Origin of the sequence: Ruminococcus sp. CAG:57 (assembly GCF_000435935.1) — a bacterium.
GTDB lineage: Bacteria > Bacillota > Clostridia > Oscillospirales > Ruminococcaceae > Hominimerdicola > Hominimerdicola aceti.
On sequence record NZ_FR890793.1, the window covers coordinates 94,480 to 152,150 of the forward strand.

Below are 57,671 nucleotides of genomic sequence, written 5' to 3' on the forward strand. Positions count from 1 at the left end.
GGCTGGGCTTCACCTTGCGGTGGCGACTTCTAAGCCGCAGGTCTTTGCGGTGAAGATACTGGAGCATTTTCACCTTGCACAGTATTTTGACTACATAGGCGGTGCGGAGCTTGACGGCTCCAGGAGCGTAAAGGCGGACGTTATCGTGCACACTTTGAAAAACTGCGGTGTTAATGACCGCTCACAGGTGATAATGGCAGGCGACAGGCATCATGACGTGCTTGGTGCAAAAGCTCTTGGTATAGATTGTATCGGTATGCTTTACGGCTACGGCACAAGAGAGGAGCTTTCCAAGGCAGGTGCGGTGTATATAGCCGAAACGCCTCTGGAAGCCGCAAAATGGCTTCTGGGATAAATTTGACAGGTGTATAAAAGAGCGAAAACCTATTGCAAAAGTCAAATGTTTATGATATAATAAAATAAATTATTATGTGGCGGCATAAGAAATAAGCTTGTGATCCTGCCACGATCAAGAGGAGTTGTTTTCTGTGATAAAGTTTCGCAACCATATAGGGACTATAGGTATATCCACCGGATATCTCAGACAGCTTATCTCGGATACTGCCGAAAGCTGTTTCGGCGTGGCAGGACTTAACGCCTATGGTGCAAAACAGGGCGTTTCTGCAATGCTAAAGAAAGAGAACACCACAAAGGGCGTTATAATCCGTCAGGACGGGGACGAGCTTATCGTTGACCTGCACATCACTGTGAACTACGGCATAAATGTCGGAGCTATCGTTGACAGCATCATTCACAAGGTAAATTATGTTCTGACAGAGCAGGCAGGGGTCAACGTTAAATCTGTGAACGTTTACGTTGACGAAATGAAAGGCTGAACGTCCTAGGATATCTATAACAGTATAGGAGGAAAACTATAGTGATAAACGGAGGCTTGCTGCGTGACGCTGTCATAAGTGCCGCACACAGCATATCTAACAAGAAAAAATCAGTTGACGAGCTTAACGTGTTCCCAGTACCTGACGGAGATACAGGAACTAATATGTCAATGACTATAACAAATTCCGTAGCAGAGCTTGAAAATCTCAGCGACGATACAGACTGCTCAGTTGTGGCAAGCACAACAGCTTCTGCACTTCTTAGAGGTGCAAGAGGAAACTCAGGCGTTATACTTTCGCTTATTTTCAGAGGCTTTGCAAAAGGACTTGCAGGCAAAAAGGAAATGGGTGCGAATGAGCTTGTGGAGTCGCTGGAACAGGGCGTTTCAGGAGCATACAAGAGCGTAATGAAGCCTACAGAGGGAACTATCCTGACAGTTGCAAGAGAGTCTGCGGAGAAAGCAAGAGAAATGCTCCACTCCACAAACGATCCTATTATTATAATGGAGGAAGTTTGCAAACAGGCTGAACTTTCACTGAACGAAACACCAAAGCTTCTCCCTGCTCTTGCCAAGGCAGGCGTTGTTGACGCAGGCGGCAAGGGACTTCTCATTATCTTTGAAGCAATGAGAGATGTATTCAAGGGTGGCGAAATAGTAAAGGCTGATGCTCCTGCACAGAAACAACAGGTAACAGTCGACACATTTGCGGCTACTGTTGGTCAGTATGACTGTGAGATACACTTCACATACTGCACTGAAATGATAATCACAAAGAAAGCTGACGCTGACGATTCATCAAAGCTGAGAGCTTATCTTGAAACCATAGGTGACTGCGTTGTAGTTGTCGAGGACGATGAGATAATAAAGGTACACGTTCATACCAACGACCCTGGTAAGGCTATCCAGAAGGGTCTTGAATTTGGCTACATCAATCTGCCAAAGATAGAAAATATGAAGCTCCAGCACAAGGCCAGACAGAAAGAAGCAAAACAGGAGTTCGTTCCTGCAAAGCCTGAAAAGCAGTACGGCTTTGTTGCAGTTGCGGCAGGAAACGGCATTGAATCAATGTTCAGAGATATCGGCGTTGACTGCATCGTTAAGGGCGGACAGACCATGAACCCTTCCACTGAGGATATACTTGCGGCAATAATGTCATGCCCCGCTGAAACGGTTTTCGTTCTGCCAAACAACAAGAACATCATCATGGCGGCTGAGCAGGCTGTTAAGCTTGCAGACAGAAAGGTATGCGTGCTTCAGACAAGGACTATACCGCAGGGAATGTCAGCAATGCTGGCATTTGACCCTGACGCTGATTTCAATACGAACCGCATTGAAATGACCAATGCACTTGAAAGAGTTGCCACAGGTCAGGTAACATTTGCGGCAAGGGATTCTGACTATGAGGGTCACGCTATCAAGCAGGGCGAGATACTCTGCATTGAAAACGGCAAGCTGAGCTTTGTGGAAAAGGACGTTTCAAAGGCAGCTTACAAGCTCACAAAGAAGCTTGTTAAGGGTGACAGCTCATTCATCACGATCCTTTACGGCTCAGACGTTACAGACGAGGCGGCTGAGGCACTGCAAAAGCAGGTAGCTGCGAAGTTCTCAAATCTTGATGTAAACCTTATAAACGGCGGTCAGCCTGTTTACTACTACATCATTTCTGTAGAATAAGATAACAAGGCGGACGGCATTGAGCTGTCCGCTTTTTTGTACAATGGAGAAATTTTTATGAGTGATATAACAAAGGTTCAGTGCAGGAAATGCCTGTTGGAGGATATGGACGAAAATGATTTTCTCCGTGATATGCGTTCGCACATTGCGGCATATCCTGCGGACAAGAAAGTATCAGAGGAAGAGTATCGTCAGCGTTTGGCGTTTTGCAAGGATTGTGAAAAGCTTGTGGACGGAATGTGCGTTTTATGCGGCTGTTATGTTGAGCTGAGGGCGTTGAAGATAGGTATGCGTTGTGCGGATATAAACAAGAAGTGGTAAAGGCATACTGTTCATTCAGGCAAGTTCCTTCCACCGCAAAATCGCTACGCTCTTTGCGGGTTTTACTTTGTTTATTTGGATAGAAAAAGCGGTGCAGAGATTTGTTCTCCGACACCGCTTTATTGTTTCTTTTACTGTTGTGTGCTTTTTTTACTTTTCTGCACCGCTTAGTCGGCTGTCGCCGAATGAGGCTCTGCCTCATACTCCGCAGGGGCTTTGCCCCTTGACCCCACAAGCCCTCTAACGCCGGGCTTGAGCCTGCGTTTTATCTCTCGCTACGCTCGGTGTTGGGGGCACAACTTTGGTCAGCTATGCCCATTCCTCACTCCTCACTTACTCCGCCATTGCTTCTTCCATTTCCTTTACAAGCTCTCCGAACATTGCAAGTGCCTCATTGATAGGCTGAGTTGTTGCCATATCTACACCTGCACCCTTAAGCAATGAGATAGGGTCAGTTGAGCAGCCACCTTTCAGGAATCCTATATAGTCCTTTACCGCAGGTTCGCCATACTTCAATATCCTCTGTGAAAGTGCGATAGCCGCAGAATAGCCTGTTGCATACTGATAAACATAATAGTCATAATAGAAGTGAGGTATCCTTGCCCACTCCAATTTTATCTCATCATCAAGCACTATTCCGTCACCGAAATAAAGCTTGTTTAGCTCGCCGTAAAGCTCGTTCAGTCCTTCGACTGTCAGACTCTCCCCTGCCGCTACCATTTCATTTATTTTCAGCTCAAACTCTGCGAACATTGTCTGGCGGTAAAGTGTGGTACGGAACTGTTCAAGGAAGTAATTTATAAGATACGCTCTCTGCTTTTTATCCTCGGTGTTTTTCAGCAGATACTGCATAAGAAGGGCTTCGTTGCAAGTTGAGGCTACCTCTGCCACAAAGATAACGTAATCTGAATATACCACAGGCTGATTTTTATTTGAAAGATACGAGTGGATAGCGTGACCCATTTCGTGCGCCAGCGTGAACATACAGTTAAGTGTATCCTTATGATTGAGCAGTACATAAGGGTGAACTCTTGCACCTGCGGAATATGCTCCGCTTGTTTTGCCCTCGTTCTCGTAAACGTCTATCCAGCGGTTTTCAAAGCCCTCTTTGAGTATGTTGAGATAATCCTCGCCCATAGGTGCAAGGGCTTTCAGGACAGTTTCCTTAGCCTCCTCAAAGGTTATCTTCATATCTGCGTCAGGAACAACAGGAGTATAAAGGTCATAGAAATGCAGCTCATCAACGCCCAAAAGTTTCTTTCTCAGTGCAACATAATCGTACATATAGTGCATATTGTCATGGACGGCTTCAATAAGGTTTTTGTACACTGAAACAGGTACTTCTGTTCCGTCCAAAGCGGCTTCAAGGCTTGAATCATATCTTCTTGCCTTTGCATAGAAGTTCACCGCTTTTATCTGTGCCGACAGTGTTGCCGCACAGGTGTTCCTGAACTTGTCAAATGTGCCGTACATAGACTCGAAAGCCGACTTTCTCAGTATTCTGTCTTCGCTCTGCACCAGTGGGATATAGCTTCCGTGTGTAACCTGATGAGCCTTGCCGTCCTTATCCACAGCGTCAGGGAAACGCAGGTCAGCGTCAGAAAACATAGAGTATATATTTTCAGGGGACTGACCCATTTCACCAGTCAGGGCAAGTATCTTCTCCTCAGCCTCAGAGAGGATATGAGCCTTTTTACGACGTAGCTTATCCAGCGCACGCTTATAAAGCTTCAACTCAGGCTTATCCTCATAGAATTTCTGAAGCTTATCCTCCTCGATAGAAATGATCTCAGGTGTTTCAAAGCTTCCTGCTGAATTTACTGCCACATAAGCGTTCATAAGCTGACCGATAAAGCCCTGATACTTTGCATTTGCAGTGTCCTCGTCAGAACGTCTTTGAGCATAGTTGCCAAGGCTGTCGCAAAGAACAGATATCTCGTCTGAAAGTTTCATAAAATCATAAAGCGTGTCAGCACTCTCGCTAAGTCTGCCCTTGAACGCCGCTATTCTCTCAGGCATAGCCTTCAACTTTTGCAGATCCTCCGCCCACTTTTCGTCAGTGGCATAAATATCCTCCAGTGCCCACTTGAACTGTTCAGGCACTTCACTTCTCTTAGGTATTCTTTCCTCGCTCATTTTCATGACCTCGTTTCTATAATAATAGGTATAGGCTTGTCTTGTGTGGTATTGCCTATGATTAATTTGCGTAACGCTGGTTACATTATACTCCATTGACGTACTTTTGTCAAATTAGGGCAGGTGAACTGTAAAATAATACACGATACAAATAAAAATACACCCAGCGGCATAAAGCTAGGTGCCAATCTCCTTTGCGAGCTTTATTGCCTGCTTTTTAAACTCTTCATCATATTGTTTTCCTGTTCCCATTGATGACACACTCCCTTGTTTTTATTATACTTTGATTGTTTTGTATGTGTCAAGTTTTATTATACAGGATTGCAACTATGATGCAGGAGATTCAGGGCTGATATAATCACAGCATAAAGAAAAGGGCAATGTCCTCCGTGAGTGGAAGGCATTGCCCTTTTTTCCTTTAGAAAAAATCAGTTCAATTGTTTTTGCAGTCATTGAAGGCGATACAGATCATCAAATAAAGTGTCTGCTTTGTACTGCTCCCTAAAACTATAATTTCATCATACGATACCCAATACCGATATGTGTTTGTATCAGCGCCTGACTGCTGTCACTAAGCTTTTTTCGCAGGGTAGCCATAAATACACGCAGGGAGGCTTCGCTGTTATCCGCAGGAGTTCCCCATACACTTTGGATAATGTACTTATGCGTCAGCACCTTGCCGACATTCTTGGCAAGCAGGCAAAGCAGCTTGTATTCTATCGGTGTCAAGTGAATTTCTTCATCATCAAGGTGAACACAGCCTGAAACATAGTCTATCCGTAATCTGCCATTGACAAACTCCGTGACCGAGATGTTTTCGGACTTCATAAGCCGCCTTTGTATCACCCTGAGCCTTGCGAGAAGTTCATCAACAGAGAAAGGCTTTGTCAGGTAATCATCTGCACCTTTGTCAAGGGCTGTTATCTTGTCCCTTTCCTCGCTCCTTGCACTGACTATGATGATAGGAACATCGCTCCAAGTGCGTATATGCTCTATCACCTCAACACCGTCAATATCAGGCAGTCCAAGGTCAAGTATGATAATATCAGGCTTATGCGAAGCGCTGAGCATGATCGCTTCATTGCCCCTGACAGCAGTAATAAAGCGATAGTCATTCATTTTAAGAGTAGTTGTAATAAGATTTCTGATAGGCTTGTCATCCTCCACCACCAGAACAAGATATTCATTCATTTAAATCGACCTCTCCTATTGGCAGAGTAAAGCTGACAACTGTACCGTTTGGTATGTTGTCGCTGACAGATATAGTACCGCCGTGTGAAGTAATAATTGACCTGCACAGTGCAAGCCCCAGCCCCAGACTTCTTCTGCTGTCTGAGGAACGGCTGCCGCCCGTATAGAACATATCAAATACCTTTTCTTTTTCTTCATCGGAGATACCAGAGCCGTGATCGGACACGGATATCACAACAGTATGCGCATTTTCTCGGCGCACACTGACGGTAACATCAGAATCCTCATCACTGTACTTAACAGCATTATCCAGAAGATTGACTATGACCTGTACGATAAGGTTCGCATCTGCCATAACGGGGATTATCTCGTCATACATATCAACGATGATATTTCGCTTTGGGTGAGTGCGTTTGGTGTGTCTGACAGCCTCCTGAACAATGTCATCAAGTATCTCTACCGAGATATTGAGCTGCATTCTGCCGTCCTCAATTCGTGTAGCGTATAAAAGATTTTCCACCATTTCGATAAGCCACATTGATTCGGAATAAATATCCGTGTATATCTGCTGACGTGCTGATTCATCAAGCGTATCGCCGCCGGAAATGAGCGTACTGGCATTGCCTGATATGGAGGTCAGCGGTGTTCTGAGATCATGGGATATGGAACGGAGCATATCAGCTCTAAGCTGTTCATTCTGCGCCAGAAGTGCCGCCTCCTCCTTTTCACGGGCATTCTGCTCAGCGATCAGGATATTGCGTTTCAGCTTATTGGCAAGCGTTCCTGCAATGAACGCTGTAATAAACATCGTCACAAATGTGACAAGATAGCCTGCATCGTGAACTGAAAGAGAAAACTCAGGATAGGTGAAGAAGCAGTTGAAAAGCATCACTCCTACTAATGATGATATCAGGCAGAAATACATCTTTGATGTAAAAATGGATATCACAAGCACAGCAATAATATACAGCATGATAATGTCCGCATCGGCAAGTTGAAAGGCTTTGAATGCGTATCCGGCAAGTGTTGCGGCTGTCAGCACCACAATACATATAGCGGAGTCTTTGAACACAGAAAATGCTTTAGAACTTTTTATAGAATTAGCAGTCATAAGGATCACCCTTGTTATTATAACATATCACTTTTGTGTTCGTCAACATCATCTTCTGACAGGTCGTGTTCACGTCTGCTCTTTTGTATCTCCTCGATGAATTCATCTACTTTTTTTCATAATATAAAAACCGTAGAGAAACATTGCTCATACAGACAGTGCAAGCAGAACATCTCTCACACGATCATCTCCTAGATTCTGAAACACTTCTGGATATCCCGAACCTCACCTATGACAAATGCGATGTCATCAGTTTCAATTACAGTGTCCGGTGAAGGGATAAATACCTCTTCTCCGCGTTTGATCGTCAGAATATTGATCTTGAATTTCTTTCGTATATCAATCTGTGAAAGCGACTTTCCGAACCAGTCCTTCGGTACTTTCAGTTCGTAGATCGAGTAATTGTTATCCAGATGAATAAAGTCGAGTATGCTGTCTGATGCATATTTTGTAGCGATGCGAAGTGCCATCTGCTTCTCAGGATAGACAACCTCATCGGCTCCGTTTTTAAGCAGGAATTTCATTTGTACATCATTTGTCGCACGGGATATGACTTTCTTTGCCCCCAGCTCCTTGAGCAAAGACGTTGTTTCCAGAGAAGACTGAAACCGGCTGCCGAGTGCAACGATACAAACATCATAGTTTCCTACACCAAGCGAACGGAGAAATTCCTCATTGGTGCTGTCACCGATCCTTGCGTTGGTCACATAAGGCAGGATATCGTTGATATGCTTCTCATTTTCATCTACTGCCATGACCTCACACCGAAGCTCCTCCATGCGTCTGGCAATATGACTGCCGAATTGACCTACTCCGATAATTAAAACTGTTTTCATATATAAGACTCCTTATCCTACAGATATTTTTTCAAGCGGTAAGCGTGAATTCTGGCTGTCCGCCGACGGCAGAGCTGCATAAATGAGTGTCAGTCCGCCGACTCTCCCGAAAAACATAAGTATCATCAGTATCACACGGGATACAGCAGACAGACCGCTTGTAATGCCGAGTGACAGCCCTACAGTACCGATAGCTGAGCTTGTTTCAAACAGACAGGTCAGCAGCGGTAGATTTTCCACTCTGCTGATAATGACACCGCTTGTAAAGAACAATACAAGATACATAAACAAAACAGCGCCTGCACTGCGGACAGTTTCGTCTGATATTCTTCTTTTGAAACACTGCACATCATTTCTGCGGCTAAACACTGTGATCGCAGAAAGGAACAGAACAGCAAAAGTCGCTGTTTTCATACCGCCCGCGGTGGAACCTGGAGAACCACCTATAAGCATAAGAATGATCATAATGGCTGTACCTGATTCATCCATAGCAGCGAGATCAGTTGTGTTAAAGCCTGCGGTTCGTGTTGTGACAGACTGAAACAGTGAATGGATCGTCCGGTCATGGATAGTCCCATGGTCATATTCAAAAAAGAAGAAATACAGCGCAGGCAGAACGATCAAGACAGCAGATGTCATCAGTACGACCTTGCTTTGCAGAGAGTAGCGCCTGATCCTGTGCTTGTGTGTTCCGATATCGCCCCAGACGAGAAAGCCGATGCCTCCCGTAATAATTAGCAGCATAATGATGATATTGAGATAGATGTTGCTGTGGTAAAAGGTCAGCGATGAGAACGGTTCTTTTATGCCTAACAGATCAAAGCCTGCATTGCAAAAAGCCGATATGCTGTGAAACAAGGAATACCACAGTCCCTTAGCGATACCAAGATCATTGCAGAAAACGGGTGCAAGCAAAGCCGCACCGATCATCTCTATGATAAGTGATGTTTTAAGGATAAAGCCTGTCAGCTTCACAATACCGCCTACCTGCGGTGCGGAGATGGATTCCTGCATCGTACTGCGCTGCCACAGACCGATTTTCCGCCCTGATGCTCTAATGATCGCAAGCCCGACGGTGATAACGCCCATACCTCCGATCTGAATTAGCATCAGAATGACCACCTGCCCAAACATAGACCAGTATGTAGCAGTATCCTTTACAACAAGCCCAGTCACACAGGTAGCTGAAACGGCTGTGAACATTGCATCAGGGAATGAAGTCACACACCGCTGCCTTGATGAGATCGGCAGCATCAGAAGCAGCGTGCCTACCAGAATTAGGCAAAAGAAGCTGATAATGATGACCCGAAATGAAGTCATATGAGTTCTGTTTTTTACTCTATTTTTATGTAACATCGTACACCTCTCGTTCAAATTATAGCTTTATTATATCACATGAGCGGTTAAAGTGCTGTTAAGATTACGGTTACGGCGTTAAGATTTCGTTAAGGCACAATATTGATGTGTGCCGCTTGCCCGTAGTCTATTAGAACACCTGCAAACCGTTCCACACAAGTCCGTATCATCATTATGGCGCGCGCCACAATGACAGCATACCCTTTTTGAAACTGAATAACCTGAGATTTGCTCACACAAGTACTTCTCAGGTCTTTTCTTTTCAGGCGGTTAGTTTTCCGCTCGGCAGGCTCGGACGGCTCTGAGGGGCGTTTCCGTTCGTCTGAAAGCACTGTCAAGCCGAGGTCATCGCCAATGCTCTTGGTGGTGAAGCAGAGACAGAAGAGAATGAGGACACTAATAAAAAAAACAGGCTCTTGATACAAGAACCCGTTTTCATGGTGCCGGTGACCGGGGTCGAACCGGTACGGTATCGCTACCATCGGATTTTGAGTCCGACACGTCTGCCAATTCCATCACACCGGCACATAACATTATGATTATAGCACACTTTTTTCATTTTGTCAAGCAAACTGCAAGTAAATTCTGCATTTACTGGTTTGTATATTTTCAACATAAAACACATTTGACGACTCTTGACTTTTGGAGAATTTTATGATATAATTAAAAACAAGGCAGTAAAGAAATTATTTTCTCCGTCATCGGCAATTACGGAACTGCTGCCGCAAAATAATCGGGAGGGATCTATCGTGAATATAAATGAAATGACAGTGCTTATATGCGACGATTCTATGTTCGCTCGCAAAAAGCTCAGTATGTCTATTTCTGGATTTGGAGTAAAAGCCGTTTATGAAGCAGCCGACGGTGAGGAGGCTGTCAGCAAATATAAGGAGTTCAAGCCTGACGTGGTTTTCATGGATATCATCATGCCAAAGGTAACAGGTATTGAAGCCCTCAAACAGATAATAGCAGAAGACCCTGACGCTAAGGTGATAATGGCTTCTTCTGTTGGTACTCAGAGCCATTTGAAAGACGCTCTTAAGTCGGGAGCTGTGGACTTTTTGCAGAAACCTATAGCTGATAATGACGCTCTTAATGTCCTTGAGAACGTTGCAAAGGGGGTACTGTAAATGTTTGCGCAGTTTTTTGGAGGCTACCTCTTTAACCATAAGCTTTGTACCGCTGAGGATCTTACTCAGGCTTTCGAGGCTAAAAAGCATACAAGACTTCGCCTTGGCGTTCTCGCTATAAACGCTGGTCTTATGACAGCCGAGCAGGTGGAGCACGTCAATATCACTCAGCAGAGTGTCGATAAACGTTTTGGCGACCTTGCCGTGGAGCTTGGCTATGTTACCGCTGACGACGTTGAAAAGCTTCTCGCTCAGCAGCCTACAGATTACCTTCTCCTGGGTCAGACCCTTGTTAATAACGGTGCTCTTACCAATGCTGAGTTTGAAAAGGCACTTAAAGACTATAAGGCTGAAAATCAGATAACCGACGATATTTCAGACAATCAAACAGAAACTCTACATAACCTTATCAATGAGTTCTATCATTTTGACAATGATGAAAATGCTCGTATCTGTACTGATTATGTTACTTTGCTTTTCAAAAATCTTATCAGATTTATCGGTGACGATTTCACTCCTATGGAAGCGTCAGTTATAAAGAATTTTGCAGCAGAACATATCGTTATCCAAAAAATAAATGGAAAGTATAACGCTGAGGCTTGCATTGCCACAGATTCAAAGACATATATGGCTTTCGCTGAGAGGTTTGCCAAAGAGAGCTTCACGGAGGTCGATGACTTTGTAAACGCTACAGCAGGCGAATTTCTGAACGTAAACGACGGTCTGTTCGTTGTAAATGAGTCAAACGAGCATGGCGTTGAACTTACACTCACACCGCAGGAATTTTTGGAAAATGGTGAGCTTGCCCTGTCAGGCACTGCATTCTGTATCCCGGTGAACTATCCGTTTGGCAAGCTGAATTTCATCATTGCCACCTGATATAATTTTACAAGCACATAATATCCGCCGCTGTCCAGCTTTGTTCAGCGGCGTTGATGTTCTTTGCCTTTTTTTATAACTTTTTTTCAAAAACACTTGAAATTTCATTGGAAGTATGTTATAATAGTAAGGTAACAAAAGTTAGATTGATATGATTCAGTTATTGTTCCTCATCAATCCGAGATATAGGTGTGCGGGTCCTGTGCAATGAAACGCTGTGAACCATGTCAGGCGGGGAACCGAGCAGCATTAAGCGGTTTGTTTCGTGTGTCACAGTTCCGCCCGCACGCCCATATGTCGGATTGATTTTTTTATTTTCTTGATTGGAGTGAGAGTTTTGTATCAGGCATTGTACAGAAAATGGCGTCCAATGTCATTTGACGATGTTGTTTCACAACCGCATATTACAACTACTCTCAAAAATCAGATAAAAAGCGGCAAGACCGCCCACGCCTATCTTTTCACAGGCTCGAGAGGTACGGGAAAGACCACCTGCGCAAGAATTTTTGCAAAGGCTATCAATTGCCTTGACCCACATGACGGTGAGCCATGCCTTGAATGTGAGATATGCAAAGACGCTGACAACGGCACTCTTTCCGATATTATCGAGATTGACGCTGCTTCAAATTCTAAAGTAGACGATATCAGAGAACTGCGTGAAGGCGTTGTCTATACTCCTGAAAGATGTAAATATAAGGTATATATCATAGACGAGGTGCATATGCTTTCCGCCGGCGCATTCAACGCCCTGCTGAAAACTATGGAAGAACCTCCTCCGCATGTCAAGTTTATTCTTGCCACTACGGAGATACATAAAGTTCCTGCAACTATCGTGTCGAGATGCCAGCATTTCGACTTCCACAGGATAAGAAACGAGGATATCGTTTCAAGGCTTATGTATATTGCTTCTCAGGAGGGCTTTACCCTCCACGAAGATGCCGCAGGCATGATAGCAAGGCTTTCTGACGGTGGTATGCGTGACGCACTTTCCCTTTTAGACCAGTGCGTTGCCTATGAAAATGACATCACCCTTGACGTTGTTTCCTCAGCTTCCGGCATTGCAGGACGTGATTATCTTTTTGATATTCTCGAAAAGATAGCCGAAAAGGACGCCGCAGGCGCACTCAGAGTCGTTGACAAGCTTTATGATATGTCAAAAGATCTGAAAGTCTTGGCAGGTGAACTGCTCGCTCAGATGAGAAATGTCATGATAATCAAAACTATCGACAACAACAAGGATCTTATAACTTGTCTGCCTGACGAGTATGAAAGACTTAAAGCCCTTGCAGAACGCATGAAGCTGGACGAGATACTCGGGGATATAAATACTTTGCAGGAGTGCAGCGAGCGTTTTGCAAAAAGCACATCAAAGCGTATCGAGCTTGAAATGTGTATCATAAAGCTGTGCGGAGCTGCTCAAAAAGCAGGTGCAACTGTGCAGGCTGTATCAGGCAATGCTGAGATCACGGTGCTTCTTAATAGAATAACTCAGCTTGAGAATGCACTAAAAAATGGTGCCGTTTTGCAGACTCAACCGCAGATCGCCACTCCAGTTCAGCAGGAACAAGCTCCACCACCAAAGCCTTTAGACCCGGATTTCAAGAAAATGAAAGCAAGCGACTTCAAGCTTGTGCAGACTTGGGACAACATTGTGGAGCAGGTCAAGCAGACAAATCCTGCCATAGGCTGTTTCTTAGTCAATTCAAAGGCTTATATGTGTCAGAATGTGTTGCTTATGATAGTACACAATGACTTTTATCTCAAAAAGTTCAAAGCAAGCGGCGATGCTACGGTGCTTAATGAGATACTGAAAAATAATTTCGGACAAAACTTCACTATCAAAGTCAAATCAGCCAAAAATGTCGCACCTGAGGATACGGAAAATCCTATAAATCAGTTGCTTGACAAAGCGAAAAAACTTGATATTGAAGTTGATATAAAAAAATAATTTTGAATATAAGGAGTTTTTAAAATGAAAGCAAGACTTCCACAGGGAATGGGCAAGGGTCCTTCCAATAACATGAATCAGATGCTCAAGCAGGCTCAGAAAATGCAGGACGAGATCACAGCTCTTCAGGCAGACCTTGAGCAGAGAGAGTTCACAGGTACAGCAGGCGGCGGAGTTGTTGAGGTAACTATCAACGGCAAGAGAAATGTCCTTAAGCTTGATATCAAGCCTGAGGTAGTTGATCCAGAGGACGTTGAAACACTTCAGGACCTCGTTATGGCAGCTTTCAATCAGGCTGTTGCTAACCTCGATGAAGTAAGCGACACTGAAATGCAGAAACTCACAGGCGGAGTATCATTCCCAGGTCTGTTTTAATGGCTGAGTCAAACGCACTGCCTTTGGTACTTCTGGCAGAGCAATTTGCAAAGCTCCCTGGTATAGGCATGAAGTCCGCACAGCGCCTTGCCTACTATGTTATGTCCATGACAGACGAGGACGCATCGGCTTTTGCAGCGGCTATCACTAATGCCCACAAAAGCGTTCATCTTTGCAGTGTTTGCCAGAACTTTACTGACAAGCCAAAGTGCCCTATCTGTGCCGACCCAAGACGTGACCACACAACGGTCTGCGTAGTAGAAGACCCAAAGGATATAGCCGCTTTCGAGCGTACTAAGGAGTACAAAGGCGTTTACCATGTTTTGCATGGACTTCTCTCCCCTATGGACGACATTTCCCCTGACAAGCTTAAAATAAAAGAACTGCTTGCGAGGATAGAGCCTGAGAATGTTAAAGAAGTCATTATGGCTACTAATCCTACAGTTAATGGTGAAGCTACGGCAATTTACATTTCAAGGCTGCTGAAACCCCTTGGTGTAAAGGTCACACGTTTGGCGTTCGGTCTACCCGTTGGCGGAGTGCTTGAATATGCTGATGAAGTGACGCTTTACAAGGCTTTGGAAAATCGAAACGAAATATAAGAAAAAACCTCCCCGAACTATTCGGAGAGGTTTTTTTTACGTCTAAGATTTTTGAAAAATTCCGTCAGTGTATCTGCACACCGCTCTTGCAGTATACCGCCTGTGCAAAGAGGTTTGTGATTATAGGGTAGCTCAAAAAGATTTACCACCGACCCGCAAGAACCAGCCTTTTGGTCATACGCACCAAAAACCACACGCTCAATTCGAGAATTTATTATCGCACCCGTACACATAGGACAAGGCTCGAGAGTAACAAAAAGCTCACAACCCATAAGCCGCCAACCCCCAAGATTGCGACTCGCTTCCTCAATAGCCACAAGTTCGGCATGAGTCAAGGGGGAACGCCCATACTCACGACGATTGAATCCCCTGCCGATTATTTCACCGCTGGAACGCTTCACAACTATCGCACCCACAGGTACTTCCCCCTGCTCTGCGGCAATTTCCGCAAGCTCCAACGCTTTTTTCATGTAAAGCTCATCTCTCGTCATATTATCCTCGCACACACAAACATAGTCACAAGAATTGCAGCTATCCACACTGCGATCGAGTTAGTTGAAATGAAAGATTTAACTCGCTTTGACATGGTCATAAAAGAATTATCATTTTCAATGTTGAATGTCCAGTCACCAAAGCTTGTAAGCTTCGAGTACATCACAAGTGATACACCAACGATCACTGTACAGATTATGACTTCTGCTATTTTGGCATAAGGAAGATCATAGAGAACAATGTAACTTAATACAAAATTCGTGATGTGGGCGCAAATACTCATTGAAATTGCAGTAAAAACCGAGCCTGTTCGTATAGTAAAAAGTCCAAGAACTGCAGTGCAGCACACAACAAAAGGCAGATATGTAATATCATAGTAGCACAAACCGTTCACAACAGCAGTGATCATAATAGCGAAGGTGTCACCAAATTGACGAAAAGTCTGCAAAAAAACTCCTCGAAATACTATCTCTTGCATTATAGGAACAATGATCGCAAAGAAAGCAAAAGAAACAAGAGCAACAACAGGATCCTCAGAGAATACAAAAATAGAATATATCCCGTCTAAATGCACAGTTGAAAACAGCAGACTAAGGATATATTGTCCAACTCTGCCCACAACGATTATGACCATCATAATTACCACAGCAGTTCCACGCATTTTTTCGTAGCCCTTTGAATTTGCAAAAACGACTTTGTTAGGGATCTTAGTAACGATCTTAAAAATAAGACCAGGCACAACAAACTTTGCAGCAAACAACAGACCTAAAATAAAAGTCATTCCAACACCATATCTGCCATATCCGCCATCTGTTTGAGAAAAATACACAAATGTACCAGTTGTATCCGGTGCGTATTTATTCACTATAAAATAGTTAAGAAAATCAATAGCAAGCATTACCACAAGACAAATGCCCAACAAACTACAGCATTTTAGCATAGAGATCCTCTCAGCTACCTCTGCCTTATGAGGCACAAAACCCTCGCCATCAATGTATGAGTGTTCTCTTGTATCATGTGTAAACTGGAATCCAAACGAATTCTGAGGATTTGAACGCCACTTTGCAAACGACTTCTTATAATCATCACTCTGATTTTGATAAGTTGTATCCTGGGCAACGTCAATCATATAATCTTTAGTATTTGTATCGTTCAAATTCTCACCTCCGATATACTAATTATAGCATATCACCGTACTTTTTTAAAGCATGCAAATATCATTTAACTTATTATTCATAATATTTTAAGACAAAAAAAGATCGGATACATATTGTACCCGATCTTTATATAGCAAACTAAAAATTAGTCTCTAACAGCAGTAACGACGCCAGAACCTACTGTTCTACCACCCTCACGGATAGCGAAACGAAGTCCCTCTTCGATAGCGATTGGAGTGATAAGCTCAACGTCCATCTCTACGTTATCGCCAGGCATGCACATTTCCTTGTCAGCAGGAAGTGTGATAACGCCAGTAACGTCAGTTGTTCTGAAATAGAACTGTGGTCTGTAGTTGTTGAAGAATGGAGTATGACGGCCGCCCTCTTCCTTCTTCAGAACGTAAACCTGACCTGAGAACTTTGTGTATGGGTGAATGGAACCTGGCTTACAAAGAACCTGGCCTCTCTGAATGTCAGATCTCTGGATACCACGGAGAAGTGCACCGATGTTGTCGCCTGCCTCAGCGTAGTCAAGGATCTTTCTGAACATCTCGATACCTGTTACAACAGTCTTTGGTCTCTCAGTTGAAAGTCCGAGGATCTCAACTTCGTCACCAGTCTTGAGCTGACCTCTTTCAACTCTACCAGTAGCAACTGTACCACGGCCTGTGATTGTGAATACATCCTCAACAGGCATCAGGAATGGGAGATCAGACTTTCTGTCTGGTGTTGGGATGAATGTGTCAACAGCGTCCATAAGGTCAAGGATTGGCTTGTAAGCTGGATCTGAAAGATCGTCTGGAGCTTCAAGAGCTGCAAGAGCTGAACCCTTGATGATTGGAGTCTCGTCGCCAGGGAAATCGTACTTGTCGAGGAGCTCTCTGATATCCATCTCAACGAGGTCGAGAAGCTCTTCATCGTCAACCTGGTCAGCCTTGTTCATGAAAACAACGATAGCTGGAACGCCTACCTGTCTAGCAAGGAGAAGGTGCTCTCTTGTCTGAGCCATAGGACCATCAGAAGCAGCAACTACGAGGATAGCGCCGTCCATCTGAGCAGCACCAGTGATCATGTTCTTTACATAGTCAGCGTGGCCTGGGCAGTCAACGTGAGCATAGTGACGGTTCTTTGTCTCATACTCAACGTGAGCTGTGTTGATTGTAATTCCTCTCTCTCTCTCCTCTGGAGCTGAGTCGATGTTGTTGTAATCCTTCTTCTCAGCAAGACCTTCAAGAGCAAGAGTCTTTGTGATAGCAGCAGTAAGAGTTGTCTTACCGTGGTCAACGTGACCGATTGTACCAATGTTAACGTGTGGTTTGGTTCTTTCGAAATGTGCCTTTGCCATAGGAATTTTCCTCCTTAAAATTTAATAGTTTCCGATTTAACATACCGTAGTATAATTATATCAAATAAAATGCAAATTTGCAATAGAAAAAGCAGAAAATTTTCCGCAAATTTATTAGTCCTTGTTTCTTGAAGCCATGATCTTCTCAGAGATAGACTTTGGTACCTGAATGTAGCTGTCAGGCTCCATTGTGTACTGTCCACGGCCCTGTGTCTTAGAACGCAGGTCATTTGAGTAACCAAACATTTCAGACAGTGGAACGAGAGCGTCTACCTGAACAGCACCAGTTCTCTGCTCCTGACCGAGGATCTGTCCACGACGGGAGTTGAGGTCGCCTATAACTGTTCCGAGATAATCATCAGGAGCGATAACGCAAACCTTCATGATAGGCTCAAGAATGATTGGTGAAGCCTTTCTCATAGCCTCCTTGAACGCCATAGAACCGGCGATCTTAAATGCCATTTCAGAAGAGTCGACTTCGTGATAAGATCCATCGTACAGCTCAACCTTAACGTCAACTACCTGGAAGCCAGCGAGAACACCGTTCTCCATAGCGCCCCTGATACCTGCGTCAACTGCAGGAATGTATTCCTTAGGAATAGCACCGCCGACAACCTTGTTGATGAACTCATAGCCCTTACCGGACTCGTTTGGCTCAACGTTGATCTTAACGTGACCGTACTGACCCTTACCACCTGACTGCTTAGCGTACTTGTAATCAACGCTTGCAGGAGCAGTGATTGTTTCCTTATATGAAACCTGAGGAGCACCGACATTTGCCTCTACCTTGAACTCACGGAGAAGTCTGTCTACGATGATCTCAAGGTGCAGCTCGCCCATTCCGGCGATAATTGTCTGACCTGTTTCCTCAGAAGTATAAGTTCTGAATGTTGGGTCCTCTTCAGCAAGCTTTGCAAGAGCGATACCCATCTTTTCCTGACCTGCCTTAGTCTTAGGCTCAATAGCGAGCTGGATAACAGGCTCAGGGAATTCCATTGACTCAAGAAGTACAGGGTGCTCTTCATCACAAAGAGTGTCACCTGTTGTTGTGTTCTTCAGACCGATAGCGGCACCGATATCACCAGCGTAGATAGTATCGATATCCTTTCTAGCGTTAGAGTGCATCTGAACGATTCTTCCGATTCTCTCGTCCTTATCCTTAGTGGAGTTATAAACTGTAGAACCAGCTGTCAGAACACCTGAATAAACTCTGAAGTAGCAGAGCTTACCAACGAATGGGTCTGTAGCGATCTTGAATGCGAGAGCAGCGAATGGCTGATCGTCGCCTGAAATTCTCTCAACTTCCTCACCTGTATTTACGTCAGTACCCTTAATGTGTGGTACGTCGATAGGTGAAGGCATATAATCTACAATAGCGTCAAGAAGCTTCTGAACGCCCTTGTTTCTGTATGAAGTTCCGCAGGTAACAGGTACCATTGTGTTAGCGATAGTACTCTTTCTGATTACCTTCTTCATCTCGTCGATAGTGATCTCTTCGTCTGCGAAATACTTCTCAGCGAGATCGTCATCAACTTCTGCAAGATGCTCGATAAGGTCAGCGTGATACTGTTCAGCCTTTTCCTTGAGATCCTCAGGGATCTCTTCCTGACGGATATCCTTTCCAAGGTCATCATAGTATACATAAGCCTTCATTTCGAGCAGATCGACGATACCCTTAAAGTCGTCCTCAGCACCGATAGGGAGCTGGATAGGAACGGCATTACAATGAAGTCTTTCATGGAGCATATTCAAAACGTTGTAGAAGTCTGCACCCATGATATCCATCTTGTTGACATATACCATTCTTGGTACCTGATAGTTATCAGCCTGTCTCCAAACCGTTTCAGTCTGAGGCTCAACACCACCCTTAGCACAAAGAACTGTTACAGAACCGTCGAGTACACGAAGTGAACGCTCAACCTCAACTGTAAAGTCAACGTGGCCTGGAGTATCTATAATGTTGAGTCTGTGACCCTTCCAGTAGCAAGTAGTAGCAGCAGAAGTAATTGTGATACCTCTCTCCTTCTCCTGTGCCATCCAGTCCATTGTAGATGCACCGTCGTGTGTTTCACCGATCTTATAGTTTACACCGGTATAAAACAGGATACGCTCTGTAGTAGTAGTCTTGCCGGCGTCGATGTGTGCCATGATACCGATATTACGGTAGTCCTGCAATTTACATTCTCTTGCCATATATATCCTCCTTTATACCTCTTACCATCTGTAATGAGCGAAAGCCTTGTTAGCTTCAGCCATCTTATGAGTTTCGTCACGCTTCTTGCATGAGCCGCCAACGCCGTTAAGAGCGTCGAGGATCTCTGCTGCGAGTCTCTCTCTCATTGTGTCCTCGTTTCTCTCACGAGAATACTTTGTTATCCATCTCAGACCAAGTGTCTGTCTTCTGTCAGGACGAACCTCCATTGGTACCTGGTAAGTCGCACCGCCTACACGGCGAGCCTTGACCTCCAGCTCAGGCATGATGTTATCCATAGCCTCCTGGAATACTTCAAGAGCAGGTCTGCCTGTCTTTTCTTCGACAATTTCAAATGCTCCGTAAACGATCTTCTGGGCAACACCCTTCTTACCGTCAAGCATGATGTTGTTTACAAGACGTGTAACAAGCTTAGAATTGTATACTGGATCCTGAAGCACGTCTCTCTTTGTAACTCTACCTCTTCTTGGCACTTTAATTCCCTCCTTCACAAATAATGAATTCACAGGTACTCGCTCTGTAACCACGGCACACAGCCGTTTTACAGCCCCGTCAGTTCCTTGTAGAGTCAACTAATATATATTAATCACTCCACATAAACTGTGGTCTTCGCAATATGCGACAATGAGTTATTACCTTGTTACTAAAATGAGCTTTTCAGTTTTTGATTACTTGGCTGCTCCTGCCTTTGGCTTCTTAGCGCCATACTTGGATCTCGCCTGCATTCTCTTAGCAACGCCCTGAGCGTCGAGAGTGCCTCTGATGATGTGATATCTTACACCAGGGAGGTCCTTAACACGTCCGCCTCTGATAAGAACAACGGAGTGTTCCTGAAGATTGTGTCCGATACCAGGGATGTAAGCTGTAACTTCGTTTCCGTTTGTGAGCTTAACTCTGGCAACCTTTCTCATAGCTGAGTTTGGCTTCTTAGGTGTAGCAGTTCTTACTACTGTGCAAACGCCACGCTTCTGTGGGCAGCTCTGATCGATAACTACCTTCTTCTTTGAGTTGAAACCCTTCTGAAGAGCAGGAGCTGTAGACTTGTCTGCAAGGACATTTCTTCCTTTTCTTACTAACTGGTTAAAGGTTGGCATATTTTCTCTCCTTTCATAGATTTGATACTATACGCTGATATACAATACATCAGCATACCTTGATATTATACACTATTCTCCGTCTCTTGTCAAGCACTTTTTCTTGACTTTTTTAACTTTTTGAAAATTTCAGTTAAATTTTCTGTCAAAAGCTATAAAAAGCACAGGGCAGCGGCTTTTCACGCCCTGCCCTGCAAATATATTCCCTCATTCCGTCTTGCTGTCTGTATCTAAAATTTCTCCTTTATCCGCCACTTCGACCTCTGTCTCGCTGAATCTATGATAAGTTATAACACAATCGCTGTCGTCAGTCTTGTCCGAATAGGTTATATCGTTTTGTACTTCATTGATATAAAGTTTCAGATCATCACTAAAATAGGTGTTTGCACCCGTTGCGAATTTAATTGCAACGAGCCATTCATTTTCATCAAAGAAGTAATTTCTGTTGTTCTTTACCGTCGCACTTTGGGAACCGTACCATTCATTATTAGTATCGTCCTGCTCCACAATATCCTTATAATTGGAAGTTATACTGAAATATCTTCCGTCCACCTTGATAATTATGCCTTCCTTTGACCCTCCTGCTGTGGAAACGTTTATGGCTTTACCCTTTTCAATTGGTGTTATTATCAGCGGATAGATAATATCCCTTTCGTAATTGTCAGCATCATAATTGATATGCTTAACAGAATTTACCAACGTATCAATTTTAAATCCCCAGTCCTTTTCAACAGGATTTAGCACAATGCTGAAGTCGTCAGCTTGCAGTATCATATCTTCGTACATATGCTGTACACTATCAAGAATGAGCTTATCAAGCTTTTCCTTGCCTGTGTCCTTTGAACTGTCGATATCATAAGCATAGGCTATTGATGATCTCAGTGAATAATAGAAGTCTGTTCCAAAGCTGTCGCCACCGACCATTTCGTCAAGACCTGTTGCGATCTCATCCGAGTTCCAATTACTCAGATCATCGCAGTTTATGCCGACTGCGATTTTTTCGCCCACTTTCAGTTCGTCCATATAAGCAAACTTCCCTGTGGTAACATCTTTCGCTCTGAAATCAAGTTTAAACGCAACGTAAGAGTGGTATTTCAGGTATTCATATTCATTCACAGTAACATAGTCGATCAATTCGCCCTTTTCAGAGGTGTATTTCTCAACATATATCTTATCGACAAAAAGATATCCCGTTCCGTCCGAGCCGCAGCCTGCATACATTCCGACCGCCGTTATCTCTTTGTCTTTAACGACCTGCTTAAGCGCATTTTGTGCCTGTTCTAAATCAGCCGTAAGTTCTGTGCTGTCAATGGTACTCGAGCTATCAGCACCAGACAGTTTAGCCGTATCCACCTTGAACTCATCGCCACTGCGATAAAGGGTCAGCGCACCGCCCACCACCAGAAGCAAAGCCGCAAGCACCGCACCTGCAAGCTGAAAGCCTGTAAGTTTTGTTTTATTTTTCTCTGTAGGCTTGTCATACATAAGCACACTCTCCTTCCAATCCGAAGGAGTTTTAATGCAGTAAAAAGCGTTTATTTTTTTCATTTGCTGCTCCTTTCTGTGATATCCTCATTGCAAACTATACCTTTAGTCAATGTTATGCTGAAAGTCCAGCCCCTACATAATAGTTTTTACCTCTTTTGTAGGGGAGCGGCTCAATTTCTGTTTCACAGAAATGCGACGTCCCTATGCCCTAGGTTTTTATTGACATTCATATAGTTCACAACATTATCATATCCTTCAGTTGTTCTCTTCCACGTTTGAGATGTGTTTTTATCGTGTTTTCCTTGATATTTGTCAGCTTAGCTATCTCCTGCACTGACAGCTCCTCAAAGTAATAAAGATAAATACTATCTCGATATTTCGGGGGAAGTCTGAAAATAAGGTCAAGTATCTCTATGTCGCTGCCGTCCTTTGAGAAAGACGTTATGCTGTTCAGATCGACTGTGTTTTTCCTCAAACGATACCGCAAAACACTCCGGCATTCGTTGAGAGCCACTCTGATGAGCCACGCTTTCGGGTTTGGCAGACTGCCTTTTTTCATCTGCTTGAAAAGCTTGAAGAACACGTTCTGATAGCAGTCCTCAGCGTCGGAAAAATTTCCCGTGTGCACCACGCAAAGCCTTGTTACCATATCCGAATACTCCTCTACAAGTTGGCGGTATTCGCTTTCGGTCATATTCTTCATGCTTTCACTCCCCTTCATATACTAAAACGCCGTGGCAGGCAAAAAGGTTTCATACAAAATAAAAAAATCAGCCCGCATGAATGAACCATGCAGGCTGATATAAAAGTCATTAGTACAACGGTGTTTCTGCGGTGTTATGATTAGCCGCACTCTCATTCTTGACCACCTGAACGTTGTTGTAAACGTCCATACCGGTGCCGGCAGGAATGAGCTTACCGATAATAACATTTTCCTTAAGACCCATGAGCTTATCGGTCTTGCCTCTGATAGCTGCGTCTGTAAGAGCCTTAGTTGTCTCCTGGAATGAAGCAGCCGACAGGAATGAATCCGAGTAGCTTGAAGCCTTTGTGATACCCTGAAGAACAGGAACAGTTGTGATAAGTCTTGCGTTCTCGTCGCCAGCGTCGATCTGAGCCTGTATCTCCTCGTTGAGTCTTGCGACCTCTCCTCTGTCGATAAGTGAACCAGGGAGCAGATAGCTTGAACCGGAGTCGTCGATCTTGACCTTTCTCATCATCTGACGAACGATAACTTCGATGTGCTTATCGTTGATATCAACACCCTGCAGACGGTAAACCTTCTGAACTTCGGTGATGATGTAGTTCTGAACAGCCTTAGGACCATTAACTGCAAGGATATCAGCTGGGTTGATAGAACCCTCTGTGAGCGGCTCACCGGCTGTAACAGCCTGTCCCTCACGAACTCTTATCTTGTAGCCGTATGGGATAGCATAAGACTCCTGCTCAGGATTTTCAGTGTCCTCGCTTGTAACAGTGATCTGCTTGGTCTTCTTGACCTCCTCGATCCTAACTACGCCGTCGATCCTTGTGATGATAGCAGCACCCTTTGGACGTCTGCTCTCAAACAGTTCCTCGACTCTAGGAAGACCCTGTGTGATATCTTCCGCAGATGCGATACCACCTGTGTGGAAGGTTCTCATTGTAAGCTGTGTACCAGGCTCACCGATAGACTGAGCGGAGATTACGCCGACAGCCTCACCGACCTGAACGATATTTCCGTTTGCAAGGTTAGCGCCGTAGCACTTAGCGCAAACGCCATGCTTAGCCTGACACTGAAGAACTGATCTGATAGAGATAGAATCCTTGCCCTCAGCTTCGAGTGCAGCAACTATTCTTTCAGCGTCATGAACGTTTATGAGCTTGTTTCTTGAGCATATCATCTCGCCTGTCTTAGGATCCTTGAGATCCTCAACAAGGTATCTGCCAACAAGTCTCTCGCTGAGAGGCTCGATCATTTCATTGCCGTTCTTTATGTCGAATATCTCGATACCAACGTGAGTACCGCAGTCCTCCTGACGAATGATAACGTCCTGAGAAACGTCAACAAGACGTCTTGTAAGGTAACCTGAGTCAGCAGTACGAAGAGCTGTATCGGCAAGTCCCTTTCTCGCACCTCTGGAAGAAATGAAGTATTCCAGAATGTTAAGACCTTCACGGTAGTTAGCTCTGATAGGCATCTCGATAGTTGAACCTGATGTGTTGGCGATAAGTCCACGCATACCTGCCAGCTGTCTGATCTGGTTGATAGAACCACGGGCACCTGAGTCAGCCATCATGTTGATAGGGTTGTATGGATCAAGGTTAGCTTTCAGAGCCTCTGTAACTTCGTCTGTAGCGTTGTTCCAGATCTCGATGAACTTCTTTGACTTCTCTTCTCTTGAAATATAACCTCTCTTATACTGCTTGTCTATCTTGTCAACAAGTCCGTCAGCCTTAGCAAGGATATCCTTCTTAGCCTCAGGGATAGAAGCGTCGCATACTGCAACTGTGATAGCAGACTTTGTAGAATACTTATAACCAAGGCTCTTGATGTTGTCGAGAACTTCGGAAGTCGTAGTAGTACCGTGCTTCTGGATACATTTATCAATGATATCAGAAAGCTGCTTCTTCTTTACAAGGAAGCTTATCTCAAGATCGAACTGCTTTTCTGAATTTGTTCTGTCAACAAAGCCAAGGTTCTGAGGAATGATAGAGTTGAAGATAAGTCTTCCGACTGTAGCGTCTATCACCTTTGATACCTGCTTGTCGCCTATCTGCTTGGTAATTCTTACCTTGATAGCAGCGTGAAGTGAAACGATGTGCTGATCGTAAGCCATAAGAGCCTCGTTCACATCTCTGAACACCTTGCCCTCGCCAGGCTCGCCGTCCTTCTTCAGTGTCAAGTAGTAAGAACCAAGTATCATATCCTGTGTAGGAACTGCAACAGGGCGTCCGTCTGAAGGCTTCAACAGGTTGTTGGCAGCCAGCATAAGGAATCTTGCCTCAGCCTGAGCCTCTGCTGAGATCGGCAGGTGAACAGCCATCTGGTCGCCGTCGAAGTCAGCGTTGAACGCTGTACAAACCAGTGGGTGAAGCTTGATAGCTCTGCCCTCTACAAGGATAGGCTCGAATGCCTGAATACCAAGTCTGTGAAGTGTAGGCGCACGATTGAGCATTACAGGGTGACCCTGAATAACGTTTTCAAGTGCGTCCCAAACCTCTGGCTCAGCTCTGTCTACCTTTTTCCTTGCAGACTTGATGTTGATAGTAGGATTGGTGTCAACAAGTCTTTTCATAACGAAAGGCTTGAACAGCTCAAGAGCCATTTCCTTTGGCAGACCGCACTGATACATCTTAAGCTCAGGGCCTACGACGATAACAGAACGTCCTGAATAGTCAACACGCTTACCAAGAAGGTTCTGTCTGAAACGTCCCTGCTTACCTTTGAGCATATCAGAAAGTGACTTGTATGCTCTGTTGTTAGGACCTGTAACAGGTCTGCCGTGTCTGCCGTTGTCGATAAGTGCGTCAACAGCTTCCTGAAGCATTCTCTTTTCGTTTCTAACGATGATGTCAGGTGCTTCAAGCTCCAGCATTTTCTTAAGACGGTTATTTCTGTTGATAACACGTCTGTAAAGGTCATTAAGGTCGCTGGTTGCGTATCTTCCGCCGTCCAGCAGTACCATAGGTCTGATATCAGGTGGTATAACAGGTATAGCCTCCAGTATCATCCACTCAGGTCTGTTGCCTGATGTTCTGAAAGCCTCAACGATCTCCAGTCTTTTCAGAAGCTTGATACGCTTCTGACCCGCAGGAAGATCCTTCAGCTCAGTTTTAAGCTCTTCTGAAAGCTTCTCGAGGTCGATCTCTTCAAGAAGCTCCTTGATAGCCTCAGCGCCCATGCCGGCTCTGAACTCGTCCTCGTCATACTTTTCCTGCATTTCGCTATAATCCTTTTCAGTAAGGAGCTGACCCTTGATAAGTTCAGTGTTACCTGGATCTATAACGATGTATTTTGTGAAGTAAAGAACTTCTTCAAGTCTTTTCTGTGATATTTCAAGCATCTGTCCTATTCTTGACGGAGTTCCCTTGAAATACCAAATGTGAGAAACAGGTGCAGCAAGCTCGATGTGACCCATTCTCTCTCTACGAACCTTGGCTCTTGTTACCTCAACGCCGCAACGCTCGCAGACTTTGCCTTTAAAGCGAATTTTCTTATATTTACCGCAGTGACACTCCCAGTCCTTTGAAGGTCCGAATATCTTTTCGCAGAACAATCCGTCCTTTTCCGGCTTCTGAGTACGATAGTTTATTGTTTCAGGTCTGGTAACAACGCCGTAAGACCACTCACGGATCTTCTGAGGCGAAGCAAGACCGATCTTGATTGATGCAAACTCATTGAATTCCAACAGCAGTACCCTCTTCCTGTTTAGTTTGAAGCACGGCAACAGCCGACTTCTATATGAAACGGTCGCAGGGGCGGAGCCTTCCGCCCTTTGACCTCAGCTTATTTAGTTACTGTGCAAAATTATTCACCGTCATTAAGGAACAGATCAGACTCGTCGGAAGCTGCGCTGCCCTCCAGTTCGGAAGTGCCGTTCTCGTCTTCAGCCATGAAGCCCTCGTCGAGATCGCCCTCGTCAACGCCGAAATCGATATGATCTTCGATAGCAGGCTGTGGAACAAGCTCCTCGTCCTCGTCAAACGACTGCTTAAGATCTATTTCCTCGTTATTGATGTTGAGTACCTTGAGATCCAGACCAAGTGACTGAAGCTCCTTAACAAGTACCTTGAACGCCTCAGGAACACCAGGCTTAGGAACATTCTGTCCCTTAACGATAGCCTCGTATGTCTTGACTCTTCCCACAGTATCGTCAGACTTAACTGTAAGGATCTCCTGAAGTGTGTAAGCAGCACCGTAAGCTTCGAGCGCCCAAACTTCCATTTCTCCGAATCTCTGACCACCGAACTGAGCCTTACCGCCGAGTGGCTGCTGTGTTACCAGTGAGTAAGGACCAACTGAACGTGCGTGTATCTTATCGTCTACGAGGTGGTGGAGTTTCAGGTAGTACATATAACCGACTGTAACTCTGTTATCGAACTTCTCGCCTGTTCTTCCGTCATAAACAGTGAACTTGCCGTCCTCGCTCATGCTCAGAGCGTTAGGGTTGATGACCTCGTCCATTGTGTGGAGAGTGAACTCATCGTCCTTATGCTCCAGATAATTCTGCTGAGCCATTTTGAAGCATTCTCTGATGTCTGCCTCGTGAGCACCGTCGAATACAGGAGTCATTATCTTCCAGCCAAGAGCCTTTGCAGCCATACCAAGATGAACCTCAAGCACCTGACCGATGTTCATACGAGAAGGTACGCCCAATGGGTTAAGACAGATATCAAGCGGAGTACCGTCCTCAAGGAATGGCATATCCTCCTGTGGGAGTATTCTTGAAACGACACCCTTGTTACCGTGACGACCCGCCATCTTATCGCCCACAGAGATCTTTCTCTTCTGTGCGATGTAGCATCTGACGAGCATATTTACTCCAGGAGAAAGCTCGTCGCAGTTCTCTCTTGTGAATATCTTAACATCAATGATAGTACCGGCCTCGCCGTGAGGTACCTTAAGAGAATTATCTCTAACTTCTCTAGCCTTTTCGCCGAAGATAGCTCTCAGAAGTCTTTCCTCAGCTGTCAGCTCAGTTTCACCCTTAGGTGTTACCTTACCAACAAGTATATCTCCTGAGCGAACCTCTGCGCCTATTCTTATGATACCGTTCTCGTCCAGATCCTTAAGAGCGTCCTCGCCGACGTTAGGTATATCTCTTGTGATCTCCTCAGGTCCGAGCTTTGTATCTCTGGCTTCTGTCTCATACTCTTCAATATGGATAGAAGTGTACTTATCCTGCTTTACAAGGTTTTCGTTCAGAAGAACGGCGTCCTCGTAGTTGTAACCTTCCCAAGTCATGAAGCCGATAAGAGCGTTCTTACCAAGTGAAAGCTCGCCGTTTGAAGTAGCAGGACCGTCACCGATTATCTGATTAGCCTCGATTCTCTCGCCCTTATTGACGATAGGTCTCTGGTTTGTGCAAGTACCTGCGTTTGAACGCTTGAACTTAGTCAGCTCATAAGTTCTGAGCATACCGCTGTCCTCACGGATAACGATTTTGTCAGCGTCAACGCTCTCAACAACACCTGCGTTCTTAGAAACAACAGCAACGCCTGAATCAAGACAAGCCTTATATTCCATACCAGTACCAACGATAGGAGACTCAGTCTTGAGCAGCGGCACAGCCTGTCTCTGCATGTTTGAACCCATGAGCGCACGGTTAGCGTCATCGTTCTCAAGGAACGGGATACAAGCAGTAGCCACAGAAACTACCATTTTAGGTGAAACGTCCATGAAGTCGATCTTCTCTCTCTCTATCTCGAGGATCTGATCTCTGTATCTGCCGTTTACCTTAGGTCTGGCAAACTTGTTATCCTCAGTAAGAGGCTCGTTTGCCTGAGCGACCATGTAGTTATCTTCAACGTCAGCCGTCATATAAACAACTTCGTCAGTTACAACGCCTGTTTCCTTGTCAACACGTCTGTAAGGAGCTTCGATAAAGCCGTACTCGTTTATCCTTGCGAAAGAAGCAAGATAAGAGATAAGTCCGATGTTAGGACCTTCAGGCGTCTCGATAGGACACATTCTGCCGTAGTGAGTATAGTGAACGTCACGGACCTCAAATCCGGCACGGTCTCTTGAAAGACCGCCAGGGCCGAGGGCTGAAAGTCTTCTCTTATGAGTAAGCTCAGCCAGAGGGTTGTTCTGATCCATGAACTGTGACAGTGGAGAAGAACCGAAGAACTCTCTTATAGCCGCAGTGATAGGTCTTATATTGATAAGAGCTGTAGGAGTAACGACCTCAGTGCCCTGTGACTGAATGTTCATTCTCTCACGGATAACTCTTTCCATTCTTGTGAAACCGATCCTGAACTGGTTCTGAAGAAGCTCGCCTACTGAACGGATTCTTCTGTTGCCAAGATGGTCGATATCGTCAACAGTACCAACACCTTCGCAAAGGTTGAGGAAGTAAGAAACCGTAGCGATAATATCATCGATAGTGATGTGCTTTGGAACGAGGTCGTCAGCCTTAAGTCTGATGTTCTCCTTAAGCTCTTCCTCATTCTCAGAATCTTCAAGAATTTCTTTGAGAGCCTTGAAAGATACCTTTTCGTTGATGCCAAGCTCAGTGCAGTCAAAATCAACATAAGCGTTGATGTCTACCATGCCGTTGCCTATGATCTTAACTTCGCACTCTTCAAGCTTTGTAACAGCCTCGCCTGTTGCGGAAGTAAGATGTTCCTTTACCTCAACGTCAACGTAAGCCTCCATAACACCTGCGGTCTCGATCTCCATAGCCTTATCAAAGCTGATAAGATCGCCAGCCTCAGCCATTACCTCGCCTGTCATAGGATTTACAACAGGTCTTGAAAGTCTGTGACCTGAAAGTCTTGAACCAACGCCAAGCTTCTTGTTGTACTTATATCTGCCAAATCTTGAAAGATCATATCTCTTAGCGTCAAAGAACAGGTTGTTCAGGTGAGTAACAGCAGAATCTACTGTAGGAGGCTCGCCCGGACGGAGCTTCTTGTAAACTTCAAGAAGAGCTTCCTCTCTGTTAGCAGTCTGATCCTTCTGCATGATAGTCTGAGTAAGTCTTTCATCAGGACCGAAAACTTCCTCGATCTCCTCGTTAGTACCAATACCCAGCGATCTCAGGAAAGTAGTAAGAGGGATCTTTCTGTTTTTATCGATTCTGACATAAACCACGTCGTTAGAATCCATTTCATATTCAAGCCAAGCGCCTCTGTTAGGGATAACAGTTGTCTTGAACAGATCCTTACCGGTCTTGTCCTTATCAAAAGCGTAATAAACACCTGGTGAACGCACCAACTGAGAAACGATAACACGCTCTGCACCGTTGATAACAAAAGTTCCGCTGTCGGTCATTTTAGGGAAGTCACCCATAAATACCTCGGACTCCTTGATCTCGCCGGTCTCGGTATTGTTAAGTCTTGCAGTAACTCTCAGTGGCACTGCATAAGTTACATCTCTCGCCTTGCACTCTGCAACAGAATACTTAGCCTCTTCGTCGAAATGGTATCCAACAAAAGTCAGCTCCAGCGTACCATTATAATCAGTAATAGCTGAAACATCTCTGAAGACCTCCTTCAGACCTTCATCGAGGAACCACTGATAAGAGTTCTTCTGCACTTCAATAAGGTTAGGCATCTCCAGAACCTCATTGATCTTGGCAAAGCTCTTTCTCGTGTTCTTACCAAGTTTTACGTCCTTGACATTCACCATAGGCTCAATCACTCCTTAATTTATTTGGAAAATACATTTATATAATACTATATAACAATCGTATTCGCCAGTGGTTTTGGCGGTGTTTTCCATGATTTTATGCACTCAAAAACGCATGAAATAGGTGGAAAACTCCATTATGATACAGTATACTATTATATAATATTAGCAAGCCCTTGTCAAGCATTTTAGCTTACACATCTCGCCGATTTTCCTATTTTCTCCGATTTGAACAAAAATCGCACAATTCGACGCAGAAACTTCTACTATTACCAATGTGTTATCAAATCGTAAATTTTTCGTTTACTCACCTGCTTTTATCACCCTCCGCCTCATTACCTCCACCCTAACCTACCCTTTATTTCATCACTATATGCACCAACTTGTCTGCCATTACATAATAAATCCGATTTACTTGTCATATCCAACAAAAACTCACTTAACAAATTGTGCAAACAAATGATTTATATTTTAATTTGGCAACATTTCTGCAATTGTTGCATTTTTTATGCAACAAAAGGGGTGCTTTTCGGGGATAAGTATAGGGGTATTATCCCAAATTGAATATCCTGCAAGGTAGCAGTGTATGAGGAAACATTTTGTCAACGCATGCCTTTTTGTCAACCCCTTTTTTTGCTTTCTGCTTTTTTTACACTTTATTTCCCTTTTCTTATCTCTTTTTGTCCATTTTGCTTTGCTCCTTTGTTCTCTTGATACAAAAAGTGACAGCTGTGCGTCGCTCAGCTGTCACTTTGCTAGGAGTTTCCTCTATCTTGTGTTAATGATTTACTCGGTATGGCTCCGCCATTCCTCACTCCTCATTCCTCATTAATCTTACCGTTTCCGCCATTAATTCTGCCGCTTTCTGCTTTTTCTCCAACGTCACCGCAAAATACGGCTTATCTCCGTCAAAGAAACGTATCCTATTTTTATAAGCTCCATACAACGCTTGTATCTGCTCCACCTCTGCGGTTTTCACAAAGAACAGCACCTTATCCCCTCTTTGTGTTATTTCCTTTATGCCAAGCTTTGAAGCAGTATTTCTCGTAAGTGCAACGTTCACCAATCCCAGCACCGATTTCGGTGGATCGCCGTATCTATCTATAAGCTCGTCGATAACGTCCCTGGAATCCTCCTCATTGCCTATGGAAGCTATCTTCCTATAGCAATCTATCCTCTGTGACAGATTTTCTATATAATGGTCAGGTATAAATGCGTCTATGGATATATCCACCAAACAATCCTCAGGTGACGGTGGCAGAGCCTCTCCCTTTTGTTCAGCTATAGCCTCATTTAGAAGTCGCAGATACATATCATATCCCACCGCTTCCATATGTCCATGCTGTTTACCGCTGAGTATAGAGCCTGCACCTCTTATTTCAAGGTCACGCAACGCTATCCTGAAACCTGAGCCGAACTGTGTGAACTCTCTTATTGCATCAAGCCTTTTTGCCGCTACCTCCGTGAGTACCTTGCCACGTCTGAAAGTGAAGTACGCAAAAGCACGGCGGTTTGATCTTCCCACACGTCCACGGAGCTGATAAAGCTGTGAAAGTCCTAATCTGTCAGCGTCCTCTATTATAAGTGTATTTACATTCGGCACGTCAACACCTGTTTCGATTATGGTGGTGCAGACCAGTATATCTATCTCTCTGTCGCAAAGTTGCCGCCATATTTCCGACAGTTCCTCCTCGGGCATTTGTCCGTGCGCGAACGCTATCCTTGCGTCAGGGAGCATTTCTTGAAGCTTATTTGCGGTCATCATGATAGTTTCCACCCTGTTGTGGATATAATACACCTGACCGCCACGTCGCAGCTCCTTGCTTATGGCCTGCGCTATAACGCCCATATTATGCTCTATAACATAGGTCTGAACAGGGTGTCTGTCCATAGGAGGCTCTTCTATGACCGACATATCTCTGATACCGCTCATTGCCATGTTAAGCGTTCTTGGTATCGGGGTAGCCGAAAGTGTAAGCACATCAACGCCCTTGAAAGTTTCCTTGAACTTTTCCTTATGAGCAACACCAAAACGCTGTTCCTCGTCTATGATAACAAGGCCCAAGTCCTTGAACTTAACGTCTTTCTGCACAAGCCTGTGCGTGCCTATAATAAGGTCGATAGTGCCACGGTTAAGCTCTCTTATTATCTGCTGTTGCTCCTTTGGTTTTCTAAATCTCGACAAAAGCTCCACCTTCACCGGGAAATGCTCAAATCTTTTTATCGCCGTCTGATAATGCTGCCATGCAAGAACAGTTGTTGGCACAAGTATAGCCACCTGCTTGTTATCGAGCATACACTTGAACGCCGCACGGAGAGCCACCTCCGTTTTGCCGAAGCCCACGTCTCCGCAGAGAAGTCTGTCCATTGGGGACGGCTTTTCCATATCTGTCTTTATCTCCTGTATAGATCTTAACTGATCGTCAGTTTCCTGATAGTCGAAACGCTCCTCAAAATCTGCCTGCCAATCGTTGTCAGGTGAAAAAGCAAAACCCTTTGCCATTTGTCTTTGAGCATAAAGCTTTGTAAGCTCCTCCGCCATATCCTTTACGGCAGACTTTACCTTGTTTCGTGTCTTAGTCCACTCCATAGAGTTGAGCTTATTAAGCTTCACTGCCCCGTCATCTCTCGGACCTATATATCTTGACACAAGGTCAAGCTGAGTAACAGGCACATAAAGCACGTCCGTGCCTGCATATTTTATGGTGATATAATCCTTGGTTACACCGTTCGTTTCTATATTTTTTATTCCTGAAAATCTGCCTATGCCGTACATAGCGTGAACAACAAGGTCGCCTGTCTGTATATCCGAAAGGCTTTTTATCTCTTCTCCTGCCTTGTGACGGGATTTACGCTTCTTTGCACTCATGGCTTTCATCTGAGTGATAGCCGCACAGCCTATGTCAGGATAATCAAAGCCACCTGACAGACAGCCCGTGCGCAGGTATACTTTACCCTTTATTATCTCGCTGTCCTCAGTGAGGATCTCCGCAGAGATGCCAGCATCATTAAGGTCTTTATTTATAATAGGAAGCGTCTTTTCCGAGCCTGCCAGCACAACAGTGCAATACCCCTGAGAGCAGAGATTTTTCAGTTCTTCTTCAAGATTGATGATATTACCGCCCCAAGCCGCCGTTTGTCGGCAGTCGGTATTGATAAGCTTTTTGAACTTCACGCCGTTGTTAGAGCGCATAAAGCTGTCAAGAAACACTGACTTCATTTGTGTTATTTTTAGTTCCGCTTGTGGTATATCAAGATAAAAGCCCTCCAGCTTTCTGAAAAGTATGCCGTCCTCATAAAGAAGCTTCATATCCTCTGAAAGCTGAGCAAGAGCCGCCTTGCCCTTTTCGATACAGTTAGTATACTCCGACACAAGGCAAACACCGCTCTCAAAGTAATCAAACACTGTTGTGAGCTTGTCATAGCACACAGTATAATACTTATCAAGATTTGTGAGCGTGATACCGCTCTGAGCCGTTTCTATATCCCTTGAAATATTCGTTCTTATCTTATCGGTACGGCTTCCACGGATAGACTTCGACAAGGCTTCAAGCTTTGTCACAAGGTCATCAGTGTCAGGGAAAATTATCTCCAAGGCAGGGAAAACCGTTATCTCGTCTATTGGGTCGGTACGTCTTTGGCTTTCGGGGTCAAAATATGATATAGAGTCAACCTCGTCGCCCCAAAGCTCTATTCTCACAGGACGTGACTCCTGCACAGGGAAAATATCGGCAATAGAGCCTCTCACAGAAAACTGCGCCTGACCCTCCACCTGATCTGTTCTTGTATAACCGCCTGCAAGCAACTTGTTCGTAAGCTCCTCAAGGCTCAGTTCGCCACCTGTTTTTATCTCAAAGGAAAACTCTTTCAGCTTATCCTGCGGAATAGTTCCCTGCAAGCAAGCCTCCATACTTGCGGCGATTATCTTGCATTTGCCCTGAGTGATAAGAGAGAGAGCCTCCAGCCTTTTATGCTCATATTCTCTTGAAACGCCCTCCATGTATGCAAAGTTCAGATCCTTTGCAGGAAAAACGCAGGCAAGCTGTTCCCCTGCCATTTCGTTTATATCCCCTGTCATTCTAATGGCAGACGCTTCATCGTCGCATATAACAAGGCAAGGGGAAAGCCTGCTGAGAGCCATTGCGGTCTGAGCCTTGTGTATATTTGAAACGCCCGTGACCGCACAAGGGGTAAACCCTTTGAGCAGGCAGTTTTTCACATCTTTATAAAAGCCAAGACGGCTCGCCATTTCATAAAAAATATTCATCTTGCTGTTCTCCGAAAAAATATGCTTAATTGAACTTGTTCATAGCCTCGTTTATCTTGCCCTGCACCATAAGCTCCACAGCCTCGCAAGTGTTTTTATCCACATCAGAAAGCTTTTTCATTTCCTCGTCAGTGAATCTTGAAAGCACCCAGTCAGCCAAGTTGTAATCAGGGTGAGGCTTTTTGCCCACGCCTATTTTTACCCTTGGGAAATCCTGACCACCGCACAGTGCGATAATGCTTTTTATGCCGTTGTGACCCCCAGCCGAACCGTTTCTGCGTATCCTCATTTTGCCCACGTCAAGTGAAATATCGTCATAGACCACGACAACATTTTCAAGCGGTATATCATAAAAATCCATAGCGTCGCTGACAGCCTCACCGCTATTGTTCATGAAAGTTTCAGGCTTCATGACAAGACAGCTTTTTCCGCCTATAACGGCACGTCCCACAAGAGCCTTGAACTTATGTGTATTCACCGAAAAGCCGTATTTCTTTTCCATAGCCACCACCGCAAGAAAGCCTGCGTTATGGCGAGTATTCTCATAAGCCACACCGGGATTGCCAAGACCCACGATAATATACTCAGGCTTGCCCATTGCCGTTTCCCTCTCGGCAGACAATTTCTTTAATTTCTCGAATATATCCATTGTAAATTCTCCTATCTTTTATAATATGTCAGCCCCGACAGCTTATTCTATCCACGCACAATAACCCCGTCTTTATGCAAGACGGGGTATAAACAAAAGCCGACATTTTACTGTCGGCTTTATTATAGCATATGAGATTTTGTTTGTCAAACGAAAAATGAATAAAATCAGCAGAAAAGACTATACCAATATCATGCCGTTTGCGTCACTCTTTTTGCAAAGAGCAACGATCAACTCAATAAGAGCAATAATTGCTGGAATACCCGTCCAACAGAAAAGCAGATAGCACACGCCTGCACCTATTCTATGACTATAGAATTTGTGACCGCCAACTGCACCAAGGAAAAATGCCAATAAACAATATACAACTTTATTTACTGCAATAGTTCCATTTGCCAGAGTTGAAGATTGCTCATTCTTCATTTCCTGAGTATTCTGGACGTTGATGTTAATGCCATTTGGCGAATAAGGCAATGGATTCGGCTGCTCTTTTTCAAGCTTTGAAACAATGGTTTTAGTTTCTGTTTCAAAAATCTCCACCTCGTCATTAACATGAGGTACGAAATTAAGGTCAACAGCTCTCACTTCTTTGAGTGTTCCTCCGTCCATGCCAATAGTGATGATATCATTATCAATCGAAAGAATTTTAGACATACATATACTTCTCCTCTTACCATATTTTAAGACCATACGGTTTTAATATGTATAGCATAGCACAAAAATATGGTAAAGTCAATAGTACCAATAGGTACTAAAATCACTTTCTACAATTTATACAAAAAACAAGGAGAATTTTTATGTATTTCCAGAGATTAAGGGATCTAAGAGAAGATAGCGACATGAACCAAACGCAGATAGCCGAAATCCTTTTTACCAGTCAGACAGTGTATTCAAGATATGAGCGTGGTGCAAGAACTATCCCCGTGGAACACCTCCTTATCCTAGCCGACTTCTATGGCGTTTCCACCGATTATATCCTCGGCAGGACAAACAACAAAAAGCTAAACAAATAAAAGACCCTGCCTTACGAAAGACAGGGCCTTGTTTATATTTGGGTATATTACTTCTCCTCAGACTTGCCGTGGATAGCCTCGAACTTTTCTGTTCTCGCCTTGAGTTTCTTCTCGGCGTAGCCCTCTTTGATAGTCTCTCTGCCACGCTCGATAGCAAGTGCGTTGTCAGGGATATCAGTTGTGATAGTAGAGCCTGCCGCTGTGTATGCACCCTTGCCAACTCTTACAGGTGCAACAAGGTTTGTGTTGCAGCCTATGAAAGCGTTGTCCTCGATAACAGTTCTGAACTTCTTGTCGCCGTTGTAGTTTACTGTTACAACGCCGCAGCCGAAGTTTACGTTTGCTCCAACGTCAGAATCGCCGATGTATGTAAGATGTGCCACCGCTGTGTATTCGCCGATAGTGGAGTTCTTTATCTCCACAAAGTCGCCTATCTTCGCACCCTTCTTGATGTGTGAATTAGGTCTGAGCTGAACATAAGGTCCTATCTTAACGTCGTCCTCGATAACGGACTCATAAGCCTGAACGTTGTTGAGGTTTACGCCGTTTCCAACCGTTGTGTTCTCTATTATGCAGTTGTTGCCGATGTTGCAGTTCTCGCCGATAGTGGTGTTTCCTCTGAGGATAACGCCGCTGTGTATCTTTGTTCCGTGACCGATAGTAACATTGTTTCCAATAGAAACGCCGTCTGTGCAGCAGAACTCGATACCCTCGTCAAGCCACTTTCCTATTATCTCATATCTTGCAATGTCATTCAGTGCAAGCAGACCACGTCTGTCATTTGCACCCAGTGCAACATGAGGATTTGCAGAAATAAATGCGTCAGCCTTTTTGCCCTTTGCAATAAGAAGCTCGATACAATCTGTAAGATAATATTCGCCCTGAGCGTTCTCAGGCTTGATGTCAAAAAGAACTTCCAGCAGATCAGCCGTCTTGAACCAGTAACAGCCTGAGTTTATCTCAGTGATAGCAAGCTGCATAGGTGTGCAGTCCTTATGCTCAACGATTCCCGAAATGCCGTTCTCAGTGCGGATTATCCTGCCGTAGCCTGTAGGGTTCTCAACTCTTGATGTAACAACAGTTACACCGCAGTCCTTTTCAGTGTGTAATTCAAGCGCACCCTTGATAGTTTCAGCATCGATAAAAGGAGCGTCGCCACAGAGTATAAGTGTGTTTCCCTCAGCGTGAGCCTTAAGAAAATCAGCCGCCTGCATAACAGCATGACCTGTTCCAAGTCGCTCTTCCTGCATAACAGTGCAGATGTTAGCCTTTGACTTTCTTGCGTCAAGATAATCCTCTATCTGCTGACCCTCGTAGCCTTTTACAACGCAGATATCGTCAAGCTCCGCATTTTCACAGGCTGTCAGTACCCACTCCAGCATAGGCTCACCGATAACATTGCACAAAGCCTTTGGCATATTGGTCTTCATTCTCTTGCCCTGTCCGCCAGCAAGAATAATAACATTGTTCTCCATAATACAAATTCCTTTCAGATACGTCCCACAAAATAAGACTTGGCACTTTTGCACCATTTCCCTATTATTATAATACGGTTGGGATAAAAAGTCAACAGTTGGTTCATATTTTATCGCAATTTATTCTTTTGCTTGACAACATATTGCGACACTGCTATAATAAAACGTGTAGTTATCATGTTCATATATTGCAGTTTTTTCTGCTTCGGATATGGGGGAAAATATATGCAGAAACAATTCTATCCTGTTATAGGAACTGAAATAGCTCTGCCATTTTATATCATTGGCATAGGCGTGAGCTGCTGGCAGTTTCCTGTCAGCAGACCTGAAGGCTATGATTATCCTCAGCTTTTCGTCTGTATCGAGGGCGAAGGTGAGGTAACGGTAGACGGCAAGACCGTAAAAATAATGCCTGACAGCATTTTCTATATACCACCGCACTGTCCACACGAATATAGAGCCCTGTCCCATTCATGGTACCTTGACTGGGTGTGCTTTGATGGCAAGCAGGCTCTCGAACTGCTGAAAGAATGGGATCTTAACAACTTCCATGTTTTCTTAAACTGCGGTGCAGAGCGTATGCACAAGCTTTTTGACAGCGCATACTACACCATAAAAAGCGACAAAGCATATGGCAACTATTATGCCTCCGCACAGCTTTACGATATGCTTCTTGAATACCGCAAGCTTTCGGACGATAAGTTCCCATACAAGAGCCGTGTAAATTCTGACGCCGTCGCAAAGGTCATGAAATACACTGAGGAGAATTATTCAAAGCCTATAAAGCTCGCAGATATGGCGGCTGTGGCTGGGGTATCAGAACAGCACCTTTGCAGACTTTTCAAGAAAAATTTCAGCATAAGACCAATGGAATATTTAAACACAGTGCGCATAAGCCACGCAAAGGAGCTTCTTACCTACTCCTCAAAGACAGTTGCGGAGATAGCTTCGGAAACAGGCTTCAGCGACAGCTCGTATTTTTATGTTGTATTCAAAAAGCATGAGAACATTTCGCCTGCTGAATACAGGAAGATAAAGGCATAAGGTGGCGATAAATATGGAACAAAAATATATCTATTCCTTTTCTCAGATAGAGGATAAGGTCAAAGCTTTGCATGAAACCAATACTGAGGCTGCAGCAGCCGTTGCCCTTTCATGGCTGGGTCTAAGCCGTGATGAGCTTAAAACACTCAGGGTATCAGACTACAACAGCACAATGCGAATGCTCCACTCTGCAGACAGAGTGGTGTACGTCCGTGAAGATCTTATAGCAGATATGCTTAAAGCTATATGCGAGGAGGCTCCTGAATACAGCATGGGCTTTTTCATCACAGACGTGAACTCTGCATACGAAGTCGCAGAAAAGCAGGAGCTTTCCCCTATCAGCGTGCTTAAAATGAGATACTTCTACGAAAAGCACAGTGCAAAGCTTTCAGGAGAGCCTGAGGACAGAGTATTTCTCAAAGAGATACTGCGCTCAGTTGGCGAAAGCGAAGCTGATATGGAAAAGCAATTCGCCGAATACGAAAAGGACGCACCTGAAAAAATATAGACCATTGCCACTGCACAAATACATCGTCTATATGTAGTTCATTTGCCTACACATCTATTTGTTATAATTCACAAGACGGCTTTCAAAGCCGTCTTTTTTATGTCCTAACAACAAAAAAAGAGCAAAACCGAAGTTCTGCTCTTTTGTAAACTATTCTATTAGTCTATCAGATCGAAATTAGATAGAAGAATGGCTCTTTACATAGTCAACAACAGCGTCAACAGTTGTGTAAGCAAGACCTACGCAAGTGTCAGCACAGCCGTAGTAAATAGCAATTCTGCCTGTCTCAGCGTCGCAAAGTGTTGCGCATGGGAATGTTACGTTCTGAACGTCGCCTACGCACTCATAGATCTCTCTTGGGTTGATGAGATACTCGCCGCATCTGTACTTAACTTTCCATGGCTGCTCCTTGTCAAGGATGCAAGCTGAGAAGCTGTATACAAAGCCGTTGCAAGACTCAAGAACACCGTGATAGAAGCAGAGCCAGCCCTCGTCTGTCTCTATTGGAATAGGACCTGCACCGATCTTCTTGGACTCCCAGCCCTTGAGAGGTCCCATAACGTGTCTGTGCTCGCCCCAGTACTTCATGTCAGGTGACTGTGAAATGTACATATCACCGAATGGTGTGTGACCTGAATCAGAAGGTCTTGAGAACATTACATACTTGCCGTCGATCTTTCTTGGGAAGAGTACGCCGTTTCTGTTGAATGGGAGGAATGCGTTCTCACACTGATAGAATGTCTTGAAATCATATGTATAGCCTACGCCGATAGTTGGCTTCCAGCCGTATGCATTACACCATGTTACCCAATATCTGTCTTCGATGAAGCATACTCTTGGGTCATAGCCGTAGCCCCACTGATTTACTTCTTCTGTAGACTTTTCAGCCTGCTCGAACATAATTCTTGTTGGGTTGATGTTCCAGTGAATACCGTCCTCAGAGAAACCAGCATGGAGAGCCATGTTTCTTTCCTTATCGTCAACACGGAATACGCCTGCGAACTTGCCCTCAAAAGGAACTACCGCACTGTTGAAGATAGAGTTTGATGTAGGAAGAAGATTTCTAGGAATGATAGGGTTTCTGTTATCTCTCCAGATCACTTCATTGCAGTCAGCCGGCTTATCCTGCCAAGGCATATTTGGGATAGCCTGTCCGTTGATTACTTTAACGCTCATGTTAAAATCCACCTTTCATAATATAAAAAATACTGAGGCTGACCGTCAGGTCATGCCCTTGTTTTTATTCTTCCCTCGAATAGAAATGCGAAACTTTTCCCGCTTATTCAAGGCGATATCATTCGGCTTACCTTATCGGTAAAATGCCGCTGTTATTATTAAAACACACTTTCAGAAAAATTTCAAGCCCCTATTTTTGCTGAAAACGTTTAAAATTTATATGTAAACGTATTCTTCTTAAATTTAACATTTTATTAACAGTTTGCTTGGTTTCATATTTTTGCATCGCACTAAAAATATGCGACTTTATCCGCCTGCACGTCCGTTCTCCGCCCAGTCCATGATAAAAATGAAATATCAGGCAGTATTTTGAATGTAAATTATAAAAGTTGCCCATAATGACTACATTGGCATAAGCATATTCGTGCAAGTTTCTGATTTTTTGCAAGAATAGAAAAAAGCACTTGCAAAAACAGTGAAAAGGGTATACAATATAAGTAAGGATATCGGATACATTCGGCAGAGTGCGGCGAAAGTCGGGATTTGCCGAATTGTTCTGTATAATAGTGTACTATAATTTATAATTTACAAGTGGAGGACATTGATATGAAACTAACAGAAATGTCTGCAGAGGAACTGGCAGCATTCAAGGCGGAAGTCCAGAAAGAATATGACGATTTCAAGGCTCAGGGATTGTCGCTGAACATGGCAAGAGGAAAGCCGTCTGCCGAACAGCTCGACCTGACAGAGGGTCTGCTCACAGCAGTAAAGAGCAGCGAGGATTGTTTCGCTGAGGACGGTACAGATTGCAGAAACTACGGCGGTCTTGACGGTCTGCCTGAGGCTAAGGCACTTTTTGCTCCTATGCTTGGCGTAACACCTGATGAGCTTATCATTTGCGGAAACTCAAGCCTTAACATCATGTATGATACTATCGCAAAGTTCATGCTTTTCGGCACAGGCGACGGTGAAAAGCCTTGGAAGGACACAAAAGTCAAGTGGCTCTGCCCTGTTCCTGGATATGACAGACATTTTCTTATAACAGAAAAAATGGGCTTTGAGCTTGTAAACATTCCAATGGACAAAAACGGTCCTGATATGGATATGGTAGAAAAGCTCGTTGCTGAGGACGATACTATAAAGGGTATATGGTGTGTTCCAATGTACGCTAACCCTACAGGTACAACATACTCTGACGAAGTAGTAAAGCGTCTTGCAGCCATGACAACAAAGGCTAAGGACTTTAAGATATTCTGGGATAACGCATATTGTATCCACCACCTTTCTGATACGCCTGACACACTTCTCAACATTCTTGACGAGTGCGAAAAGGCAGGCAACCCTGACAGAGTTTATATGCTCGCCTCCACTTCAAAGGTAACATTCCCCGGTGCAGGCGTTGCAATGATAGCGTCATCTGAAAAGAACATCAAGTACCTCAAATCTATGATGACAGTTCAGACTATCGGTTATGACAAGATAAATCAGCTCCGCCACGTTAAGTTCTTCGGCACATATGAAAATCTTATGGATCATATGAAGAAGCACAGAGCTATAATCGAGCCTAAGTTCAAGATAGTTCTTGACACTCTCGAAAAGGAGATAGCACCTCTGGGAATCGGAAGCTGGGAGAAGCCAAACGGCGGTTACTTTATAAGCTTCAACGCTCTTAACGGCTGTGCAAAGAGAATTTGTCAGCTTTGCAAAGAGGCAGGCGTAGTCCTCACAGGTGCAGGTGCAACATACCCTTACAGAAAGGACCCTGACGATTCAAACATCAGAATTGCTCCTACATTCCCGCCTGAGAGCGAGCTTAAAGTTGCAGCCGACGTGTTTGCTACAGCAGTTAAGCTTGCAAGTGCAGAAAAGCTTCTTGCAGAATAATTCAACTAAGTCAAGATAACAATACTCTCTATATAAAAAAGCGATGACCTTGCAAAAGGCTCATCGCTTTTTTTGTTTGCCTATAAAGCAAAAGCGGTATCGACCTCCTAAAAGGTCATACCGCCCGCTATGGTAAGGAAATTAAAATGGAAATAAAGCTTATTCTTTTACAGCTCCCGAAACAAGTCCGCTGTAGATGTACTTTTGCAGTAAGAGGAATATAATAAGAGTCGGAATGATACAAATTACGATTCCCGCAAAAACTACCTCCCACTGTACAGAAGTGGCATTCATAAGATTGTAAAGCACAGTTGAGATAACAACGTGGTCATCATCAGGCATATAAAGCTTTGGAGTGTAGAAATCGTTGTAGATACCAACGAACTTGATGATAAGCACTGTTGCTATTGCAGGCTTGAGGTTAGGGAGAATTATGCTGAAATATACCCTTGGATAAGAAGCACCGTCCATAATAGCACTTTCGTCCAGGGAATATGATATCTGTCCCAAAAACTGAATGAAAATATAGATAGAAATGATATCAGTACCGATATTCAAAATGATAGGTGCAAGCATAGATCTGTAAAGACCAAGCTTGTAAACTATCTGGAATACCGTTACCTGCATTGTGATATTAGGCAGAAGCGTTGCAATAAGGAACGCTGTCTTTACTACTCTTGAAAAATAGGTGTTGAAACGCTGAACGACATAAGCCGTCATCGTACCTGTTATTATCGAACCAACGCAGGATACAACAATGATTATAGCCGTGTTTTTGAATGCAAGAAGAATGTTCTGTGTAAAAAACGCTGTCTTGAAGTTCTCCCACTGAGGCACTTCCGGAAGAGTGAACACCGTGGTGTTTGAAAGCTCTTTGTAGGTTTTCAGCGAGCCTATGAGCACAACAAGTATCGGTACTATTACTATAAGACAACAGAGTATAAGAAAAACATACTTGATAATGTTCAGTACCCTTGAGCCGATATAAAGCGGCTTTGAATCTTTGTTTTCATTCTGTGCCATTATTTCACAGCCCCCTTTCTGCTCCTTTTGTTCTCCTTAGGGGTCTTGTCGTCCTCACGGAAGAAGTATTTTTGTATAAACGTTACGATTATCGTTATGATAAGCAGCACGATACCCATTGCCGAAGCAAGGCCCACCTTTTTCAGCGAGAACGCTGTGTTGATAGTCTTGATAACGAATGTGGTAGTGCCCATCATGCCCTTTGTTGTGATATATGGTATCTCGAATACTGAGATAGCACCCTTTACAGCAAGGATAAGCTGCAATGAGATGATAGGCTTTATGCTTGGAAATACGATATATCTGAAATTCTGCCATGGGTTAGCACCGTCAAGGTCAGCCGCCTCATAAAGATCAGGGCTGATAGACTGGATAGCACCGATATACATGATGATATCAAAGCCTATGTATTTCCATATGGAAATGAACACCAAGCAGCAGTTTGCAAGAAACGGCCTGTCAACATCGAACCACAGTATCGGGTCAAGACCCAGTGTGGTAAGGATAGTGTTGAGCGTTCCGTCAGGGGTAAGACCCTTTTGACCTTTGAGGAAAAATCTTTGGAATATGATAGATACCGCAACGCCGTTCATAAGATAAGGGAAGAAAAGTATTCCCTTGAAAAGTCCCTTTGCTCTTATCTTTGAGCAGAGGATAGACGCCAGCAGCAAAGCCAGTGCCTGCTGAATGAATGAACCAACAAGATAATAAAGGCTGTTCTTGAAAGTTTCAAGATAGTCCTTGTCAGTGAATATCGTTACATAATTTGAAAATCCTGCATATGTAGGGTTAGTGCCGTATGGATCTCTGTTCTGAAAACTGAATATGACCATATCCAGAGCAGGGATAAAGGTAAACGTTACAAGCAGGATTATCGGCAGTGCAAGAAACAGTATAGAAGTATAGAACTTTTTACCCGCATAAGTCTTTGACCACTGTGCAATGCCTTTTCTATTGCCGTTTTGCATTTGAGGTCCTCCTGAACACAATTATCAGGCACAGGAACAATGCCTGTACCTGATAAGGGATTTATCTTAGATCTTAGCCGAGAACTTTATCTCTTGCAGCAGCCCACTTCTTGTTTACATCAGCGATGATCTCGTTGAAACCGTCGTCGCCCTTGCCTGCGAATGCTGCCTCAGCAAGCTTGATCTTGAAGTTGTCCTCGTCGCCCTGCCATACGCCAACGCCTGACTCCTTGTCGATCTCGTCGAACTTACCAACGAGGTCATCCGGACAAACAGCCTTCTCGAAGAATACAGCGTCCTTGAATCCTGACAGTGTGCTTGGAAGCTCCTTGTTCTGAACTGTTGAGATCATACCCTCCTGCTCAGAGAAACCTGAATCAGAAACGAACCACTCAACATATGCCTTTGCAAGATCCTGATTCTTGGAGTTTGCACTTACGCCGAGAGTATAGTCAGGGCCTTCCTCTGCGTATACCTTTCCGTCAGCTGCTGTGATAGGAACAGGCATATAACCGATATCGTCAGGGTTCTCAGCCTTTTCCATGAACTGTGAAACTGCCCATGAACCCATTACCATTGTAGCGATCTTGCCCTCGCCGAACCATACCTTTGATGACTCCCACTCTGTGTTAGCGTGGTCTTCTTCAAGAAGGTCAGGCTTTGAGAACAGATCATACATCAGCTTGTATACTTCATAATAGCCGTTGCCCTCTACAAAGAGGTCGCTCTTATCCTGAAGAAGCTTGTTCTCAGCGTCAGCACCACCTGCTGCTGAAATAACAAGGTTCTGCCACTGAGTAATAGTCCAGCTTGCATCCTTGAAGTTTGTGTAGTAAGGGATAGCGTCTGTGTTATCCTTGATGAGCTGAAGATCTGCAAGGAACTCGTCAGGAGTCTTAGGAGTTTCTGTGATACCAGCCTGCTCCCATATCTTCTTGTTGTAAAGAACGCCTGTAGCTGTTCCGCCTACCGCAAGTCCGTAAACATTGCCGTCAGCCGTCATCTTCTTGTCTGACCAGCGATATGTGTCCTTGAACTCGTCATAAGTTCCGAGAGATACGAAATATGTAGGAAGTTCCTCAAGCTTAAGGCTTGAAGGGATACAAAGAACATCGCCGTAATCATCTGTACCCATTCTTGTTGCTACATCTGTATCGTAGTCCTTGTATGCAGTGTATTCAACTGTGCAGTTGTAAGCTTCCTCAAACTTGTCTGTGAGAGCGTCGAGCTTGCCGTCCTCTTTTCTGTCAGTTCTGTTCGTAAGAACTTCCAGTTTTGCACCCTTTGCGTCGAATGAGTCTTTGATATCAGCCTGCGATACTTCAGGTGTAACAGCCTTGCTGCTTGAATCTGTAGAGCTTCCGCAGCCTGTGAACGCACTCATTGTTCCCATTGACAAAACCAGTGCCATTGCACCGGCACATATCTTCTTTGCTTTCATACTTGATAACCTCCGAATTAGCTTAATTTTATTAAGTAAATTAATTTGTCTCCAACGACAATATTAAGTATACAGCCTAAATAAAATTAAGTCAATATCTTTTTAGAAATTAATATCTTTTTAATCTCAATTTTGTAAACAAACATAAACTTTAAGACCTGAATTTTAGCAATATGCACAAAAAAGTGGCGACAGTCTTAACAAAGACTGTCGCCAAGATCAGACAACCGACACAACCAACGGGGTCATGTCGCAAACAATAGAAAATCATAGATTAGAAAGGTGCACTTAATAAGTACAGGTCTATTATAACTTAAAATTACTTATTTGTCAATAGCAAAACAAAAAAAGATCAACAAACACTATGTTGATCTTTTTGTTATATTTGCTAATAAAAGCGCACTATATTCTCTTCACAGAGTCCTTTATAACTAGGTCACCCTCGATAGTTATTATCCTTGGCTTGCCGTCAGGTTCTTCCATTCTATCCATAAGTGTCATTACCGCAAGGTCCGCCATATAATCTGCATCAACGTTTATAGTCGTGATAGTCGGGTCTGAAACTTCGGAGATCAAATAGTTATCATATCCCACAATGGAAATATCCTCAGGCACGTTATATCCCATGCCACGGAGCTGTCTTATCGCACGGTAAGCAGCCTCGTCGCAGTTGCACACGAAAGCCGTTGGCATATAGTCCTCAGGGAAAGTCATAGTGATAAAATCACGCTTGTAACGATCGTCGATACGCCACTTTTCGTTGACCTCATAGCCATGCTCTATCATAGCCTTTACATAGCCCATATATCTGTCAAAAATACTCGTTGTGGCAAATTTACTTCCTATGTATCCTATCTTCTTGTGACCCATTTTTATAAGATATGAAGTAAGCTTGTAGCCTCCGCTGTAGCCATTTGTCACAACAGCGTCCAAGTCTAAGGACGGCACATAATAATCAAGCAGTACAAGATCTTTCACATTGTCATTAAGAAGCTTTGCATAATCCTTGGAAAGCTGTCCCAGTGAAATAAGTGCTGAAACCTGCTTGTCCTCGATACAATGCGGGAGCATGAGCCTGTCCTCGTCCTCCTGATCTAAATTTTCCATTATGCAGAACATATTCTCTTTTTTGAGCCTTGTTACAAGAGCGTTATACAATGCCCAATAAAATGAACCGTTAGGATTGATAAATTTTGATGGGATAAGCACACCGATAGTATTGCCTCCCCTGTTCTGAGTGCTTTTCACGCCCACATAACCCATTTCGTCAGCGACCTGCTTTATCTTCTCTCTGAGAGCATCGCTAACTCCGCTTTTTCCTGCAAGGGCTTTTGACACAGTGACGTTACTTGTGTCACAGGCTTTAGCTATATCTATAAGTGTAACTGCTTTCTTCAAAATTCTCACCGCTTTTTCTACTTAATAAACGCCTTAAAATAAACTCTGATAACGTTCTCATTTAATTATATCATTTTATGACATAAAGTCAATAGAATATTGCAAAATCTCACATTTACACAAAAACGCAGACCAAAATCAGTTGATAATGCTCTCAACAGGAGCGTTATCCCTCTCTCTTTGCAGTCTTTTTCGCTCAATGAGTTTTCTTATTATAGTGCAGATGAGCAGAGCCGCTGATATGACAGCAACACCTATTATAGGATAAAATCTCCACATATATTCCTTATCCATATTCTGCAAAGACTGATCTACAGCCGAATTGCTCAGCTTGTCCTGTATCCTTTTTATAAGATATCCGCCCGCTTTAAGAAACGATATCATGCCCCCAAGGCTAAGTATAAAGGAAACGATATATTTTTTGAAAAACGCAAACAATATTCCTGCAAACATAACAACAACGCCTGCCGCCATTGCCCACAGCACCCACTTTGGCGGAACGGGTTCTATATACTTGCCCATGATGCCCACGATGGTTACACCACCGTAGAAAAATCCCGAATACGCAAACGGCACTATCATAAGAAGCTTCAAAATAAGATAATAAACAGGCTCACCGTTTGGTTTTGTGCGTTTCGCCTTTTTCATCATCTTTTTCGCCGAGCGGCTCTGCCTTTCTCTGGCTTCCTCACGCTCTCTCTGTTCTTCAAGCTCCTCTTCTTTTCTGAGCCTGTCCTGCTTTTCTTTCTGTGCTTTAAGTCTGTCTTTTTTTGACATAATGTACCTCTTTTATGTATTAAAATATTATCGTATCATAGTTTTCTCATCAGATATTTTATTATATCATAGTATGCCACGAAATTCAACACATACAAATGAAATTTTCTTCCTTTGCACTGTTAAGAAGGCAGAATAAAATTGAAAAAGGCTTTCCAAGACAAATAATACTTATGCCGACGGCTGAATTAAATTTCTCAGCAGGTCAACAATAAAAGCGAAAAGAAAAACAGAAAGGAACGTGAAAAAATGTCGTCATTTTTCAAAAAAACAGCCTGCGTCACAGGGATAATACTGCTGGGGCTGTTTGGTCTTATAGGATTTTATTCCACAACGCTCCCCGATTTCTACCTTGTTTCAAAGGGCAGCGAGCTTAGCGTGAACTCCTTTTTCACCATATCCTCAAAGCCCTGCGAAAGCAAGGTGACAGTGGCGGTGTCAGGCGGTTCGTCAGGAGCATCACGATACACAAAAAATATGCTCATGCTTTTTGGGGCAGTGCCAGTCAAGGAGGTTGAATCAAAGACAATGGAAAGACCAATGCTTTATCCCTGTGGACAGCCATTCGGCATAAAGCTTCTCACAGAGGGCGTAATGGTAGTCGATCTGCAAAAGGTGGATTCTTCAAGCCCTGCCAAAGATTGCGGTATAAGAGAGGGCGATGTTATAGTATCTATCGACGGAGAAAAAGTCAAAAGCAACGCAGACGTTGCAAAGATAATCAGAAGCTCAAACGGTGAAGCCTGCTCAGTGCGCATAAAGCGTGGAAGCAACGACCTGACCTTCAAGCTCTGCCCACGCCTTGAGAACGGAAGCTACAAAGCAGGAATGTGGGTGCGTGACTCCTCCGCAGGCATAGGCACGCTCACATTCTATGACCCTGAAAACGGAACTTTCGGAGGTCTTGGTCACCCCGTATGCGACGCAGACACAAAAGAACCCCTCCCCCTCTCCGCAGGCACAGTTGGCGAAATAAACCTCACAGGCTTCAACAAGTCACGCTCAGGCTGTCCGGGACAGCTTTTAGGCGAGTTTGCAAACTCCGCCTCCACAGGTGATATCCTGAAAAACTGCGAAAGCGGTGTGTTCGGCACACTGAATGCAAACCCTTGCCCAAATGCAAAAGAGTTTCCTCTCGGCTTCCGTCAGGAGATACACCCCGGCAAAGCCAAAATACTCTCCTCTATTGACAATGACGGACCAAAAGAGTACGAAATTTCTATCGAGCAGATAAATCTCTCAGATTCTGCCGAGCATGACCTTGTTATCAAAATAACTGACAAGACGCTTCTTGAAAAAACAGGGGGCATTTTGCAGGGCATGAGCGGCTCGCCTATCATTCAGGACGGAAGACTCGTGGGCGCAGTGACCCATGTTTTTATCGAGGACACCGCCAAAGGCTATGGAATCTTCGCTGACGAAATGTATTCAAAGACCTCAGAGCTTGCCGAAAGCACCATAGAAAACGCAGGTTAGCGACCTTTGCCGATCGCTGTCGATTTATGAAAAGGCTTTGCATAGAGAAAAATATCATCTGCAGTCGAACAATGCTTAATTATCTTGTTTTGGCATATTCACGCACTGATATTTGTACACTTTGCATTAATAAGTCGATAATTTGTTGACGATTTTTCTAAAAAACTATTGCATTTAACAAATAAATGTGTTATCATTTATCTTGTGAAAGGGAGTTAAAACAAACGCTCTCAAACAAAAATGACAGATTATACGACGGAGGAAATGACAATGACAAACAAGATCAAAATTCTTATTGGCGACGATTCGGCACAGTACGGGGTAGCATGTGCTTCCTCACTGAGAGCAATGGGCTTTTTCGTGATAACACGTCCCAAGGACGGACTTACTATCTATGACGCTATCAAAAACGAACAGCCGGACGTTGTTATCGCAGACGCAGTGATGCCGAGCCTTGACGCAATCGAGCTTATCAGAAAGATACAGAACTCATCCTATCAGAAACCGCTTTTTATAATCACAAGTGCCTATGAGAACTCATTTATAGAAACACAGGTCATGAACGCAGGAGCGTCATATTTCATGCTCAAACCATTCGACATAAAGATACTTGGCGAGAGGATAAAGTCCATGCTGGATATCGACACCGATATATCCTCCGACTCAAGCTATACGAAAAACAAGCAGAGCATAAACCTTGAGATAATCGTCACAGACATAATCCATCAGATAGGCGTCCCTGCCCACATCAAGGGCTATCACTATCTCAGGGAAGCTATCATACAGTCCGTGAACGATAAGGAAATGCTTGAAAGCGTTACAAAGCTATTATATCCTGCAGTGGCAAAAAAATTCGCAACTACGCCCTCCAGAGTGGAAAGAGCCATACGCCATGCCATTGAGATAGCATGGGACAGAGGAGATATCGACACCCTCAACAGTTTCTTCGGCTACACAATAAACACAGGCAAGGGCAAGCCCACAAACAGCGAATTTATCGCACTTATCGCAGACAAAATAAGTCTTAAATTCAAGACCACCATGGCGGTCTAGGGGTCATAAGTCATATATACAAAAAGAGCAGAACGCATTTTCACGTTCTGCTCTTTTGTTACTTGTTGATAAATGTAGGGGCGAACAGTGTTCGTCCGTCTTTGTTCGCCTGCTAAATTTGCAATAAGACAAACTTTTTCGCTTTGGGTGTGACGTTGCATTTCCGAACACAGGCGACCTCAGGTCGTCCCTACACACAAAATACAAAAAAAGAGGGCGAAAATGATCCGCCCTCTGCATTTTCATATTATCACAGCTTTATCTCTTCGCTGTTCTTTTCGTCCTTGCTGTTGTCATGCTCTATCCTGTCACGGTGAGTTTCAAGAGGAGCTGAATCCTTTACGCCCTCAGTGGCTTCTGGTATAAAGCAGGTCTTTACCGTCATAAAGAATATTCTAAGATCAAGCATAAGCGACTGATGCTCTATGTACATAAGGTCAAGCTTCAGCTTGTCATAAGGCGTAGTGTTATACTTTCCCATTACCTGCGCATAGCCCGTAAGTCCAGCCTTGACTTTCAGCCTGTATTTGAACTCAGGCATTGTTTTTTCATACTTCTGCGCGATCTCAGGCCGCTCAGGTCTAGGCCCTACAAACGACATATCGCCCTTTAGTATGTTTATAAGCTGCGGAAGCTCGTCTATCCTTACTTTTCTTATAAACTTTCCTATAGGAGTGATACGGCTGTCATTTTTCTTTGCAAGGGTCGCACCGCTTTTCTTTTCAGCGTCAACTATCATGCTTCTGAACTTGTATACCTTGAACACCCTGCCCCCTGTTGTGAGCCTTTTCTGAGAATAAAGCACAGGACCGCCATCATAAGCCTTTATTGCAATAGCCGTCACTAGCATAAACGGTGACGCCACCACCAGTGCGGCAGCCGACAGCACAATGTCAAGTATTCTCTTTATCGCACGCTGTTCCCAGCGCAAGCCGTCATTTCTCGCCAGCAAAAGGGGCGTATCGAAAAGGTGGAAATCCTCCGCACCCCTTACGATAATATCTGACAGCTTAGGGTTTATATAAGTCCTGATAGAATTTTCAAAAGTAAATTTCAAAAGCTTGTTTCTCAGGTCATTTGGGATATCCGAGATTATAACAGCCTCGTGTTTTAATATCTCACGCTCGATATCCTCAAGGCTCTCCTCACAGCTTATAGAAGCGCATATCCTGTATTTGTCATTTCTTACGCTCATTTTTGAAACAAGGTACTTAGCGTTCTTGTTTCCATAAACGATTATCATTCGCCGTGGAGGGTATACCGCCTGATATATCCAAGTGAAAACATAGCTCCACGCAAAGGCTATGGCCACCTGAATTACCGTCATAACAAGTATAGGCGCTACGTTGAGCCTGCCTCGTCCGATAAGAGAAACGAGTATAAATTCTATAAAATTCGCACCCAGCACACCCAGCACCTGCGAGCCGAAAAGCCCCGTGAATTTATCATATCCAAGACGGAAGCCGTTAAAGGTCTTTGCCATGGATATATAGAGCACCGCATAGATAGCCACCATAAGAATGTTACCATTATGCCAGAACGGGTCACGCATCGCCTTGTTGTAAAAGTTGTTCCAAACGGTGTCGAAGCACTTCATAAAGGCACAGATTATAACAAGTGCGCTGAGATAGTTAAGTATCTTTTTGAACTGATCTCTGTTATTCAACAAAAAACCGCCTTTCTCTGCTGTTTTTGTTATCTGCTCAATGAGTAAAGTATAGCATACTTTTCGCCAATAATCAAGCATTACACACAATTTTCACCGACTGCCACCTTTTTCAGCCTGATTTTTCAAGATAATACCTGTATCTCCATTCGATATAGTTATAAGCTATGATAGACCATAAAATAAAAATTATTGATTTACTAGGAATTTTGTGTTATAATATACTTTGCAGAAAAATAAAAAATATATTTTTATATAGATAACAGAAAAGAGGAAAATAAATGAAGACCTGCGAGCTTTTCAAGAAAAAGACAACATTATCCTTTGAGGTGTTCCCACCAAAGAGTTCAACGCCTGTTGAGAGCATATACAGCACAATATCACAGCTCCAGCCACTTAATCCTGATTTTATCAGCGTAACATACGGAGCAGGCGGAAGCACGAACAATGCGACTATCGACATATGCTCGGCTATAAAAAATCACCACAAGATAGAGTCAGTGGCACATCTTCCATGCCTTTATCAGACAAAGGAACGAGTATTAGAACAGCTTGAAGAGATGAAGTCTGCGAATATCGAGAACATACTTGCTTTGAGAGGTGACAGAAACCCTGATTTTGAGCCGGCAGGTGATTTTCACTACGCTTCCGACCTTGTATCTTTCATAAAAGAACACAGCGACATGAACGTAATAGGCGCATGCTATCCTGAATGTCACCCGGAGTGCGACAGCATAGTAGATGATATAAAGCACCTGAAGGATAAAGTAGACGCAGGCTGTTCACAGCTTATCACCCAGCTTTTCTTTGACAACAGCACATTTTACGATTTCAGAGAAAAAACAGCCATAGCAGGGATAAACGTGCCTATCGAAGCAGGAATAATGCCTGTGACCAACAAAAAGCAGATACTTAGAATGACAACTCTTTGTCATGCGACCCTGCCGAAGAAGTTTCTGAAGATAATGGACAAATACGAGAACGACCCAATAGCAATGAGAGATGCAGGCATAGCCTATGCGGTATCGCAGATAGTAGATCTCATCGCCAATGATGTAGACGGCATACACCTTTACACCATGAACAATCCATATATAGCGGAGAAGATATGTGAAGCGGTGAAGTCGCTTTTCTGATCTACACAAACGCAAGCAGGCGGAGAATTGATCTCCGCCTGCTTTTTTGTTTTCCGCACAGACCAACTGTAGGGGCGAACAGTGTTCGCCCGTTTCATTTTTTCACGATCCTACTGATTATTACATTGTATAAACACTGCACCCAAATGTAGGGGACGGCGCCCCCGACGTCCCGACATCGAAGCGTTAAGGTTTGATTTATCATAAAGCTGTGTAGGCAAACAAAAGCGGGTCAGAGCTTTACACTCCGACACCGCTTTATTATAGCTTATTATTCATATCTCAAAGCGTCGATAGGATTGAGCTTCGCCGCCTTTATGGACGGAATAAGTCCAAATACTATTCCAACTACCATTGAAAATACCACCGACACTACTATTGACGCCGAGGATATCGCCACAGGAACTTCCGCTACCTTCGCTATTACCTGCGAAAGCCCTATGCCCGTCAGCACACCGATTATTCCGCCTATGCTCGTAAGCACTGCCGCTTCTGTCAAAAACTGTGCAAGAATTCTCTTTTTCCTTGCTCCCAGTGCTTTTTTCAGTCCTATCTCTCTCGTTCTCTCTGTTACCGACACGAGCATAATGTTCATTACGCCTATACCGCCTACCAGCAGTGAGATGCTAGCTATCCATATAAGCATCTTATTAGTCGATGAACTCAGATCCTGCAATGACTTCGCCTGCTCCAGCAGGCTATCGCTCTTGTATTCCACAGAAGCGCTGGTTTCCTTGCTTTCGCCCTTTACAGCCGAAACGTTCTCGTTAAGAATATCCGCCGACTTTTTGCCCGCATTCGTCATCGAGTCCGTGTCCACAGCCTTTACGATACAGTTTTCTGGTTCGTCATAGCGGAAAACTATCCCCCAATCGTTTGTGGGGATAAAGACAAGTCCGCTTGATGTCTGATTGTATGTGTAGTAGTCCTCCACGGAGCTTATAACAGGCTCAAAGTTTGAATTTTTCACAGCCACGCCTATTACAGTGAACGGCTCGCCACTTATATCTATTACCTTTCCCACAGGGCTTTCACCCTGGAAAAGACCCTCTGCAAGCGTCTTGTCTACCACTGCCACCTTGTCAAATTTGGTAAAGTTTCTCTCCGCAAAGCCCTTTCCCTCAACTATCTCGTATCCAACAGTGTCAAAATAATCCTTGTCTACTCCGTATATAGTTGACGAATCCATTTTGTTGTTAAGATAAAACAGATTGTCAGGATTGTTTCTTGTGCGGTAAAAAGTGCTTGACTCCACCTCTTTAAGCTCGTTGATACGTTTTTTAGTGTCCGGTGTGAACATTGCCACATTAGACGGTGGCGCTTCATAAGAAAAGTCGCAAACAGTGTCGCCATTTGAAAGCTGGATCTTCACAGTGTTGTTTCCTGCGCCGATAAGATTGTTCTTTATCTGCTCATTTGTACCCTTGATAGTGGAAACTATAGCAATGATAGCCGCAATACCGATAATGATACCAAGCATAGTAAGAAACGAGCGTATCTTATGTGAAAGTATTCCCTTAAATGAAAGTCTGATATTTTCTATCATATTATCCGCCCCCTTTTAATACTCAGGATAAAGGACTTTGTCGGTCTCCTTTGTCCTTACGCCCTCTTTGACGTCCTTGCCGTATGGGAAGCATATCTTATCTTTCATAGAAAGTCCGCCCTTGACCTCGATATTAGTGCCATACATTATCTTGCCTGTTTTTATGTAGCTTTTCACAAGTCTGCCGTCCTTGTTGGCTTTCATTATATAGTAGTTTCCGTTTTCCTGCCTTACATAATGTATAGGCAGATAAACGCTGTCACTGGTCGTGGTGTCATTCACAAATGAAACGCCTACCCAGTCGCCCACGTTGAAATCCGTGCTGTCGCTGAGTTTAGCTTCTACAGTGTAGGTGGAGCTGTTAGGATTGTCACCCCAGTTGTTTGTCGAGTATGACGTAGGCTCGCTGCTTATCTTTGTTATCTCAGCGTCAATGCTCATTCCCGTGCTGTATGAGTTCACCATAACAGTGTTTCCCACAGCCGCTCTGTCAAGATTAAGCTCGCCCACACTAAAAGTAACGGAAACTCCGCCCTCGCCCTCGATTATTGCGAAAACGTCATCATCAGAGCTGTCACCACTGTAGTCCGTGCTGTCGTCTGTAATGTCCTTATCGTCTTTATCGTCACCATCGTCCGAATTATCACCCTCTGCGGCAGCGTCGCTTACAGTGCCTATCTTTTTAACGACTCCGTCGATAGTAGCCACTACCTTGCCGTCTGTCTTTTTCTTCAAAGCGTCATTGTAGTCAAGCTTTGCAGACTTAAGGTTAAGCTTTAAGCTCTTTATCTCGTCCTCTTTTTCTGATATCATTTTCTTTATCTCTGCACGGCTGTGCATATAGTCCTCAGAGCCTGAATTTGCACCGTCCGTCTGTGACGGGTCAGCAGGAGTGACATCTATGCCGGCGTCATTATCATCATAATCACCGTTATCAGGTATATCCGCATCACCGCCATTGTCGATATCATCAGTATCATCGCTGTCGCCAGCACTGTCATCACTGCGGTCTGAGCCTGCAGGCACAACGATAGAGAACTTGCCGAACTGCTCCACAGAAGTGTCAAGAGAAAGCGTACCGCTTTCCTTGTCCTCAGTTATCCCCTGCGAAACTGTCCAGTCTGCAAGAGCCTTTTTGCCAATTGTTTCATGGTTGACTATCCACTTGTATATAAAGTTTGAATTATCATCATAAACGCAAAGCTCCGCATAAGCCCCCGTTGTCTTTATCCTTTCAAGAAACGCTCTGGATACCTTTGTGTTCCTGTTGCAGTTTATAATGTAAGGATCGTCCTTTGTGCCTGCATTTTTCGTCTGGAAAACAGCCTTTACAACGTCCACAGTTTCCACAGGCTCAGGAGTTGGCTCAGGATCTGGAGTTGGCTCTGGGTCTGGTTCCGGCTCTGGTTCCGGCTCAGGCTCTGGATCGTCAGGCTCTTGCGGTGCGTCCTCAGAAGGCTTTAAAAGCTTGTATTTAGCAAGCTCCTTTTCAGCCATTTTGATGTTCTGCTCGCAGACCTTTACCTGATTTTCTTTCTGTGAAAGCTCCAGCTCCACCACCGTCATGTCATATTCAAGTATAGTGTCGCCCTTTTTCACAGTGTCGCCCTTTTTTACAAACACCTTTTTAACAAGCTTCTCGTTGTCAAGAGTAATTCTCTGAGCATTGGCAGAAACTATCTGCCCGTCCATGTTCACTGAGCTGTCCCACTCGTAACTATCCGCAGTTTCCGCCATAAGGTCAACAGGAACTACCGACACAACAGTTTTCTTGTCCTGATTTTTCTTATATTTCATTGCTCCCGCATATCCGCCTCCGCCAAGGATAGCTATGCACAGGAGTGTTATTATTACCTTTTTCATTCCTGCTCACCTGCCTTTTCTCCATGAAGCTCGCCATCACGGATATACATTATCCTCTTTGCACATCTTGCAATGTCAGGCTCGTGTGTTATCATAACGATAGTAACACCGTCGTCATTAAGCTCCTTGAAAAGCTCCATTACCTGATCGCCCGACTTTGTGTCAAGAGCGCCTGTGGGTTCGTCTGCAAGAAGAAGCTTTGGATTGTTGACTATCGCCCTTGCAATAGCCACCCTCTGCTTCTGACCGCCTGAAAGCTGAGTAGGCTTGAACATCATTCTCTGTGCAAGCCCCACCTTTTCAAGAGCCGCCTTTGCTCTCTGACGTCTTTCTCTTTTGCCTACCCCCGCATAAAGCAGCGGAAGCTCCACATTTTCAAGTGCTGATTGTCTAGGGAGCAGATTAAAGTTCTGAAACACAAAACCTATCTTCTTGTTTCTTATCTCCGAAAGCTTCCTATCCTTTGCCTGCATAATGTCACAGCCGTCAAAAACAAAGCTACCCTTTGTCTGCTTGTCAAGACAGCCTATAATGTTCATAAGCGTAGACTTTCCCGAGCCTGACGGACCCATTATCGCCACATATTCCCCCTCTGAAACCTCAAGGGAAATATCCTTAAGCACAGGCACAGCTTCCTTGCCCTGCAAATAATCCTTGTAGATATTTTTCAGTTCAAATACCATTGCAAGCCCTCCTTATTCAGCGAAAGCTGCGTCAGCATCAACAGCGTCGGCATTCTCACCGTCTGCATTTTCTGCATTTTCCTCTTCACCGTAAAGCTTGTTGAA

At 44.1% G+C, this 57,671-nt stretch carries 46 protein-coding genes, 1 tRNA gene and 1 other RNA gene (1 of these 48 running past the window's edge); 17 read left to right on the top strand and 31 right to left on the bottom strand.

Going from position 1 to position 57,671, the window contains the following annotated elements; translation table 11 throughout:
• The 4 genes from QVO88_RS11770 to QVO88_RS11785 form a co-directional block, all read left to right on the top strand.
• A partial coding sequence (locus QVO88_RS11770; RefSeq protein ID WP_288178047.1) for an HAD hydrolase-like protein occupies positions 1-355 on the top strand: 355 nt, incomplete at its 5' end.
• Positions 356-488: 133 nt separating this feature from the next.
• On the top strand, positions 489-836 hold the full coding sequence (locus QVO88_RS11775) for an Asp23/Gls24 family envelope stress response protein (protein ID WP_022288646.1): 348 nt from the start codon (positions 489-491) through the stop codon (positions 834-836).
• A 41-nt stretch (positions 837-877) separates the two neighbouring features.
• A complete protein-coding gene (locus QVO88_RS11780; protein WP_022288647.1) occupies positions 878-2,512 on the top strand; it encodes a DAK2 domain-containing protein in 1,635 nt (544 codons plus the stop codon).
• A gap of 57 nt (positions 2,513-2,569) precedes the next feature.
• Positions 2,570-2,833, top strand: coding sequence for a DUF6171 family protein (locus tag QVO88_RS11785; protein ID WP_022288648.1), 264 nt, complete (start codon positions 2,570-2,572; stop codon positions 2,831-2,833).
• A 333-nt stretch (positions 2,834-3,166) separates the two neighbouring features.
• On the opposite strand, the gene pepF is transcribed toward QVO88_RS11785, so the two are convergent.
• From pepF to QVO88_RS11815, 6 genes are all read right to left on the bottom strand, one after another.
• Positions 3,167-4,969 carry an oligoendopeptidase F gene (gene pepF, locus QVO88_RS11790; RefSeq protein ID WP_022288649.1) on the bottom strand — a complete coding sequence of 601 codons (1,803 nt, stop codon included), beginning with the start codon at positions 4,967-4,969 and terminating at the stop codon, positions 3,167-3,169.
• A 507-nt stretch (positions 4,970-5,476) separates the two neighbouring features.
• Positions 5,477-6,160, bottom strand: a complete 684-nt coding sequence (locus QVO88_RS11795; protein WP_022288650.1) for a response regulator — start codon at positions 6,158-6,160, stop codon at positions 5,477-5,479.
• On the bottom strand, positions 6,153-7,271 hold the full coding sequence (locus QVO88_RS11800; protein ID WP_022288651.1) for an ATP-binding protein: 1,119 nt from the start codon (positions 7,269-7,271) through the stop codon (positions 6,153-6,155). The genes QVO88_RS11795 and QVO88_RS11800 overlap by 8 nt, the downstream gene beginning before the upstream one ends.
• Before the next feature lie 191 nt (positions 7,272-7,462).
• On the bottom strand, positions 7,463-8,107 hold the full coding sequence (locus QVO88_RS11805) for a TrkA family potassium uptake protein (protein ID WP_022288652.1): 645 nt from the start codon (positions 8,105-8,107) through the stop codon (positions 7,463-7,465).
• A 12-nt stretch (positions 8,108-8,119) separates the two neighbouring features.
• Positions 8,120-9,463 (bottom strand): TrkH family potassium uptake protein, encoded by a 1,344-nt coding sequence (locus QVO88_RS11810; protein ID WP_022288653.1) that lies wholly within the window; start codon positions 9,461-9,463, stop codon positions 8,120-8,122.
• Between the two features lie 438 nt (positions 9,464-9,901).
• Positions 9,902-9,988 (bottom strand) — tRNA-Leu (locus QVO88_RS11815).
• Positions 9,989-10,212: 224 nt separating this feature from the next.
• On the opposite strand from QVO88_RS11815, the gene QVO88_RS11820 reads away from it, so the two are divergent.
• The 6 genes from QVO88_RS11820 (at position 10,213) to recR (ending at position 14,397) form a co-directional block, all read left to right on the top strand.
• Positions 10,213-10,593, top strand: a complete 381-nt coding sequence (locus QVO88_RS11820) for a response regulator (RefSeq protein WP_022288654.1) — start codon at positions 10,213-10,215, stop codon at positions 10,591-10,593.
• Positions 10,594-11,472 carry a chemotaxis protein CheX gene (locus QVO88_RS11825; RefSeq protein WP_022288655.1) on the top strand — a complete coding sequence of 293 codons (879 nt, stop codon included), beginning with the start codon at positions 10,594-10,596 and terminating at the stop codon, positions 11,470-11,472.
• Between the two features lie 191 nt (positions 11,473-11,663).
• Positions 11,664-11,763, top strand: an RNA gene (gene ffs / locus QVO88_RS11830) — signal recognition particle sRNA small type.
• 37 nt (positions 11,764-11,800) lie between these two features.
• Complete coding sequence (gene dnaX, locus QVO88_RS11835) at positions 11,801-13,420, top strand: DNA polymerase III subunit gamma/tau (protein ID WP_265290433.1); 1,620 nt, start codon at positions 11,801-11,803, stop codon at positions 13,418-13,420.
• Between the two features lie 24 nt (positions 13,421-13,444).
• Positions 13,445-13,795, top strand: coding sequence for a YbaB/EbfC family nucleoid-associated protein (locus tag QVO88_RS11840; protein ID WP_022288657.1), 351 nt, complete (start codon positions 13,445-13,447; stop codon positions 13,793-13,795).
• Entirely contained in the window at positions 13,795-14,397 is a 603-nt protein-coding gene (recR, locus tag QVO88_RS11845) for a recombination mediator RecR (protein ID WP_022288658.1), read from the top strand. The genes QVO88_RS11840 and recR overlap by 1 nt, the downstream gene beginning before the upstream one ends.
• Before the next feature lie 17 nt (positions 14,398-14,414).
• Here the strand turns inward: recR and tadA are convergent, their stop codons facing one another.
• The 13 genes from tadA to QVO88_RS11910 form a co-directional block, all read right to left on the bottom strand.
• Complete coding sequence (gene tadA / locus QVO88_RS11850; RefSeq protein WP_022288659.1) at positions 14,415-14,888, bottom strand: tRNA adenosine(34) deaminase TadA; 474 nt, start codon at positions 14,886-14,888, stop codon at positions 14,415-14,417.
• Entirely contained in the window at positions 14,885-16,045 is a 1,161-nt protein-coding gene (locus QVO88_RS11855; RefSeq protein ID WP_022288660.1) for a CPBP family intramembrane glutamic endopeptidase, read from the bottom strand. Before QVO88_RS11855 ends, tadA begins: the two co-directional genes overlap by 4 nt.
• A gap of 146 nt (positions 16,046-16,191) precedes the next feature.
• A complete protein-coding gene (gene tuf, locus QVO88_RS11860) occupies positions 16,192-17,391 on the bottom strand; it encodes an elongation factor Tu (RefSeq protein WP_022288661.1) in 1,200 nt (399 codons plus the stop codon).
• A gap of 114 nt (positions 17,392-17,505) precedes the next feature.
• On the bottom strand, positions 17,506-19,584 hold the full coding sequence (gene fusA, locus QVO88_RS11865; RefSeq protein WP_022288662.1) for an elongation factor G: 2,079 nt from the start codon (positions 19,582-19,584) through the stop codon (positions 17,506-17,508).
• A 21-nt stretch (positions 19,585-19,605) separates the two neighbouring features.
• Positions 19,606-20,076, bottom strand: a complete 471-nt coding sequence (gene rpsG / locus QVO88_RS11870; protein ID WP_022288663.1) for a 30S ribosomal protein S7 — start codon at positions 20,074-20,076, stop codon at positions 19,606-19,608.
• 195 nt (positions 20,077-20,271) lie between these two features.
• Complete coding sequence (gene rpsL, locus QVO88_RS11875) at positions 20,272-20,697, bottom strand: 30S ribosomal protein S12 (RefSeq protein WP_022288664.1); 426 nt, start codon at positions 20,695-20,697, stop codon at positions 20,272-20,274.
• 207 nt (positions 20,698-20,904) lie between these two features.
• A complete protein-coding gene (locus QVO88_RS11880; RefSeq protein WP_022288665.1) occupies positions 20,905-22,245 on the bottom strand; it encodes a hypothetical protein in 1,341 nt (446 codons plus the stop codon).
• Positions 22,246-22,420: 175 nt separating this feature from the next.
• Positions 22,421-22,888, bottom strand: a complete 468-nt coding sequence (locus QVO88_RS11885; protein ID WP_022288666.1) for an RNA polymerase sigma factor — start codon at positions 22,886-22,888, stop codon at positions 22,421-22,423.
• A gap of 109 nt (positions 22,889-22,997) precedes the next feature.
• Positions 22,998-26,576, bottom strand: a complete 3,579-nt coding sequence (rpoC, locus tag QVO88_RS11890; RefSeq protein WP_022288667.1) for a DNA-directed RNA polymerase subunit beta' — start codon at positions 26,574-26,576, stop codon at positions 22,998-23,000.
• A gap of 119 nt (positions 26,577-26,695) precedes the next feature.
• The gene (gene rpoB, locus QVO88_RS11895; RefSeq protein ID WP_022288668.1) at positions 26,696-30,520 is read right to left on the bottom strand and encodes a DNA-directed RNA polymerase subunit beta; all 3,825 of its coding nucleotides are present in this window, start codon (positions 30,518-30,520) and stop codon (positions 26,696-26,698) included.
• 811 nt (positions 30,521-31,331) lie between these two features.
• The gene (mfd, locus tag QVO88_RS11900) at positions 31,332-34,787 is read right to left on the bottom strand and encodes a transcription-repair coupling factor (protein WP_022288669.1); all 3,456 of its coding nucleotides are present in this window, start codon (positions 34,785-34,787) and stop codon (positions 31,332-31,334) included.
• Positions 34,788-34,812: 25 nt separating this feature from the next.
• Positions 34,813-35,436, bottom strand: coding sequence for an aminoacyl-tRNA hydrolase (gene pth, locus QVO88_RS11905; protein ID WP_022288670.1), 624 nt, complete (start codon positions 35,434-35,436; stop codon positions 34,813-34,815).
• A gap of 180 nt (positions 35,437-35,616) precedes the next feature.
• On the bottom strand, positions 35,617-36,090 hold the full coding sequence (locus tag QVO88_RS11910) for a TM2 domain-containing protein (protein ID WP_022288671.1): 474 nt from the start codon (positions 36,088-36,090) through the stop codon (positions 35,617-35,619).
• A gap of 143 nt (positions 36,091-36,233) precedes the next feature.
• Here QVO88_RS11910 and QVO88_RS11915 point away from each other — a divergent pair, with 143 nt between their 5' ends.
• Entirely contained in the window at positions 36,234-36,449 is a 216-nt protein-coding gene (locus QVO88_RS11915; protein ID WP_022288672.1) for a helix-turn-helix domain-containing protein, read from the top strand.
• A gap of 47 nt (positions 36,450-36,496) precedes the next feature.
• On the opposite strand, the gene glmU is transcribed toward QVO88_RS11915, so the two are convergent.
• Entirely contained in the window at positions 36,497-37,924 is a 1,428-nt protein-coding gene (glmU, locus tag QVO88_RS11920) for a bifunctional UDP-N-acetylglucosamine diphosphorylase/glucosamine-1-phosphate N-acetyltransferase GlmU (protein ID WP_022288673.1), read from the bottom strand.
• A gap of 225 nt (positions 37,925-38,149) precedes the next feature.
• On the opposite strand from glmU, the gene QVO88_RS11925 reads away from it, so the two are divergent.
• Positions 38,150-38,968 carry an AraC family transcriptional regulator gene (locus QVO88_RS11925; RefSeq protein WP_022288674.1) on the top strand — a complete coding sequence of 273 codons (819 nt, stop codon included), beginning with the start codon at positions 38,150-38,152 and terminating at the stop codon, positions 38,966-38,968.
• Positions 38,969-38,981: 13 nt separating this feature from the next.
• Entirely contained in the window at positions 38,982-39,476 is a 495-nt protein-coding gene (locus QVO88_RS11930) for a hypothetical protein (RefSeq protein ID WP_022288675.1), read from the top strand.
• A gap of 177 nt (positions 39,477-39,653) precedes the next feature.
• Here the strand turns inward: QVO88_RS11930 and QVO88_RS11935 are convergent, their stop codons facing one another.
• Complete coding sequence (locus QVO88_RS11935; RefSeq protein ID WP_022288676.1) at positions 39,654-40,652, bottom strand: glycoside hydrolase family 130 protein; 999 nt, start codon at positions 40,650-40,652, stop codon at positions 39,654-39,656.
• Between the two features lie 606 nt (positions 40,653-41,258).
• Here QVO88_RS11935 and QVO88_RS11940 point away from each other — a divergent pair.
• Entirely contained in the window at positions 41,259-42,536 is a 1,278-nt protein-coding gene (locus QVO88_RS11940; RefSeq protein WP_022288677.1) for an aminotransferase class I/II-fold pyridoxal phosphate-dependent enzyme, read from the top strand.
• A gap of 159 nt (positions 42,537-42,695) precedes the next feature.
• On the opposite strand, the gene QVO88_RS11945 is transcribed toward QVO88_RS11940, so the two are convergent.
• The 5 genes from QVO88_RS11945 to QVO88_RS11965 form a co-directional block, all read right to left on the bottom strand.
• Positions 42,696-43,559, bottom strand: a complete 864-nt coding sequence (locus QVO88_RS11945) for a carbohydrate ABC transporter permease (RefSeq protein WP_022288678.1) — start codon at positions 43,557-43,559, stop codon at positions 42,696-42,698.
• The gene (locus tag QVO88_RS11950) at positions 43,559-44,527 is read right to left on the bottom strand and encodes a carbohydrate ABC transporter permease (RefSeq protein ID WP_022288679.1); all 969 of its coding nucleotides are present in this window, start codon (positions 44,525-44,527) and stop codon (positions 43,559-43,561) included. Before QVO88_RS11950 ends, QVO88_RS11945 begins: the two co-directional genes overlap by 1 nt.
• A 73-nt stretch (positions 44,528-44,600) precedes the next feature.
• A complete protein-coding gene (locus QVO88_RS11955) occupies positions 44,601-45,968 on the bottom strand; it encodes an ABC transporter substrate-binding protein (protein ID WP_022288680.1) in 1,368 nt (455 codons plus the stop codon).
• 402 nt (positions 45,969-46,370) lie between these two features.
• Complete coding sequence (locus QVO88_RS11960) at positions 46,371-47,366, bottom strand: LacI family DNA-binding transcriptional regulator (protein WP_265290316.1); 996 nt, start codon at positions 47,364-47,366, stop codon at positions 46,371-46,373.
• Between the two features lie 138 nt (positions 47,367-47,504).
• Complete coding sequence (locus QVO88_RS11965; protein WP_022288682.1) at positions 47,505-48,143, bottom strand: hypothetical protein; 639 nt, start codon at positions 48,141-48,143, stop codon at positions 47,505-47,507.
• Positions 48,144-48,392: 249 nt separating this feature from the next.
• On the opposite strand from QVO88_RS11965, the gene spoIVB reads away from it, so the two are divergent.
• Both spoIVB and spo0A read left to right on the top strand, forming a co-directional pair.
• On the top strand, positions 48,393-49,619 hold the full coding sequence (spoIVB, locus tag QVO88_RS11970) for a SpoIVB peptidase (protein WP_022288683.1): 1,227 nt from the start codon (positions 48,393-48,395) through the stop codon (positions 49,617-49,619).
• 270 nt (positions 49,620-49,889) lie between these two features.
• Positions 49,890-50,672, top strand: coding sequence for a sporulation transcription factor Spo0A (spo0A, locus tag QVO88_RS11975; protein ID WP_022288684.1), 783 nt, complete (start codon positions 49,890-49,892; stop codon positions 50,670-50,672).
• A gap of 250 nt (positions 50,673-50,922) precedes the next feature.
• Here the strand turns inward: spo0A and QVO88_RS11980 are convergent, their stop codons facing one another.
• Positions 50,923-52,338: a sugar transferase gene (locus QVO88_RS11980; RefSeq protein WP_022288685.1), complete on the bottom strand. Its 1,416-nt coding sequence runs from the start codon at positions 52,336-52,338 to the stop codon at positions 50,923-50,925.
• 281 nt (positions 52,339-52,619) lie between these two features.
• On the opposite strand from QVO88_RS11980, the gene metF reads away from it, so the two are divergent.
• On the top strand, positions 52,620-53,474 hold the full coding sequence (gene metF, locus QVO88_RS11985; protein ID WP_022288686.1) for a methylenetetrahydrofolate reductase [NAD(P)H]: 855 nt from the start codon (positions 52,620-52,622) through the stop codon (positions 53,472-53,474).
• Positions 53,475-53,745: 271 nt separating this feature from the next.
• On the opposite strand, the gene QVO88_RS11990 is transcribed toward metF, so the two are convergent.
• The 4 genes in view from QVO88_RS11990 to QVO88_RS12005 are tightly spaced (at most 15 nt apart) and all read right to left on the bottom strand, a layout consistent with a single transcriptional unit that may run on beyond the window.
• Positions 53,746-55,020 carry an ABC transporter permease gene (locus tag QVO88_RS11990; RefSeq protein ID WP_022288688.1) on the bottom strand — a complete coding sequence of 425 codons (1,275 nt, stop codon included), beginning with the start codon at positions 55,018-55,020 and terminating at the stop codon, positions 53,746-53,748.
• A gap of 15 nt (positions 55,021-55,035) precedes the next feature.
• Positions 55,036-56,883 carry a biotin/lipoyl-binding protein gene (locus QVO88_RS11995; protein ID WP_022288689.1) on the bottom strand — a complete coding sequence of 616 codons (1,848 nt, stop codon included), beginning with the start codon at positions 56,881-56,883 and terminating at the stop codon, positions 55,036-55,038.
• The gene (locus QVO88_RS12000; protein WP_022288690.1) at positions 56,880-57,566 is read right to left on the bottom strand and encodes an ABC transporter ATP-binding protein; all 687 of its coding nucleotides are present in this window, start codon (positions 57,564-57,566) and stop codon (positions 56,880-56,882) included. Before QVO88_RS12000 ends, QVO88_RS11995 begins: the two co-directional genes overlap by 4 nt.
• 12 nt (positions 57,567-57,578) lie before the next feature.
• Positions 57,579-57,671 carry the 3' portion of an efflux RND transporter periplasmic adaptor subunit gene (locus QVO88_RS12005; RefSeq protein ID WP_022288691.1) on the bottom strand. It continues 1,344 nt past the right edge of the window, so 93 of the gene's 1,437 nt are visible here — the last part of the coding sequence; the start codon falls outside the window, past its right edge; its stop codon occupies positions 57,579-57,581.

Excerpts from the sequence above, each read along its gene's own strand:
- QVO88_RS11785 (WP_022288648.1), top strand. The coding sequence starts at position 2,570 with ATGAGTGATATAACAAAGGTTCAGTGCAGGAAATGCCTGTTGGAGGAT.
- pepF (WP_022288649.1), bottom strand. The coding sequence starts at position 4,969 with ATGAGCGAGGAAAGAATACCTAAGAGAAGTGAAGTGCCTGAACAGTTC.
- QVO88_RS11795 (WP_022288650.1), bottom strand. The coding sequence starts at position 6,160 with ATGAATGAATATCTTGTTCTGGTGGTGGAGGATGACAAGCCTATCAGA.
- QVO88_RS11800 (WP_022288651.1), bottom strand. The coding sequence starts at position 7,271 with ATGACTGCTAATTCTATAAAAAGTTCTAAAGCATTTTCTGTGTTCAAA.
- QVO88_RS11805 (WP_022288652.1), bottom strand. The coding sequence starts at position 8,107 with ATGAAAACAGTTTTAATTATCGGAGTAGGTCAATTCGGCAGTCATATT.
- QVO88_RS11810 (WP_022288653.1), bottom strand. The coding sequence starts at position 9,463 with ATGTTACATAAAAATAGAGTAAAAAACAGAACTCATATGACTTCATTT.
- QVO88_RS11825 (WP_022288655.1), top strand. The coding sequence starts at position 10,594 with ATGTTTGCGCAGTTTTTTGGAGGCTACCTCTTTAACCATAAGCTTTGT.
- QVO88_RS11840 (WP_022288657.1), top strand. The coding sequence starts at position 13,445 with ATGAAAGCAAGACTTCCACAGGGAATGGGCAAGGGTCCTTCCAATAAC.
- recR (WP_022288658.1), top strand. The coding sequence starts at position 13,795 with ATGGCTGAGTCAAACGCACTGCCTTTGGTACTTCTGGCAGAGCAATTT.
- tadA (WP_022288659.1), bottom strand. The coding sequence starts at position 14,888 with ATGACGAGAGATGAGCTTTACATGAAAAAAGCGTTGGAGCTTGCGGAA.
- tuf (WP_022288661.1), bottom strand. The coding sequence starts at position 17,391 with ATGGCAAAGGCACATTTCGAAAGAACCAAACCACACGTTAACATTGGT.
- fusA (WP_022288662.1), bottom strand. The coding sequence starts at position 19,584 with ATGGCAAGAGAATGTAAATTGCAGGACTACCGTAATATCGGTATCATG.
- rpsL (WP_022288664.1), bottom strand. The coding sequence starts at position 20,697 with ATGCCAACCTTTAACCAGTTAGTAAGAAAAGGAAGAAATGTCCTTGCA.
- QVO88_RS11880 (WP_022288665.1), bottom strand. The coding sequence starts at position 22,245 with ATGAAAAAAATAAACGCTTTTTACTGCATTAAAACTCCTTCGGATTGG.
- QVO88_RS11885 (WP_022288666.1), bottom strand. The coding sequence starts at position 22,888 with ATGAAGAATATGACCGAAAGCGAATACCGCCAACTTGTAGAGGAGTAT.
- rpoB (WP_022288668.1), bottom strand. The coding sequence starts at position 30,520 with ATGGTGAATGTCAAGGACGTAAAACTTGGTAAGAACACGAGAAAGAGC.
- mfd (WP_022288669.1), bottom strand. The coding sequence starts at position 34,787 with ATGAATATTTTTTATGAAATGGCGAGCCGTCTTGGCTTTTATAAAGAT.
- pth (WP_022288670.1), bottom strand. The coding sequence starts at position 35,436 with ATGGATATATTCGAGAAATTAAAGAAATTGTCTGCCGAGAGGGAAACG.
- QVO88_RS11910 (WP_022288671.1), bottom strand. The coding sequence starts at position 36,090 with ATGTCTAAAATTCTTTCGATTGATAATGATATCATCACTATTGGCATG.
- QVO88_RS11915 (WP_022288672.1), top strand. The coding sequence starts at position 36,234 with ATGTATTTCCAGAGATTAAGGGATCTAAGAGAAGATAGCGACATGAAC.
- glmU (WP_022288673.1), bottom strand. The coding sequence starts at position 37,924 with ATGGAGAACAATGTTATTATTCTTGCTGGCGGACAGGGCAAGAGAATG.
- QVO88_RS11925 (WP_022288674.1), top strand. The coding sequence starts at position 38,150 with ATGCAGAAACAATTCTATCCTGTTATAGGAACTGAAATAGCTCTGCCA.
- QVO88_RS11930 (WP_022288675.1), top strand. The coding sequence starts at position 38,982 with ATGGAACAAAAATATATCTATTCCTTTTCTCAGATAGAGGATAAGGTC.
- QVO88_RS11935 (WP_022288676.1), bottom strand. The coding sequence starts at position 40,652 with ATGAGCGTTAAAGTAATCAACGGACAGGCTATCCCAAATATGCCTTGG.
- QVO88_RS11940 (WP_022288677.1), top strand. The coding sequence starts at position 41,259 with ATGAAACTAACAGAAATGTCTGCAGAGGAACTGGCAGCATTCAAGGCG.
- QVO88_RS11945 (WP_022288678.1), bottom strand. The coding sequence starts at position 43,559 with ATGGCACAGAATGAAAACAAAGATTCAAAGCCGCTTTATATCGGCTCA.
- QVO88_RS11950 (WP_022288679.1), bottom strand. The coding sequence starts at position 44,527 with ATGCAAAACGGCAATAGAAAAGGCATTGCACAGTGGTCAAAGACTTAT.
- QVO88_RS11955 (WP_022288680.1), bottom strand. The coding sequence starts at position 45,968 with ATGAAAGCAAAGAAGATATGTGCCGGTGCAATGGCACTGGTTTTGTCA.
- QVO88_RS11965 (WP_022288682.1), bottom strand. The coding sequence starts at position 48,143 with ATGTCAAAAAAAGACAGACTTAAAGCACAGAAAGAAAAGCAGGACAGG.
- spoIVB (WP_022288683.1), top strand. The coding sequence starts at position 48,393 with ATGTCGTCATTTTTCAAAAAAACAGCCTGCGTCACAGGGATAATACTG.
- spo0A (WP_022288684.1), top strand. The coding sequence starts at position 49,890 with ATGACAAACAAGATCAAAATTCTTATTGGCGACGATTCGGCACAGTAC.
- metF (WP_022288686.1), top strand. The coding sequence starts at position 52,620 with ATGAAGACCTGCGAGCTTTTCAAGAAAAAGACAACATTATCCTTTGAG.
- QVO88_RS11990 (WP_022288688.1), bottom strand. The coding sequence starts at position 55,020 with ATGATAGAAAATATCAGACTTTCATTTAAGGGAATACTTTCACATAAG.
- QVO88_RS11995 (WP_022288689.1), bottom strand. The coding sequence starts at position 56,883 with ATGAAAAAGGTAATAATAACACTCCTGTGCATAGCTATCCTTGGCGGA.
- QVO88_RS12000 (WP_022288690.1), bottom strand. The coding sequence starts at position 57,566 with ATGGTATTTGAACTGAAAAATATCTACAAGGATTATTTGCAGGGCAAG.